This is a genomic window from Vibrio sp. T13N, assembly GCF_032970445.1.
GTDB lineage: Bacteria > Pseudomonadota > Gammaproteobacteria > Enterobacterales > Vibrionaceae > Vibrio > Vibrio diabolicus.
The window spans coordinates 461,371-519,041 of sequence record NZ_JAWJYE010000002.1; the positions used below are offsets into that span (position 1 = coordinate 461,371).

General features: G+C 43.7%; 34 protein-coding genes (1 of these 34 running past the window's edge). 8 read left to right on the forward strand and 26 right to left on the reverse strand.

The features are described 5' to 3' along the window. Positions 1-122: 122 nt before the first annotated feature. From R2S67_RS05085 to R2S67_RS05110, 6 genes are all read right to left on the reverse strand, one after another. Complete coding sequence (locus R2S67_RS05085; protein ID WP_317342663.1) at positions 123-1,640, reverse strand: PAAR-like domain-containing protein; 1,518 nt, start codon at positions 1,638-1,640, stop codon at positions 123-125. Positions 1,641-1,788: 148 nt separating this feature from the next. Further along, positions 1,789-2,580, reverse strand: a complete 792-nt coding sequence (icmH, locus tag R2S67_RS05090) for a type IVB secretion system protein IcmH/DotU (RefSeq protein ID WP_006741083.1) — start codon at positions 2,578-2,580, stop codon at positions 1,789-1,791. Beyond that, positions 2,577-3,902, reverse strand: coding sequence for a type VI secretion system baseplate subunit TssK (gene tssK, locus R2S67_RS05095; RefSeq protein WP_006741084.1), 1,326 nt, complete (start codon positions 3,900-3,902; stop codon positions 2,577-2,579). The genes icmH and tssK overlap by 4 nt, the downstream gene beginning before the upstream one ends. 11 nt (positions 3,903-3,913) lie before the next feature. Further along, the gene (gene tssJ, locus R2S67_RS05100) at positions 3,914-4,414 is read right to left on the reverse strand and encodes a type VI secretion system lipoprotein TssJ (RefSeq protein WP_005392625.1); all 501 of its coding nucleotides are present in this window, start codon (positions 4,412-4,414) and stop codon (positions 3,914-3,916) included. Then, a complete protein-coding gene (locus tag R2S67_RS05105; RefSeq protein ID WP_317342667.1) occupies positions 4,407-5,906 on the reverse strand; it encodes a type VI secretion system-associated FHA domain protein in 1,500 nt (499 codons plus the stop codon). Before R2S67_RS05105 ends, tssJ begins: the two co-directional genes overlap by 8 nt. A gap of 9 nt (positions 5,907-5,915) precedes the next feature. Beyond that, positions 5,916-6,515, reverse strand: a complete 600-nt coding sequence (locus R2S67_RS05110) for a hypothetical protein (RefSeq protein ID WP_104972407.1) — start codon at positions 6,513-6,515, stop codon at positions 5,916-5,918. A 538-nt stretch (positions 6,516-7,053) separates the two neighbouring features. Between R2S67_RS05110 and R2S67_RS05115 the strand changes: the two genes are divergently transcribed. Genes R2S67_RS05115 through R2S67_RS05125 form a run of 3 tightly spaced genes read left to right on the forward strand, consistent with a single transcriptional unit; the run spans position 7,054 to position 12,268 of the window. Next, a complete protein-coding gene (locus R2S67_RS05115; RefSeq protein WP_203347561.1) occupies positions 7,054-8,367 on the forward strand; it encodes a type VI secretion system ImpA family N-terminal domain-containing protein in 1,314 nt (437 codons plus the stop codon). A 27-nt stretch (positions 8,368-8,394) separates the two neighbouring features. Beyond that, a complete protein-coding gene (gene tssM, locus R2S67_RS05120; protein WP_317342671.1) occupies positions 8,395-11,787 on the forward strand; it encodes a type VI secretion system membrane subunit TssM in 3,393 nt (1,130 codons plus the stop codon). Between the two features lie 28 nt (positions 11,788-11,815). After that, the gene (locus R2S67_RS05125; protein ID WP_005373369.1) at positions 11,816-12,268 is read left to right on the forward strand and encodes an Lrp/AsnC family transcriptional regulator; all 453 of its coding nucleotides are present in this window, start codon (positions 11,816-11,818) and stop codon (positions 12,266-12,268) included. Between the two features lie 54 nt (positions 12,269-12,322). On the opposite strand, the gene tssG is transcribed toward R2S67_RS05125, so the two are convergent. The 13 genes from tssG to R2S67_RS05190 form a co-directional block, all read right to left on the reverse strand. Then, positions 12,323-13,321: a type VI secretion system baseplate subunit TssG gene (tssG, locus tag R2S67_RS05130; RefSeq protein WP_317342676.1), complete on the reverse strand. Its 999-nt coding sequence runs from the start codon at positions 13,319-13,321 to the stop codon at positions 12,323-12,325. Beyond that, positions 13,318-15,066 carry a type VI secretion system baseplate subunit TssF gene (gene tssF, locus R2S67_RS05135; protein WP_005392633.1) on the reverse strand — a complete coding sequence of 583 codons (1,749 nt, stop codon included), beginning with the start codon at positions 15,064-15,066 and terminating at the stop codon, positions 13,318-13,320. The genes tssG and tssF overlap by 4 nt, the downstream gene beginning before the upstream one ends. 10 nt (positions 15,067-15,076) lie before the next feature. Further along, complete coding sequence (tssE, locus tag R2S67_RS05140; RefSeq protein ID WP_005392634.1) at positions 15,077-15,487, reverse strand: type VI secretion system baseplate subunit TssE; 411 nt, start codon at positions 15,485-15,487, stop codon at positions 15,077-15,079. A 61-nt stretch (positions 15,488-15,548) separates the two neighbouring features. Next, the gene (tssC, locus tag R2S67_RS05145) at positions 15,549-17,024 is read right to left on the reverse strand and encodes a type VI secretion system contractile sheath large subunit (protein WP_317342679.1); all 1,476 of its coding nucleotides are present in this window, start codon (positions 17,022-17,024) and stop codon (positions 15,549-15,551) included. Positions 17,025-17,032: 8 nt separating this feature from the next. Beyond that, the gene (gene tssB / locus R2S67_RS05150; protein ID WP_005392637.1) at positions 17,033-17,539 is read right to left on the reverse strand and encodes a type VI secretion system contractile sheath small subunit; all 507 of its coding nucleotides are present in this window, start codon (positions 17,537-17,539) and stop codon (positions 17,033-17,035) included. Positions 17,540-17,565: 26 nt separating this feature from the next. Next, positions 17,566-19,134 (reverse strand): type VI secretion system protein TssA, encoded by a 1,569-nt coding sequence (gene tssA / locus R2S67_RS05155; protein ID WP_317342682.1) that lies wholly within the window; start codon positions 19,132-19,134, stop codon positions 17,566-17,568. Continuing rightward, positions 19,121-21,121: a serine/threonine protein kinase gene (locus R2S67_RS05160; RefSeq protein ID WP_139060630.1), complete on the reverse strand. Its 2,001-nt coding sequence runs from the start codon at positions 21,119-21,121 to the stop codon at positions 19,121-19,123. Before R2S67_RS05160 ends, tssA begins: the two co-directional genes overlap by 14 nt. A gap of 237 nt (positions 21,122-21,358) precedes the next feature. After that, complete coding sequence (locus tag R2S67_RS05165; protein WP_317342685.1) at positions 21,359-22,303, reverse strand: hypothetical protein; 945 nt, start codon at positions 22,301-22,303, stop codon at positions 21,359-21,361. Further along, complete coding sequence (locus tag R2S67_RS05170) at positions 22,296-23,288, reverse strand: DUF2169 domain-containing protein (RefSeq protein ID WP_317342687.1); 993 nt, start codon at positions 23,286-23,288, stop codon at positions 22,296-22,298. The genes R2S67_RS05165 and R2S67_RS05170 overlap by 8 nt, the downstream gene beginning before the upstream one ends. Continuing rightward, on the reverse strand, positions 23,269-24,588 hold the full coding sequence (locus tag R2S67_RS05175) for a hypothetical protein (RefSeq protein WP_048624892.1): 1,320 nt from the start codon (positions 24,586-24,588) through the stop codon (positions 23,269-23,271). The genes R2S67_RS05170 and R2S67_RS05175 overlap by 20 nt, the downstream gene beginning before the upstream one ends. 111 nt (positions 24,589-24,699) lie before the next feature. Next, on the reverse strand, positions 24,700-25,182 hold the full coding sequence (locus tag R2S67_RS05180) for a hypothetical protein (RefSeq protein WP_006741097.1): 483 nt from the start codon (positions 25,180-25,182) through the stop codon (positions 24,700-24,702). Positions 25,183-25,184: 2 nt separating this feature from the next. Next, on the reverse strand, positions 25,185-27,263 hold the full coding sequence (tssI, locus tag R2S67_RS05185) for a type VI secretion system tip protein VgrG (protein ID WP_317342691.1): 2,079 nt from the start codon (positions 27,261-27,263) through the stop codon (positions 25,185-25,187). Positions 27,264-27,335: 72 nt separating this feature from the next. After that, entirely contained in the window at positions 27,336-27,854 is a 519-nt protein-coding gene (locus R2S67_RS05190; RefSeq protein WP_005373415.1) for an Hcp family type VI secretion system effector, read from the reverse strand. Between the two features lie 456 nt (positions 27,855-28,310). Here R2S67_RS05190 and tssH point away from each other — a divergent pair, with 456 nt between their 5' ends. Together tssH and R2S67_RS05200 are read left to right on the forward strand one after the other, a co-directional pair. Continuing rightward, positions 28,311-30,989 carry a type VI secretion system ATPase TssH gene (gene tssH / locus R2S67_RS05195; protein ID WP_258432236.1) on the forward strand — a complete coding sequence of 893 codons (2,679 nt, stop codon included), beginning with the start codon at positions 28,311-28,313 and terminating at the stop codon, positions 30,987-30,989. Then, positions 30,976-32,607, forward strand: a complete 1,632-nt coding sequence (locus R2S67_RS05200) for a sigma-54-dependent Fis family transcriptional regulator (protein ID WP_317342694.1) — start codon at positions 30,976-30,978, stop codon at positions 32,605-32,607. Before tssH ends, R2S67_RS05200 begins: the two co-directional genes overlap by 14 nt. A 79-nt stretch (positions 32,608-32,686) precedes the next feature. Here the strand turns inward: R2S67_RS05200 and R2S67_RS05205 are convergent, their stop codons facing one another. The 4 genes from R2S67_RS05205 to R2S67_RS05220 form a co-directional block, all read right to left on the reverse strand. Further along, positions 32,687-37,426, reverse strand: a complete 4,740-nt coding sequence (locus R2S67_RS05205; RefSeq protein WP_317342697.1) for an OmpA family protein — start codon at positions 37,424-37,426, stop codon at positions 32,687-32,689. Continuing rightward, positions 37,426-38,502 (reverse strand): hypothetical protein, encoded by a 1,077-nt coding sequence (locus tag R2S67_RS05210; protein WP_317342699.1) that lies wholly within the window; start codon positions 38,500-38,502, stop codon positions 37,426-37,428. Before R2S67_RS05210 ends, R2S67_RS05205 begins: the two co-directional genes overlap by 1 nt. A 3-nt stretch (positions 38,503-38,505) precedes the next feature. Continuing rightward, the gene (locus R2S67_RS05215) at positions 38,506-40,218 is read right to left on the reverse strand and encodes a hypothetical protein (RefSeq protein ID WP_317342701.1); all 1,713 of its coding nucleotides are present in this window, start codon (positions 40,216-40,218) and stop codon (positions 38,506-38,508) included. A 767-nt stretch (positions 40,219-40,985) separates the two neighbouring features. Beyond that, positions 40,986-50,819 carry a tandem large repeat gene (locus R2S67_RS05220; protein ID WP_317342703.1) on the reverse strand — a complete coding sequence of 3,278 codons (9,834 nt, stop codon included), beginning with the start codon at positions 50,817-50,819 and terminating at the stop codon, positions 40,986-40,988. Positions 50,820-51,200: 381 nt separating this feature from the next. Between R2S67_RS05220 and R2S67_RS05225 the strand changes: the two genes are divergently transcribed. Next, positions 51,201-52,178 (forward strand): M23 family metallopeptidase, encoded by a 978-nt coding sequence (locus R2S67_RS05225; RefSeq protein WP_167427358.1) that lies wholly within the window; start codon positions 51,201-51,203, stop codon positions 52,176-52,178. A 237-nt stretch (positions 52,179-52,415) separates the two neighbouring features. Here the strand turns inward: R2S67_RS05225 and R2S67_RS05230 are convergent, their stop codons facing one another. Then, complete coding sequence (locus R2S67_RS05230; RefSeq protein WP_317342706.1) at positions 52,416-53,345, reverse strand: LysR family transcriptional regulator; 930 nt, start codon at positions 53,343-53,345, stop codon at positions 52,416-52,418. A 266-nt stretch (positions 53,346-53,611) separates the two neighbouring features. Here R2S67_RS05230 and R2S67_RS05235 point away from each other — a divergent pair, with 266 nt between their 5' ends. Further along, on the forward strand, positions 53,612-55,453 hold the full coding sequence (locus tag R2S67_RS05235) for a 2-oxoacid:acceptor oxidoreductase subunit alpha (protein ID WP_317342708.1): 1,842 nt from the start codon (positions 53,612-53,614) through the stop codon (positions 55,451-55,453). Beyond that, positions 55,443-56,441, forward strand: coding sequence for a 2-oxoacid:ferredoxin oxidoreductase subunit beta (locus R2S67_RS05240; protein ID WP_085343961.1), 999 nt, complete (start codon positions 55,443-55,445; stop codon positions 56,439-56,441). The genes R2S67_RS05235 and R2S67_RS05240 overlap by 11 nt, the downstream gene beginning before the upstream one ends. Before the next feature lie 183 nt (positions 56,442-56,624). Here the strand turns inward: R2S67_RS05240 and R2S67_RS05245 are convergent, their stop codons facing one another. Together R2S67_RS05245 and ampC are read right to left on the reverse strand one after the other, a co-directional pair. After that, complete coding sequence (locus R2S67_RS05245; protein ID WP_237310025.1) at positions 56,625-57,269, reverse strand: CatB-related O-acetyltransferase; 645 nt, start codon at positions 57,267-57,269, stop codon at positions 56,625-56,627. Positions 57,270-57,363: 94 nt separating this feature from the next. Further along, positions 57,364-57,671: the 3' end of a class C beta-lactamase gene (ampC, locus tag R2S67_RS05250; protein ID WP_317342713.1), read on the reverse strand. It continues 844 nt past the right edge of the window; the window shows 308 of its 1,152 coding nt (coding positions 845-1,152); its start codon lies beyond the right edge, outside the window; the stop codon is at positions 57,364-57,366.

A 57,671-nucleotide genomic window follows, 5' to 3' on the forward strand; every position in this document is an offset into this window, starting at 1 on the left:
TGGGATGCAACAGATCTTAACTTGAAGTTTAATGGGTGGTGCTTTTTAGCTTTTGAGTCTCTCAAACTCCTGCTTCGCTCCCACTTGCCTTTACCTTCTCTTATTGGCATAGAGCTTACCTTTTAACTATATCTAGCTTTTAATGCGTCTTTACACTGACCGTTCTTCTTCCCTGCAATTCGGCGACAGATTTTGCATCTAACAGGCTTCTTATCTTTGTCCTCATTTGCCTTCGCAGAGTTCTTTCCTGACTGAGCAGACTCACCGGTATTATGTTTTACTTTTGCTGGGTACGTTTTCTCGCCCTTACCTAAGATTCGAGCAAAAAGATCATCAAACTCGCCCATCGCTTCTTTAAGCTTGTCCGGCACCATCTTATCGATGATTTTTACCTCATCCGCTAACTTTAAGAAATACGCACCGAGCTCATCTGCGCCCATTCTATTTGCGTATGAAGCCAACTCGGTTGCCACTTCAATACAAGGTTTTAGAACATCGCTAACAATCTGGCTGGTTTGTTTGGCGTAATTCACCCAATCTAATGTACGCAAGAATTTTTCTGGATCGCCTTTACCCATGCCTCTTAAAACGGCTAGCAAAGTATCTTTTGATGTTCCTTTACCGCCTTTTAGCGCAACTTTACATGTGCCTTTAACCGCACTACCAAACGTAGGAACACAGCCGACAAGGGTAAGTGAAAGTGCTAACCAGTTTTCGGACTTATCACGTTCTTCCTCATTCAACAACGTCATAATGTTCGCTGATAAATCGCGGACATCTGCTGCTTGATCGACAACAGGAATCATGGTCAGGGCCGTATTGGCAATGATCTGTTCTACAGAAGCGTCATCGTTAAAGTCACCAAGAATGACGCCCCAAACCCAGCTTGCAGCACCAGACATTCGCGTCCAAGCATTTTCCCAGAAGCCAACCTCGCCTTTCTTTGTTTCTTCAATGATCAGTTGAGCGTTCGCACTTGGATTAAAGTTTGGATTAGTCTTAGTTGGGACATTTGGCATAAAATCGCGGCTGTCCTCGCCGTACTCTATAGCAAACTCCCCCGGAGCAACGCCACCAACCGATGCTTTACCGTTGTTGTCTAGTGTTCCTTCAAACACCGCGCCAGATTGATCTGTGAGAGTGTATGTTGCGCCTTGAACGGGTTCACCGTCTGAGTAAGAGAGGTACAAATCAACCGTATACGTCCCTTCCTGATCTTCCGTAACAGAAACCGATGGGTTTTGTGCACCGCCCAAGCACATGGTGTTGGCTTTGTTCATGGTCATTTGATCGGACAGGCGACATACGCCATTACCTTCAAACTTAACCGTTGGTGAAGCTGAAATGAATTTTGCTTCGGCTTCTATCGTGCCTGAGGCAACGCCTTTTCTGTCACCGCCCGCATCGCCAGTACTTTTTGAGAACGTACTGCCCTTGATAGCGACACTGTTACCGCCATCCATAGAGACCGTCGTAGTCCCACCAGCAAGGTCTGCTGATTTAGCATTGTTGCCATAAGGGATAGGAACGACTGGCTTGCCGACCTTAGTTAAACAAACATCTGGGAGCGTTGCATTCGCTTCACCACCTGAGCCTTTATGAACTATCGAAAGTCCATTCGCACCAACTGTTACGCCCATAACCAATCCATTTGAATTTTATTGATTGAATGATAAAAGAGATCGCACATTGCAATCTCTCTAAATGACTAGTGAATTTCACTAAAAGACCAGTGATATTCACAGCAAACCTTAAAACTGGCAGAAGATCTCATTTTTAGATTTCTGGTTATCTATACACTTCAAGCAGTTGCTGGAATTTTAAGTCTATGACGATGTAGGTTGCCGCATACATAAGCGCAAACGTAATCGCACTAAGACTCAAGATCAGCTTGGGTGAAATTACCCTTTTTAACGGCTTCTTTAGGTATTTAGCTTTAAGGTTGATTAAAGAAACTTTTTCTTGTTCTGCTAGGCGGTCATCTCGCACTAATCGATAAATGGTGCTGCCAATTTCCGCTAACTTTTCGTTACCACGCTCTTCACGGCCGTACTTGCCTTGGAAACCAAGTTGAAGCAATAAATAGAGAAACTCTATAACGTGACGGTATTTGCGAGGGTCGGCTTTTAAGCGGTCGAGAATAACGAAAAACTTGTCACCACCAGATGTTTCGTTATGGAATTCAGACAGTAAGCTGTTCTGGCTCCAGTGACTATTTGCCCCCCATTCTTGCCGACAAACAGATTCATCAATCGCCGCACACAAGCAGTAACGAATAACAAGAACCGAAGCACGATCGAGCTCCATTTCATTAAGTTTTCGTTCACCTTTTCGAATCTCACGTGCCACTTGTTCACGAAATGGCATCGGGTCATCAAGCCAAGGGATCGAAGACATACAAGACAGACTGGCGATCAACCATGAGAACTGGTCCACCAGCGGGTTAATACCCATGTTGTCGATAGATAGATCTTGTACTGCGATGTTTCTCGATAAGTCAGGCGCTGGCATTACCTCCATTGGTTTGCCAGGCTCTGGTTGGAATAAGACTACGGTGACGTCTGTTTCTGCGTAACTCATAGACGAACGGCCCAAAGTTGCAATGATAAGTTAGCGAAATCGCCCGCAACGTGAATCGCAATCGCAGCAGTGTTCTTCAATGCCATCCACTCTTCGCCCGTTTTATCGAGCTCGAAATAGGTATAGCCAGCGTGATACGGCAGCGCGCGTGGCACAACTGGCATTGGTTTAATCTCAATCCCAGGAAGTTGAAGGTTAATCAAATCGCGAATGTTATCGATTGAGCCGATCTTCGTTTGGCTGACAAACTGGGTATGCAGGACATCCAAGGTTACGTCGGCTTTCACTGCGAGGATAAAGGTCGTCGTATCAATGATCTTATTGTCAGGGATCGCTGCCGTTCTGATGCCATAGTTCTGATCTTTTAAGGTCAGTGGAATTGCTCTTTGTTCAGACATCACGCTCAATGTCATTTTCGCACTGTCTAGAACGCGAGAAAGACAGCTAGTAAGATCACCATGATTGTATTTAGTAAACTCAATAGGTCGGCGTGTCGTCGAGCACAGCGTCGAAAGCTCGCCCTCTGCCTGAAGAAGAATTCGATACAAAGACTCAGGGTGTACAGCTTCTGTGTTTGCAAAATGCCAAAACAAGGGTTCGTATCTATTGAGCGCTTGCAAAAGCATAAAGTCAGAAACTGATGATACGCCTTGTTGATCCACTACCCCTAATCGCTGAACTATGGATTCTGCGCGGTGCTTGAGCATAGAAGCAAACTCCGTCGCGAACTTATTAAGTACCGTAGATGCGTGAATATCAATACAGGTAGGAATGAAACTATCATCTAAGATCACGCTGCCATCTGGCTTCACTTCCGAGATCTTGAGGATCGGAATAGACGTGTAAGCACTTTTATCTTCATGGTCGTACATTAAGCAAAAGTTAAGCTTACCGACAACGATATTTGCCATGTCTTCCGAATCATAACAAGCATCAACCGCTTCTTGAGATTCCATCGTATAACGTGCACCGTCTTTTTTAGTGCCAAATAACTCAGAACGTTCCGATGGTAACGGACAGCACAAATAAACCACTTTATCGGCAATCGAAGGATCCACATCTTTCACTTCTGGTAGTTCAGCGAGCAGTGGAAGCTCAAATGGCGTGCGGTCCTGTAGGATGCCTTCTGCACGCGTAATACCAATTTTACCGAGGGCTAGCAGTTGTGAATTTATTTCCAAACGCTTAATCCCCCAATGTAAAGGAGATGCGTTGTTGCTCAACATGCTCGACAGTTTACTTTGCGAACGATCGAGTTGTTGAAAATGCTGCGGCTTCATGAACATTCCATCTTGCCAAACAACTGGATTGTATAAAGACATGTTTCTATCCCTTAAAAGTAAACCTGTTCAATGCCGCGAGTATTATCAGAAATTAACTCACTGCCTTCTAACTTGAGCTTGATGTAGTACTCGCTCTTCTCTTCAATGACTTCAACTTTACGCCATGACGAACCATCAATATCACGAAAGGCCACAGAAAAACCGACGGCACGAGTGTCAGGGTCTAGCGTTAGCATTTCATGAACTTTTCCACCTGGCTGTATTTGATATTCATAACGTTTGATGTACTCATCACCCAACGACGCTTTATCGTTTTCAAACAGCGCAAAAAAATCTAAGCTTCGGAATAAAACTGGCGAATTTAATTCGTGAAGACGGAGAATGACCGGAGATGACTGCCCCCCATCTCTCACATTGAGTACAGGTGACGCCTCAATAACCAATTCAATGGACGAAGTTTCTGGTGTGATACCCGTGGACTCTTTAAATTGATCCCACATGGAACAACCGGACAACATGGCAAATCCGAGTAATACGGCGATACTACGCATGGTTTCCCTTAATCACTTTGTTATAGTTTTTCTTAATCAGCCCTTTTAAGGATGTTTCGTTGAGCAGGCGACGATTGTTAGAGTAGAAATCTAAATATTCGCCCCACAGTTTTGACTTCGTTGAGAACAAAGATTGACTCGCCACTTTGTTAGCAAATGCAACGGGATCGTTCGTCTCTGATTGTTCTAAAATGAGCTCATTAAGCGCTTTATTAAACGTGACTTGGTGGTCATTCAACTCATCAAGCATTTGTTCTACCAGTTCATTTGGAGCCAGTAGATGTTGGCTATTGAGAGTCAGCATCAGCTCCGCAATGTTAGAGTTAGACTCACTCGTACTCTGCTCTTCTTTCAAGGACTCTACTTCGTGTAATTCTTTCTGCAGGTTATCGATACATAAGCGCAAACAAGTGCCCATTTGTTTGAACAACTGAGCTTCATTCGTCATTAGCTCAGGATTTCTTATACCCAAACCATCAAAAAACGCTTGTGCTATATCTTGAGAACAGGCGGTTGCTTCGATTCCCGCTTGCTCTTTAGTCGTACTGTTTATCGTAGGTTCTGCAGCAGGCATTTGCAGTTGCTGATTAGCTTGAGAAGAGGGAGTAAATGACTGTGTCATCTCTTCCCATTTTGAGCCTTTAGCGGTATGTTCGACGATCGTCTCGGTGGAGTTAGGTGCATGATGCTGTCTTTGAACTGCCCTATCTAGAATCGTCGTTTGGGGTTGAACCGTCTCTTCTGAGACAATATCTTCTCTATATGGCGTACCGTTCTCTACCCCTCCCCCTAACGAACCCTTTATTGATGCGTTACTCTTGGTCTCCGTAGCCATCCAATCTTCAGGGATGAGGCTTGGCTGATCGAACTCGGAGTATATGCTGAAACTGTCATCGACCACCTGACGTGTGCTTTCCACCGTTTTAGGCTGTTCAGGTTCTGGATGCTCATCGTCACGAATTAAATAATCATCATCTCGCTGCATTGAAAAGTTAAGGTGCGCAACAGGATCATGACAATCAATGTCATCCTGTTTAGTCTCCATAAACAAATCTTCTAAAGCGCCTACTTTTTCTTCTTCTTCGACAACTGCGTCTCCGAGGCTAACCAAAGGATCATTGGATACTCGCTCAGGGGCTATATCAGCGGCAATGTCTTGTGTCGAGGTAACATGCTCCAGAGAAACGCCAATTTCATATTGTCCTAAAGAAATAATATCGCCATCGACTATCGCAACAGGTTGATTTTTGAGTATTTTGTTTCCGTTAACCATAGTGCCATTAGTGGATACGTCACTAATATAGTAGGTATCTCCATACACACTGATCAGGCAATGAGTGCCTGATATAAAGCGGTTGTGATCGGTTAAAGACACACTACAACTTGGTGAACGCCCCATTGAACCACCATTCTCGGGCATTTCAATGTGCTTTACACCTGTGTATTCCTCTGGGCATTTAGAAATAAATAGAACTAGCTGATTTGAGTGCATCTATATACCTCAAAATAGCATAGAAACAGACAGTTCAAGCCCACCTATCCCATCATTGATAACTGGGAGAATATAAGAGGCTTGAGGAATGATTTGTATATGAGCATCTGGGTTACTACCTAGCTTAATGACTGTACCAACGGCGATAACTGCACCCAGCTCGAACTGATCGATGTCCTCGACACTCTTATAGCGGTAACCTTCTGGGTCAACTTGCCAACGGTTTGAATATTGTGAGTAACCTGCAGATAAACCAGCACCTACGTACGGTGTGAAAACGCTCCAAGAAGCCAGCGCATATTGCGGTACAACACGAAGTTCATAGTTAGTTACTTCTTGATATAGACCGCTAGCTGGCGCTTCGATATCTTCTGCTAGGTAGTTAAACCCTAACCACCAGCGCCAACGGTTATTATTTTCATCAATAGGGCGAGAATGAACCAAGCCAAACCTCAGAGTGTCTTGTTCACCACTGTTACCTTCTTCGTAATTAATGCTATCGATAGTCAACATACTGGCAGAGAGTCCATAACGCTCTCCCTTTGCGACTGCAAAAGAAGAAAATAGACACATGGCTGAAATCAGCCCGATTTGACTTGGTTTTAGCATTTCGTCCCTCTAGGAAAACCGATATTCTACTTAGAGGCGAAAGATATCAATTATATTCTCTTTTTCAATAAGCCTAAAAAAACACCTATAACTTAATACATTTCAACTATAGGGTTGGTTATTTTACCTACAAACAAAAACTAATGGACCGAACTGAGTTAAAGCAATGAGCCTGTAAACCTATTTAATTAAATAAAAATTAAGAAGGCTCTACCACCAATTTAAGAGGGCTAATTTAAAGAACACAGGCGAACAAAAAACAGACAAAGTTAACAATTTAGTCACATTTATTAACTCAAAAGATCGACCTCGTCATATATAAGGCTCTCCTTAAAAACAAATCGAACTATTGACATTAATATTATGAACAAAGATCACACTAAGGATAATTTAATTTATTTTTTAAGTGTTTTTATTATCTAAACAACTTCTTTTGTCTATAGAATCACTTCGGTAATGCACTGCTTACAATTTAATATAACAGCAGTGGAGTCCTATATACCTTAATACTTCTATATGATCAGTTGGAATTTGCCTTATGTTTTTTAGCGACTTCGCTCGAAGACCAATCGATGAAAATAACCCAAGCGGCTCTAACCCTAATGGCTCTGAAGACTTTGACGAAATAAAACGTCAAATAAATAATCTTAATAAAGTCACCGGAAGAGTCTCTTGGAAAACGGTTCAAACACTCTCAAAAAAAATCTTGAGCACTCACGCAAAAGACTTACGTTGTTGCTGCTACTTCACGGTCGCATCAACATATAACGATGGTCTAAGAGGCCTTGTTGAAGGGTTAAATTCATTGCTTGATGTGTGTGTCGTCTATTGGAACACCGCATACCCTGAACATTCAAAGTCAAAAGCACGAATGAGCGCAATTGAATGGATGGTGGAGCATACTGAAAAACGTATTAATAAGCACCGTGCGTTGCCGGAAGAACTTCCACTGATTGAAGCTGCGCACCAGTTGTGTTTAAGAATAGAGGAAGAGCTTCGCCTTCATTACGGTATTCAAGCGCCTTCATTTGGTCGCATTCGTCGTATCTTAAATCAATGGGCTGAACAGATAAAAGAACAACAACATGCCATAGAGTTACGCGAGAAAAAACAAGCAAATACTAACGCTTCAGCTTCCGCACAGGCAACACCTGAAATTAAAGTGAATGTATCTCCCTCTCCTGCCCCGGACTCGCCATCCCCCCTCAACAACAGTGAAAAAACGACCCCAACAAAGTCCGGCCGATTTATGATCTACTTCATCATTGGCTTGATTGTTACGGCGATATGTTCACATTTTGTGTACGAACAACAACGCTATCGAACGCTGGAGCAAAAAATTAGTCAAGCTTCACTTAATGAACTTGTAAAGTTGGTCGCCTCGTTAGATTACGAAAATAAAAAATATGCCCAGTCACTGAAAACACCAACTATTAATCGCGTAGATATTATGATGAATAACTGGTTTTTAGACTCGGCCAAAGTAAGTAACGTCAGCGAGCTCGATAGCTTGACCAATGAATTAATCGCAATCTATCCAGATTCATCTTCTGCCCAGCAGTTACGTCAAAACTTTTTGACACAGAGCGCCCATTTAGAAGACCAGTTTATGGATGTGTATAAGCGATTTTCAGACGCAAGAACGGTGTTTGCCAACGTAGCTAGACAGAATGTAGATAAGAACTCTAAAACGGCGTACGAATATAGTAACTCACTATTCCCGCTTCTAGGTCGTATTGAATACGCTGAAAAGTATTCACAGCAAAAGGAAATTGACCGCGCAACCCTTTTACTGAACATCTACCTATATAAATTGAGTCAGCTACAAGCTGAAAAAACTGACAATAAATAACAATACAATTAAAGAAGTTTTAGGCTTATGTTCAAACAAAAACTGTTTAGAAATCCAGTTGTGATTTCTACTATATTAACGCTTTTAGTGGCGATAACCATTACCGCTATTTATCTTCTTTTTCTAAAAGATGCAGATAAACTGTATCTTTGGCTGAGCCTTGGTGTTATCGCCATTTTCTACGTCACTTTTCAATTCACACTATGGTTGAAAAAAAAGAACAGCGCTAAAGCTCAAAATTTGGAAACTGAGGAAGAAGCCCTTTCTATGGTTATCCAACCTCTTCTTGCTAACTCAGGCAAGAAACCAATTTATCTGATGCTTGGTAATAAAGGGTCAGGGCGACGTCAATTTTTATTTAATTCTAGTGCAATTAAACCAATGGATCGCACGAGAACCGCTAAGAATGATTTTTTTGAATGGTACGAATCTGACAGCGCTGTATACATCAAACCTGACCAACGCTTAGTGTTTCAAGAAATATCAAGCAGTGATGCTTCTTTATGGAATACATTCATCGAAGAAGTGATTCGCCACCGACCTAGAAAACCATTTTCTGGCTGTTTATTCTTCATCGACTTCGAGTTCATGATCGTCTCTGAGCCAGAACAAAAAGAGTACACTATTTCGTCGTTATTGGGGCGCTTGAGCACTATCAACTCTAAAACGTCGTCAGCATTACCAATTTATCTAATTATGTCGAAGCTAGACAAGTTAGATGGATTTAAAGAATACATGCACTTTAGCTCTCTTAAGACACGTGTAGAGTTCCTTTCTATCCCACTGAAAGAGGCCAAAGGTGTTTTTTCAGAATACTATCGTGATAGTTACCGAAATCTAGTTAAAGTGCTTGAAAGTAACGCGCTAGATGCATCAGCTAACTCAACAGATATCGACGAGAAACAGGCAATTCTCGCTTTCCCTAAGCAGTTTGAGCTATGTCAGTCTGAAGTCAGCTATGTTCTAGAGCGTCTGTGTGATGTTAACAACGGTGTTTATTCGCTAGATATCCGTGAAATTTTCTTTAGCTCAAGTTTACAAGGCGGTCGTAAATACAATTTACTAGCAAAAAGTTGTAGTAACTACTTCAACTTACCAATTATCGCCTCTGAGCATACCCAGTTGACGGAAACACCGTATTTTTCTCGCTTTCTGATTGATTCGCAAATATTGCCTGAAAGCGATTTTGCGGGAGAAAACAAGACGTATCTTCGTCTAATTCAGAGACAAAGCCGTTTAGCCATACTCGGCTCCATTATTCTGCTTGCTGGCGGTAGTTACTTTTTTGCAACTACGTTAGACAGTAACTTACATGTGATGAATCAACTACTAAGTATTGATGACAAATCACAAGCAGAGCACGATGCAAGATTTAGTGAGCTTTTAGAAAATGCAACCAAAGCGATAGAACCGTCTTATGGAGCATGGCTTAAAGGTTCTAAGGCTTTAGATGAGGAAATATTACCACTCAATATTAGCCGTTTGGATCAAAGCACTCGCATTGCCTACGAAGCGTTACTTAAGGAAGTCGCTCAGCAGCTAATACCTCTGATTGAGAAAGGTTACCGCCTACAATTGGCACAAAATCAAAACGCTTTCACGCGCGCTTTACCTCTATTGAAGGGGTATTTAATGCTTAACGATCCATCTAAGCGTGATATCCGTTTTTTACGTCATCAAACACTCCAAATGATGAGTGATTTGAGTAACCGAAGTGACGTCGTTGATCAGGCCATGCGCTACTTAGACGCCTACTTTCGCACACAATTTGCTCCAATCGATATCAACATGGATCTTGTTCGTGCAACACGTCGCTCATTACTTGCAAATTCGAATGTCGACCTCGTGTATGCAGGCATTTTAAACGAAGCAAGCTCTATTGATTTAGGAACATTAGATCTGCAACGAGCCGTCGGTTTTGAGTTTAGCAATGTATTTAATACGCCAATCGATAGCGAACGCTTAATCGTCGATAAGATCTATACCTCCACAGGTTTTAGCACCTTTTATCGACCACGCGTGGACTTAATGTCACAACGAGTAATCAGCGACAACTGGGTTCTAGGTCTATCGCAACATGTCATCCCTACCAACGAAGAGCAAGAAGCCTTTAAAGAAGAAGTGCGAAAAAAATATACTGATGACTACATCAATAACTGGCGTAATGCGCTGAGTGAGCTCAAAGTCCAAAACTATGACAACGTTGGTGACCTGACCAACGCGATAGACTTAATCTCTGGCCCTTCTTCACCAATGACAACGGTATTGAAGCAGGTCTATGCCAACACGCAATTTTCACCCGTTGGCGAAAAAAGCGCTCTAATTTCAAAACTTGACCCGAAACTCGCGGCAGCAGCAGATTCGGCATCAGATGCTGTAGAAGAAGTGGTAAAGCCTGATTACTTGCTAATGCAACGTGTTGAGCAAGCCTTTCACCTATTAAACCAGCTTCAAGTGAGTGAGACACCAAACTCCCCTACTCCTTGGGATGAGACCGTTGCAGCGTTGAGTCGTGTTCGCACCTACATGAAAGACATCGCCGACGCGCCAGATCCACAAATGGCGGCGCTAGCAGCAGCACAGCATCGAATGAACAGTACTGAGGCGGACCCATTAATCAAGCTTAAACAGATTGCACAAAAATCACCAGAACCCGTTCGCAGCTGGTTACTAGATGTGGTTCAGCAAAGCTGGTCAGTAATGATTACAGAGTCCGCAAAAGGCATCCAAACTCAGTGGTACAGTGAAATTTATACCAAGTTTAAAGAGATTGGATTAGGGAAATATCCATTTGACCTAACAGCGACCGAGGAAATCTCAATTGAAGATTTCGAATTGCTATTTGCTTCAGGTGGCTTGTTAGACACATTTATTCAGAAAAACTTTGCACCGTTCTACGATACGAACTTGTGGACGCCAAAGCAGGTAGATGGTGAGACGATGCCAATCTCTCCAGCTCTGCTAGTGCAACTACGCAACTATAATGTCATTCGAGATACATTAATTAATAAAAGCACCAACCGAGTTCATATTCCGTTTAGTGCAAGAGTACTCGACCTTGACTCTAGTGCAATTAGAGCCAGTTTAAAAATTGCAGATACCAATATGAGTTACTACCACGGTCCAAGCCGAATTCGTGAAATGGCCTGGCCACCGCAAAATGGTGACTTCAATATTAGTATCACGCTCCAGGATGTAACAGACGAAGGTAGACAGCACGTTTTAAATAAGAGTGGTCAATGGGCGATATACAGATTGCTAGGTGACTCGACCTTGACAAACACTCATAACGGCAGCTTTGTCAGTGACATAAAAGTGTCAGGGAGGGACTTAAGCTTACGCATCACTCCATTGACGCAGAAAAACCCATTCACTCTTGCTGAGCTATATAACTTTACGCTCCCAGAGTCGATTAAATAACAATATAAAAACAAAATAGGCAGAACACATGATTTCAAACATGACTTTACAAGGTTTAGATAAATTAGATCGAAAAATACTTTCAAGTCTATTGTCAAACGGGCGTGAGTCTATTGCGAATCTATCTCGAAACATTGGTTTGTCTCGTACAGCAGTAGCAGAAAGGATTAATCGTTTAGAAAAGACCGGTATTATCAAAGGCTATACCGCACAAATTCGTGTAGAAAACGAAGGGCGCAAAGCCGCAAGCTATCTATTGATATCTTGTGAAAAGGGTAAGAAAAATGATGTAACAAATGCGCTTAAAGAAATCCCTGAGGTTCGCTTAACAAGCGTTGTTGGTGGCAACTTTGATATTATTGCCCTAATTGAAGCGCCCGATCTGCAGTCTATTCATCATCTTTGTAACGAAATTGAGTCATTTAACGGGATTCAAAGGCTTGATACTACCGTCGTACTTCACCAGCCGATCAGTCGTTAAGCTTTTCTGACCTTTTTGATGACAACATAAAAAGCCGCTCGTAGAGCGGCTTTCTTATATGCTTCCGATGACTCGGATTTTGGCATCTTTATCACTTGGGTTACCTAACCAGAATGTTTGTCCTAAGTGGTTCCCTTCCCCATTACCTAGCTTATTCTCTGGTATACTATCTAAGTTAACTGTCAACTTTAAGTCCCACGACATCGGGTCACGCAAAATGAAACGCATTAGGCCGACCAGTGTTTTGTGTAACTCACCATCGTAGGAAAACTGCTTAAATGTTTCAAAATTGATGCTGTCGATGCAGAGATTAAATTTGCCGTTTAAGTCCGCAATGCTTTGTCCTAAGTGCAAATTTTGCCCTAATATGCAATTAGCACGGTTGAGTTTATTCCGTTGGCTTTCTGCGATTTCTACGCGGCGATATACCCACTCTTCAATGCGCACGCTAGGCAACGAGAAGTAATGCGAAACAATACCGGAAATCAGCTTCGGCGAACGCGTACGCGTAGAAAGTTGGTTTACATAAGACAGTATTTTCGCTCGATCTAACTCTGCGACCTTACTATCTTGCATTACGCTAGATAGGCCTGCCAAGTGCAGAATACGTCCAGAGAAGGCATCACTTGCCCCGCTTTGGTACTGCACGTGATATCGGTATTTCTTCCAAACCCGATACAACAAACTGGTGTACCGATTATGGAAAAAATCAAAGAAATCTTTTACCGGATTGTCTTCAGGATCTCGCCCTGCCAGTTTCTCAGTATAAGAAGCAGGAAGTGGTGAGCTTGACCCATGCAAGCCAAGAAAGTTAGTTTCGACTCTAGAATACTGCTGGCCATTTCTCTCCATATGAGCAATAAAGTCCATATCGCTCTTTGGAAAAGATAAGTTTGGCGAAACGCTGAACTCAATACGTTCTTGGTGGAAGTACTTGTTCTCACCGACGGCGACAAAGTTAGAGTTCGGCTCTAGTTGATAATGCTTCTCTAGCAGCAAGACTGCTTGATAGAAACTAAACTCATTCGACTTATCAGAAAGTGTATTAATCATAGTATCGTCTGCTGTCCGATAAGACTTGCCCAGTTATAAACCTCGCCTGTCGCTTCATCAAACACTTCCAGTTCGGTAAAGGAGTTCACACTCGAGTACAAACGGATGAATTCGTTAAGCACCGTCGCCATCAAGAACATGTCGCCTTCATTGACAAAAAATTTGGAATTGGTGACCAACTTAAACTGATTGCCGCGTACCGAAACGCCACGAAACACACGGTCGATTGGTTTCATTTCCGAAGAGATAACCCCATCAAGCCGATGAATGGATGCACGGTGCGCTTGTCTGTCAACACGAGAGTGGAAATCATAGGTAGAGAGAAGCACTTTAAGTACATCAATATTTGCCAGCGATAAGTAGTTGAGTGACATATTCGCAATTAGCTGCCACTGAAGCTCACCATTCACTTGCGGACTGACCGATTGAGTGGGCTTGGTAATATTCCTAAACGTCGCATAGGTCGGTGATTTATGGGTCGCGTAAGTGATGTCCCCCACTGACAAACGTTCCGCCAAATCTGCGTTACTACATTGCAGTTTCATGAGTACCGTTTCTGTCCCCAGTTCCGCAATGTCCCCATTATGAGTATGAAATGATATGTAGCGCTCAAGACCTCTACCGCTTACACGCTCAGCGACTTTAGATTTGTAAAACTCGCGCTTATCTCGTTGGTTAATTTGATGCTCAAATGATTCAAATTCAATCAGAGACTTTCGACGACGCTCGTCTTTACTCCAGCTTTCCACTTGCTCAATGGAATAGACTTCGTAATGCTCCTGAGTGTTGCTTTGCGGACGTACCTTGTACTCGTTACGTCGGTGCTCTAAACGAATTGGATCGCCATCTTTTTCAAATAAATTAACGGCAGGCGTACAGTGCAATTTCAAGTGCTTATCTTTAAGCACCACTTCTGACGGTAATGCACGCTTAAAGTGGAATTTGATTTTGACCGTGCTACGTTGTGGAATGCCTTTTAGCCACTCTAAGCCTTTAATGTCGAAGAACATGAACTTATCTGGCAAAGAGAAGAATTCTTGCAGCAAACGGTAGCCTGCAAATGAATTTTTGCTGTAAGGCAGGAGCGCTTCGTTCTCTTCATGCCCAACTGGCTTAACGTATTCTGGCCCTAAGCGATGTTTGTAACCACCACCAACATCTAATTCGACATAATCTAGGTAACGGAACAGCCATAAGAAGACAGTTCGAGTAATATGAATCTCGCCATGCAGGTGTAATCGCAGCGTGTCTAAACCGATCCGAGACAGTTCAAGACCATGCTCCGTCGATAAAGTCACATCAATCATCGAACTGGTGCGGCTGTTGGTCTGTTCGATGTTAGTGATCGTAATTGGGTACAGATTGACGTCGTAACAAGTACGGAACAAACATTGCGTGCCCTCTACCTGTTCACTCGCCATTTCTGCGCCACGTTTCACCACAGTTTTCTCAGTAACACTTCCGGTATGCGGTTTTAGTTCGCTAATGCACAAAGACGGAATCGAACGCATGTAATGTGGCCACAGCAAAGTCATCAGAGATTGCGTCAGCTCAGGCAGTTCATCATCAATCTTCTCGCGGATTCGACCTGTCAGAAAGGCAAAACCTTCGAGCAGTCGTTCGACATCTGGGTCAAAGGTTCCCTCAGAGAGAAAGTGAGTTAACTTCGGATGATATTTGGCAAACTCACTACCCGACTCACGCAAATACGTGAGTTCATCTTGAAAGTATTTACTGTTACTCAAGTGGCACCTACTAAACGTTAAATTGGCCGTCGGTTCCCATGTAGACGTCTATCGACATTGGGACTTTACCGCCGTTATGGGAAACTTCGCCGCGAATACCAAAGCCGAGTTGTAGCGGGTTATGGTGATCTTCACGGTAATTAACCTCGACATTCAACAGTCGCGGTTCAAAGCGCTCTATGGTTGACGTGATATTTTTTTGAATGTGGCGAACTAGGTTCGTGTTGTTAGAAAGTACGTCATTAAAATCTGGTAAACCATACTCATTGTCGATCATTGCATTCCCAGAATGGGTATTCAGCAAGTCTGCGAGATGAGAATGAATAGATTCAATCAAATGCTTGTGAGAAACGACTTTCTCGTAACAGTTTTTGGGTTCACCAAGCTCAATCCGCTCTAAAAGGCGATAACCTTTTTCCATCTTCACTCCTACGAAAAAAGCAGCCAGTCTTTACTGGCTGCTTTATGGTTTCAGCAATGGGTTATTGGTCTAACTTACCAACTAGAGACAAGTCGAAGCTTGCACCCATGTACTTGAAGTGAGGACGTACAGACATTGATACTTTGTACCAACCTGGGTCGCCTTCTACGTCTGATACTTCAACCTTAGCAGCACGTAGTGGACGACGACCACGGACTTCTGCTGGCGGATTTTCCTGGTCAGAAACGTATTGACGAATCCACTTGTTCAGTTCAATTTCTAGGTCTGAACGCTCTTTCCACGAACCAATTTGCTCACGCTGTAGCACTTTGATGTAGTGTGCTAGACGGTTGATGATGAACAGGTAAGGAAGCTGAGTACCTAGCTTGTAGTTCATCTCTGCTTGTTTGCCTTCTGGCGTGTTCGCAAACACTTTCGGTTTTTGAACTGAGTTTGCAGAGAAGAACGCCGCATTGTCAGAACCCTTGCGCATGGTTAGCGCAATGAAGCCTTCTTCTGCTAGCTCGTACTCACGACGGTCAGAGACAAGAATCTCAGTTGGGATCTTAGTTTCGATTTGACCCATGGCTTCAAAGTTGTAAACCGGTAAGTCATGCACAGTACCACCGCTTTGAGGACCAATGATGTTTGGACACCAACGGTACTTAGCGAAAGACTCACTAATTTTTGATGCCATCGCGTACGCAGAGTTACCCCATAGGTAGTTGTCATGGCTGTCTGTTACTTGCTCATCGTAGTCAAACGCCTTAATTGGGTTATCTTCTACAGAGTAAGGTGTACGTAGCATAAAGCGAGACGTACATAGACCTAGGTAACGTGCATCTTCGTGTTCACGTAGACTACGCCATTTAGTATATTGTGGGCCTTCAAATACTGACTTAAGATCTTTTAGATTCGGTAGCTCTTCATAGCTATCTAAACCAAAGAACTTCGCAGACGCCGATGTAATAAATGGTGCATGAGACATTGCACCCACGTTTGCCATGTACTCCATCAGTTTGATGTCTGGAGACGAAGCCGACATATCGTAGTCACAAATGACTGCGCCAACAGGTTTACCACCAAATTGGCCATATTCACGCGTATAGATTTGTTTGTACAAACCAGACTTCACCACTTCTGGTGCGTCTTCGAAGTCATCAAGAACTTCATCTTTCTTTGCAGAGATCAATTCAATTTGAATGTTCTCACGGAAGTCAGTGTGGTCAACCAGGTACTTAAGGCCACGCCACGTTGATTCAATCGCTTGAACTTCTTCGTTGTGAAGAATTGCATCAACTTGCTTAGACAGTTTTTGGTCAATTTCTGAGATCATCAGATCAACTAAAGACTGATCCACTTTCTCTGTGTTCGAGCTGCTTAGTAGCTCACTGATGAATGCTTCTACGCCGCGTTTTGCAACATCAAAACCTTCATCACTTGGCTTTAAACGAGTTTCGTTAAGAATGCTATCCAGAAGTGAGCCTGATTCAACTAAGGCTGCTTCTTGTTCTGGCGCTTGTGCTTCTGCAGACATGATATCCCTTACTCTTCTTTCGCGTCTTGGTCGTTACCAATGCTTAGTTCATCCAACAGTTTCTTTCTCGCGTCTTCATCTTGAAGTACTGATGCGATCTTCTTGCGGAATGCAGGAACATTACCTAGAGGGCCTTTCAGCGCCACCAAGGCTTCGCGAAGCTCAAGTAGGCTGTTTAATTCAGGTACACTTTTCGCGATCGCTTCTGGAGAGAAGTCCTTCATGTTTTGGAACGTTAGATCAACACCGATTTGGCCGCCTTCTTCATCAGAAAGACGGTTTTCAACGTTCACTTTAACGTTTGGAGACATGCCTTCTAGCACTTCGTTAAAGTTGTCTTTATCGATATTGATTGGAGTGCGTTCTTCAATTGGCGTCTCATCTGCACGTGCAGTAAAGTCGCCAACCACCATCATGCTTAGCGGCAGTTCTACGTCTTCTTGCGTATCGCCAGTTGCTGGAACATAACGGATATTAATTCGCTCTTTAGGAGCCACCGAGCCGTCACGTGACATAATTCGTTCCTTATCTAACTCTTTAATTAGTCATAAATTGCTTTCCACTCTTCATACTTCTCAGGTAAAAGATCCTTACTTCTGAATAACTGATGGAGTGTTTTTCGAATCAGGTCTTCTAACTGCGACGATAAGTGGGGTTCCCAGCTCGCGAGATTAAACGCATTTTGTACTTCCCACCCCTTCTCAAGATACGGCAAACACAACGGGTATAATCCAACAGACTGGTAAGCTGCTATCAATTGTAAATACAGCATGAACTGTCCACGCCCTGAGCCATCCAGCTCAAGCTTGCGGGCGAGTTCTGCGGCATATTCCCCTAGATTTTCTAGAGTGATATCCTCCACCAGCAATGAATCTTCTTCAGCGATCACAACCGTCTGTACGACAGTTTGTGCTGCCGATGAAGTAGCATCTTGAGTAGACAACCAACTCAATGTTGCTTCATCTGCAAATGGTATAGAATTCTTAAAAGAGAGGCGTTCGATGCCCTCCAGTGACTCAACAAACCGCTTTACTTCTTGTTTCACGGCAAGTGCTGCGTCATCAAAACCTAAGTTAGTGAGCATCAAATACACGAAATGGTGGCCTGTGAGCCAAAATGGCGCGTCAGTTAGCGTGCGCTCCAAACGTTTAATCGTGTCGATGTCACTTTCCTGATTGGCTTTGTCGCGGTATTCCGCTTGTTGATCGGACGATACCGCCAAGCTCAATGGCGTTTGATCGTTTTGGTGGTCAGGTAGACCATCAATGTCATCCCAAGTCAGATGACGATAAATTCGGTAAGCCAGCGGATCACTTGGATTCGCATGAAGCATGACTTCCGCGACTTTTTTTAACGTGCGTTTTGAAGCCGTAGGCGATGAGAAATCCGTATCGACATCGACTTCTTTTGCTACGGCTTTCTTAACTGGCGCAGGTTTAGGGGCCGGCGGAACCGTCTTCGCTGAAGCGGTTTGAGCGTCGCTCTGTGCTGGCGTTTCTACCGCGGCAGGCTGCGTAGCTGGTGCCGCTTGTTCGATGGTAGCTATTGCGTCATCGCTCTGGTCATCGGCAGCTGCTTGTTGAGATAAAACATTGAGCTGCGTGCGAATCTCAAAGAAGTCAGCTTCGGAATCTTGGTAAACATCGTCGTACTGACGCTGCACTTCTTCAATCGCCGAAATACAGCCTGAAACTAATTCCCAAGATTGCGCACTGTCCGCAAGCTTAGTGCTCATCAATTTAAATTGATGGTTCAACCACTCCACCGCACCGTCTCTACCGCGTTTCCGTGACGGGTAAAGATCATTACCGAAGCAAGATAACGCCTCATTAAGCAGCTTCAGACCTTGCTCAAAACCTTTGAGCCCGGATTCCTCTGCAAGCGCTCGTACTAAATAGCAAAGTGCTTTTAAATCTTTACTATGATGCTCGAGCACTTCAATCGCATTGGTTTTTACTACATTCCAGTCGACTGTTTCGCCAAATAGAGAACCGAACTTTTTTACCTCGGCTTCCATCATTTCATAGCAAAACTCGTAACGAGCATCGTTACCCGCAGGAGATTCATCAGAAATCGGTTTAAGAAGGTGATCAGTATCAATGTTGGACAAAATTCGCATCTCCTTCAGTCAAGTAGTCTCTCAATGCACGGGCTACGGCAATGGCACCATTTGCAGGCTTAGAAAACTGATGACTCTGATTAATCGCATCCGACGCCATGCTATCTAGAATTTTTGTGATTTCTGTAAATTTTCTTGGCGCATTTCGTTCTAAATCAGCAAGGGACTCATGCAATTTCTGTTTGTCGAAAATGGATTGCTCCATCACCGTACTAAACAGAATAAATTCGCTTCTTGCGATGATTAAGTCTGTTATTTTTTTTTCTAGTTCTGGCGTATTACCGAAGTAGGCTTTGGCTAATTCAGCTTCTTCAATCGCTTTGGTATAAAAGTGCGCTTCTGCATGTTTATCAATGGAGTCATTAATATTTTCCATTACTCTCTTTGGTAAGATTTGGCTATAGAAATATGCCTGTGACTGGTTTAATAACCATGCTTCTTTCACTTCTTCTTCTGCGAGCTTAGCTTCACCGCTTAAAATTAAGCGAGCAATCTGCTTATCTCGACTGCCAGCTATGGCAGATACTTTCATGGAATCGATAGAAGCGACATTTAACCCAGACATCACTTTAGTCAGTGTTTCGTCCGCATAGGGAAACAATGCACCATCACGAACGAGTTCCTCTCGCAACGTGACAAGCTCCTTACGTAAATCCACTAATGTCTGTGGTAGTCCATCAGCTAAAGCTTGGTAAGACTTCAACTGAGTCTGTTTTTCATTATATAAACCCGAAAGGCTTAGTTGCTGAACTCGATACGCTTCTCGGTAGGCTTCAGTCGTATCAACGCCCTGCTCAGTTTTTGCTAATACTTCTTTGATTTTCCATGGCGGCTCAGCCAAAAAAGAAGCAGTATCTGTGGGCGTGATTGTGTGACTTAAAGGTGTCGTTTCTTTGGCAAAAATAGCATCCAATGCATCCGAATTTTGCTGATACAAATAACTTCCTGTCATTGCCACCACACTCAACACTAAACTCGCCTCCAATAGTTTGAAGCGTCCGTACGCTGTTTTATCATTCGACTTACAGTGTGTAAGCAGAAGATCCGCATTACGCAAGCTACTGAAAATTGGTGCGTTAGAATTTGAGTTAATCGATTGAGTATCGATTCGTGCTAACTGCTGGGCGAAAGAAATAGCGGTATAGCCATGCCCTCTTGGTTTATTGATGACTTGTTTCAACAACTTCCAAATATGAGCCGGGATCAATGCAGGACGCTTTCGGTCTTTTAATTGTTTATTCCAAGTATCACCAAATATTGAACCCAAAAATAAATGTCCAGCGAGCAAAGCAAGGGAGTAAACATCATCTTGCGGTTCCGCGATGCCAGTTTCGATATAAAGAGGTGAAGCGTAGTTCAAGCTTGCTTCTGCGTAAGGTTCCGTTTCTCCAATATAACGAGCAGCACCGAAATCGATGAGTTTAACGTAATCGCCTTCACTCACTAGTACGTTGGATGGCTTAATATCAAGATGGCAGATGCCTCTTGTGTGCATAAACTCTAAGGCACCAGCGAGTTGATATACCAACCAAGCGATATGGTCGTGGCGGAAACCTTTAGAAGAGTGGCGCTCCATCTTTTCTGCGAGTGATTCACCTTGGATCCACTCGTACATCAAATATGGGCGTTCGAATTCGTTGCCGATTTTTATGAAGTTAGCCACGCTCGGATGTTGGGAAAGCTCTAATCGACTCGCTTCGTTAACCAACATTTTGCTCGCAAATTCTGGCGAGTCATCATTGATAACTTTGCAACAGATCTGCTTTTCTGGCTGCCCTTTTTTTGCAAGATGGTAAACCGTTGTCTTACCATTTTTAGAAGGAAGCTTGTCTAATACATCAAACTGTGAAAAAAGCACGTACTCAAGCTTCGGCTTATTTTTTTCTGCTAGCCTTTGCTCATTCAGTTTCTTTTTCTCAATAGCTTTCACAACCAACTGATCGATATATCCTTTGGCTGTACTCTGATTATTAGACACTTAGTACTCTTTCATAGAATAAATATTATTAGAGTTGAATAATATTTTCTTGAACGTACTTGTATCAAGGTTGGTATTTAAAACAAACAGTAAGCCTATTATTTTAGTTATTATTACTAACTTATTAGAGTTTTTTACTTACGCTTTCACTGCATGAGTTATACGCTTTTTCATGTTACAAACGTTAACCTAATAATATGAGTGTATTTTCATTGCCATTTGATCGATGAGTGCCTACTAACATTGCAGCAACTGGAGAATCCCCTTGTCACCATGAAAGTCAAACATTAACAACGTGGTTGGTTGCCTAAAATGGTGATCTCTGACCGCAAAGGCGATTAAGGCTAGAGAAGAGCAACTGCCCAACGTGCCCCACAATTCGTTAATAAGCTGCGGTTGTTCTGGGTTCGTGAATCGTTCTGCTTTAGCCCCCAGAGCAAAGCCGTAATCTTCCGAGTGCATGCGAAGGTTCGTCATATCGGAATACACTTCACCAAATGAATCGAGCTTTTTACTCGCACGTTGAACAAGTCGAAACATGCCTCTTCGGTCTGAAGTGTTTAATTCCGTATCAATGTAGCCAAGCTGCGCTTGAGGCTTAAGTTTCAATGTCTCTATGGTATTTCTGCGACAAAGAATTAAACCTGCCCCACCCTCGCTCGGAATAACGCCCCATGGATTATTCGTACTCATTACCATCGCATCGTCGATGAGTGTTTGCATCGAATTCACCAAGGAATCGACACTGATACACATCATGGCATCATATTTATCCAATGATTTCATGGCCTGGAGAACGAAACTAGGCCCACTGGCATGAACTGCATTCACCACAGAGAGAAAGTCAGCGTAGTGACTTTCACCAAGCCATTCTTGCACCTTTATTAGTGAAACAGACGCAGGCACCGCTATAAGCAAAGGTATTGGTCTCAATGAACGTGGTAACTGCGCTAACAATGAATCAAGCAAGTGGGTTATTAACTCACACGTTTTCTCAAACTGCTCAATTTCTTTGGTGTATTCGATTTTTGCGTAAGTAAAACGCTCGATACCATCATCCCCTACACATTGGTCGAATCTTCCTAAATCAGCATACGAAACTGCACTGGCAATATCTAAATTCATACCGGTTGGCGTCATCACTTCCATACCTAGCACGTAACGGCCTGTTGAATTATGCATGCTCGCTTACCTCTTCCAACTTAGCGATAGATGTAGACACCAGCAAGTGTTCTTTCCCCTGACAAGGAAACGCGGCGGTGTAACTGATTGATATAGTTTTCTTTTCAGCATCAACGAATAAGGTGTACATCGCCATATCAACTTTATAGCTATCGTTATTAAAAACGGCAGTTGCTCGATATTTCTCTTTAGGAATGCGGAATGAAAGCGTGTCATCATGACAAAAGCCACTCATCATCAAACGCTCTCCTCCACAAAGGAAGCCTTTGCACTGTTGATCAATAGGCGCGCTTTGGAAGAACCGCTTATCAAAATCGAGTGGCAACATTGGCTTGCGGTTCTCAATCCAATCGTCATCGAACGTGCCGGCCAGCTTCTGGCGCGACTCAAAGAACGGAGGGACTGGCCCGAACCCCGCAACGCGTAGTTTTTTCGCGGCGGCACTCCAGTCCTCTCGAGGATAAAAAACCGAGGGTACTTTCTGTTCAAGCAATTCTTTGTTGGAGTCGGCAACCCCACCACCTATTCGGTTACGTAAATCACCGCCTACCGCGCGAGTGTAATCAATGTCTTTTTCAATAAATGGGATGGGATTACTCAGCGTGATACTGCCAGCATGCTCAACCCATACGCGTTCCCCGTGAATAGCGAGAGTCTTATCGATATGACCATCAATCAGCACACGACACTCTTGGTATGTCACTGGCTTTTTCGCGTAGCTGCGCGCTTTGCCGTAAACAAGTACATCTGTGTTTTCTTTGGTATACGCGAACTCGTGGTCAACTTTCATCGCAGAGAAGCCTTCTTCGCCCAAATATTGGGGATCATCGAAGATTTCACTTTCACCTAATTCGTGCCAAACCGCACCATCGAATTGCCATGTGCGTTTGGCGACCACAACCCAGACTTCATCGCCGTTTTCGTCACGTTGAAAACGACCTTTAAGTGATAGCTCAGGGTGCGCCTCAATATCCCATAACTGCATTGCTATTCCTTAAGTTGAATCGTTCGCTCGCAGAAGGTGCGGCCTTTAAATTGTTAAAGTTCCAGTCTTGTTGATGAATCGGCATTGCCATATCCCAAGGCACGTAGGCTCTGGATTGAATACAGAGTTGACGCCATAGCCAATCGCGGAACAGCACATCAACGTTAGCATCTTGCATCGCAGCTAACGTAGACTCGAAGCTCAATGCGTAACCCAAGCGGCTTGGTAGATTTTGGATATATTTTTCATCTTCCACCCACTCATTGAGAAGATCGACGATCTCTTCCCATTCATACTCGACACCAACATCTTGCGGAGTCAGAGGAAGAAGTTTTCCGTAGACGACATACAAGGCTTGAAGCCAAATTTCACCCTCAGCTTCCTCCAGACTTTCCAAGTGCTCGATGATTTGGGGCACCAGTTTCCAATCACCACTCAGCGCAAAATCAACAGGTGCTAATGAAGAAGAGATATCAAACGCCTCAAACTCTTTTAACTCAAGCAACTTGGCATAAGTGAGCACTTGCGCTGATGGTAATCCATTTGGTTCGATGCCAAAGCTCTGACGGAACCAAGTGCCTCTGTCACGTTTGGTAATCAAACGTTCAAATAGATATTGTTCGCTGCCTGCATTGTCATTGAGCCAATCAATCCCCTCTTTCACGTCTTGTAAAGCGAGTAGTGGCAAAGCAACATGAGAGCTAATGATGCTGGCTTTGTTCCAACGCTTGATGAGAGAAACACTTAATGTTTGACGTACACGTAAGCATTCAAAGTAAAACGCACTGGATGTCGCATTACCCTCAATAAGCTCCGAAAGCGTGCTATCCATAGATTCAACCGGAGATTGCACGGCAACGACCATTGCAGTTTTAGCGTCAATATCTTCGAGCAAACTCAAGCCGCACAAAAGGTTATCCAACTCTGAGCCCAACTCGCCCTGTAGCATCAGCCAGCTGTAGATTTCTGGCTCCTGGCCTCTTAACTGATGAATCAACCCCGGTGCTAATCGATAAAACGACAAGTACACTTGCTTCAGTTCTTCAATTTGGCGTTCGATCAGTTTGAGATACTCCAACTCACGACTTGGATAACCCCTTTTGTGAATTTGAACTCGCTGCCTGATTAAAAACCCGATACTTTCAGAAGCAATGGACAGCTTTTCATTACAGAAATCCAGCCATGTTACTGGCAATTGGGAAAGGTCGTTCACAGCGCGCTCAGCTTTTGCTAACGCGCCTTCGACTTCTTGATTGGTTATGGGTGCCTTTAGGTGCTCGACACCGATTCTTTGTCGCATCTAGTTATCCGTTATTAGCGTGCCATAACGCGATTGCAATTAGTTAACTCGAAGTAATTAGCTCACTCGGCGTGACTTGTTAACACAAAACCATTAGCTAACGCGAGGTAATTAGTTAATTGCGATCGTTCCGCCTTGAATTTTTTGTGCTTTTTCTGCTTGAGAAGTGACGTACTTCGCTTTAGTGGTAATTCGTCCATCGCGCCCGCTATAGCGAGTTTCTGTCTCACCACTTTTGACTATCAACTCTTGTTCTGTCTCGATAACCATCTTCTTAGCTCGCAATACAAACTCATCAGAGTCATCCAGAATGGAGAAGAAAATGTCCGTCACAAGAGGCAAGCTTAAGTCGTCGTTCAAAAACTCAATTCGACAACTTAATCGATTGTCGATAGCCATTTGCAGTTCAGAACGACGAAAGCCACGTCCTAGTCTCGCAGTGAGTGGCTGCTTAAATGGGTTACCATCAAAATCAACTCGCACACTGCCCGTAGACTCATTGATAGCCACTATTATTCCAAAACGCGAAAAGCAAGCCGTTGATTCGGCTTGCTGCTCTGATATTACTTCTGTTGTAAGAGGTTGTTTTTCCATTGTTAGTTAACCACTACGTTGCCACCTTTCACGACGACTTTGTCACTGCCTTCGATCGTAATAGCCGAGCCTGATAACTTTATTGAACCATCACTGTTCATCACTAAAGAGGAACCACCCGTTTTCAATACAATCTTGTCGCCACTGATAATTTGCGTCGCACCATCGGCTTTATAAGCGGTGTTACCTTTCACTGATACCGTTAAGTTGCCACCAACCGTCTGGTTATCATCCGCACCAATGTCTGAACTCTTAGATGCACCGATAGTAAGGTTACTATTTTCACCAATATCTAAATCATCATTTTTACCGATCTTAGTCGTACGGTTATCACCAATTTCTAAGTCAGAATTGTTTTTCACATACTGGGCTTCGTTCGCGTTGTATGTTACGGTAACGTCTTGCTCGACTGTCTCGGTAAACGTACTGTTTACTTGTGTCGTTTTATGCCCATGAATGGTTTCTTTATGGTCACCATGAACTTCATTCGTTTGGTGACGTGCAACCTTTAAGAATTCATCTTGACCGATATCACGGTAACGGTTGTTGAGCACCTTGGTAGACATGTCTTTTTGAGCGTGAATATAGACTTCTTCTTGGTTCGCTTCGTCTTCAAAACTCAACTCGTTGTAACCTGTTCCTTTGTGTGTTTGCGTGCGGAACGTGGTACGAGTTTTGTTTTCCGGCAAAGAGTACGGTGGGAAATGCAAACCGTTGTAAACTGCGCCCGTAACTAACGGACGATCTGGATCCCCCTCAAGGAAGGTCACTACGACTTCATGGCCAATACGCGGCAAATAAACTGCGCCCCATGTTGGCGCCGCCATGGATTGGCTTACGCGGATCCAGCAACTTGAGTGTTCATCGTTATCGCCATAGCGATCCCAATGGAACTGTACTTTCACTCGACCAAGTTTGTCGGTGTAAATCTCTTCACCTTCTGGTCCTACAACAACCGCCGTTTGCGGGCCATCCACTACTGGTGCCGCTAGTTTAGGCGCTTTAAATATCACATCACGTGGAATACATGAGAACTGGTTGTAGTAAGTGGTTGGCATACCACTCGCTTCATCTTCATGCACTTGCGGATCTTGCCCAGTGTGCATTACAGACAGCATAAGGTAATCGCGGTTGATCTCGGAGCGCGGATGGTCACTGACGTTAAAGCTGTAACCAGATGCTAAGCGCATTACGTCACTCGTTGCTTCCACTTGTTGGTTATCGACAATGTGTTGCGACATCCATTCCGTGGTTCTCACCTGACCCATCAGTGGGTCAACGTATCGTCCAGGATAATCAAACTGCTTGAGATCTTGGTCTAGCTCACCAGCCTGTGTCATCTCTTGTGGAATTTTAGGGTGTTCGTAGTTGTAATCTGTGTACGTAACCTGTCCCGTTCTAACGCGGTTAACTAACTCGAGATCAGAGATATGCTCGCGATCGGCAACACCCCCACCATCGGCATGATAAACAATCGGCCCAATGTATGAAGCATTTAGTGGCGAGCTTATCAAAGGTGCAATCGCGTCATTACTGTCGACAATGACCATCGTATGATTTGAATCGCTATGGTCAAAGTAATACCACATACCGTGTTCAGCCATCATACGCTGCACGAAGTGCAAGTCAGACTCACGGTATTGCAGAACGTATTCTTTTGGAGGGTAAGTACCCGACACTTCAAATCGGTAATCGGTGACAGCCCCGTCATCGAGTACTTCTGTGATGATGTCTTGCGCTGACTTTTGCTGGAAAATACGACAATCTTGGCGCTGAGATAAGAACCAAGCTTGAGGAACTAAAACTAATTGATAACGCGAAAAACGACGTCCAGTCCCTAAGTAACGAACTTCATTCACCACGCCGTTGAACACACGCGCAGCCCCAACACCTTGTCCGTAAAGTGTCAATGTTCCAGCTTTACGTATTAACTCATCGAACGAGATATCTGGATCAAGTGAAAGTAATGAGAGATTGATGTGGAAAGGCTTAGATAACTCTTCATGAACATGAAAGCTCTCAACCCGAAATTCATGCCCACATCCAGGCACTTCAAATTTAAATTCTACGTCATTCACCATATCTTTTACCTGATACAAATAATCGAATTAGGGCCAACAATCGTTGGCCCTGAATCTTTACGCGACGAGCAATTAAGCTTCGCGTGGAGCACGCCAGTCGTCGTTACCCGCAGTACCACAGTTTTCGTGAGTTACTTCGATCGCACGGTAAGTGAACTTAAGCACTTCTTCTGTCACACGGTCAGCTGTTGCTGCGTCTTGACAGTGGTTCATACGAGTTTGGATATCGACCAGTAGCGCATCAATCAATTTGATTGAGTAGTAGTGCTCTTGTTTACCTTGAACTGAAGTACGGTAGAAGCGGATCACACACTCAGGAAGTTTTTCGCCAGATACTAATGCGTTGAATAGTAGTGGAGATGAGCGATCTTGAACTTTAGTTACAACAAGTGGACGGTGTACACGTTGACCAGTTGGCTGACCACTTTGTGGATCACGTGGAACAGTTAGCACGTGATCAAGTTCTTGTACTAGGAACTCATCAACGTGAGCTTCTTGCCATGTGTTACCTACTGAATCTGCAGAGTAAGTATCTTTAGTAATATGGCCTTGAGTCTCACCTTGGATAGACATATATGCTGGAGTTGGCATCGCTATTTCCTTTTCTAAAATCTGTTTTGTTTAAATCACCAAATCGCTTATCACCGCGACTACTTGGTATAATCAAAGTCCGTGCCAACTTTTAAAGCACAATAAAAACAATGACTTAAATAAATCAAGGCATTATTCACTAATATCTTGAGTACAATTTATTGGATAAAAAACCAAAAAGTTGGATTAAGATAATAATAAATTGTTCTAACTTTAAAAAGTGAAAATAACCATATAAAACTGTGTAAATAAAGTCATTAAAACTAATAAATCCGACACTTTTACTATCAATTAATTTAGAATAACAACGCCATTAAAATAACCACAAACATTAATGTCACAATAATCATTAAAAATAACCAACAAACGATAGTCAAAATATCTTGATAAAAAAAGAACGCAATCACTTTTAGTATAATAGCCGCTACCTCTTTTCCTCTAAAGAATAAAATGGCTATGATAAATATAAACCTTTCTTCATTAATTCAGCGTCTACACCCGATTGCAAAAGTAGCATTAGAAGACGCCGCTGCACTTGCAGTCTCTGAAAAAGCAAACGAAGTTCAAATTGAGCATTATTTACTGAGTCTATTAGAAAGGCCAAATAGTGATTTTGACGTCTTATTAAGTCATTTTGATTGTTCTGAGAACTTATTAAGACAATCGGTTCGATCTACACTCGACACCAACGCCAAAGGAAATGGCAGCAAACCTGTTTTTTCTGCTTTATTAATCGAATGGTTACAAGAAAGCTGGCTGGTTTCTTCTTTAGATCTATCCGAAACACAAATCCGCTCTGGCGCCCTACTCCTTACTCTTGTTAGCAACCCTCTCCGTTACGGCCAACATGGTTACGCCTCTATCCTTGAAGCAGTAAACCCTGATAGCCTTAAACGTAACTTTGCAGAACTAACAAGCCACTCTATTGAGGCGCAAGTTGCTACTTCAGAGAAAACACAAGCTCGTGAAGATGGCTCAGCACTGAGCAAGTTCACAACCGACTTCACTGGTAAAGCACGCAAAGGCGAAATCGATCCTGTTTTCTGCCGCGACCAAGAAATTCGCCAAATCGTAGACATTCTTGCTCGTCGCCGTAAAAACAATCCTATCGCAGTTGGTGAACCGGGCGTTGGTAAAACAGCAGTAGTAGAAGGCTTGGCACTTAAGATTGTACAAGGTGACGTACCAGACAACCTTAAAGGTGTTGAGCTTTACGGGCTAGATATGGGTCTTCTGCAAGCTGGTGCAAGCGTAAAAGGTGAATTCGAAAAACGCCTAAACGCGGTATTGGATGAAGTGAAAAACTCGCCAACCCCTATCATTCTTTTCATCGATGAAGCACACACCCTTGTTGGCGGTGGTAACCAAGCAGGCGGCAGCGACGCGGCAAACTTGCTAAAACCAGCCCTAGCGCGTGGCGAAGTGAAAACCATCGCTGCGACAACATGGTCGGAATACAAGAAGTACTTCGAGAAAGATCCTGCTCTTGCGCGTCGTTTCCAATTGGTGAAACTCGACGAACCGTCTCCTGAACAAGCAGCATTGATCATTCGTGGTCTGCGCCCAGCGTACGAGAAGTCACACAACGTTTACGTGCGTGATGACGCCATCACTGCTGCGGCAGCGCTTTCTGCGCGTTACATCTCTGGCCGTCAACTGCCAGACAAAGCGATCGATGTACTAGATACGGCGTGTGCACGAGTGAACATCAGCCTTAATGCCATTCCTGCTTCTGTTGAGACTCTGCAGCAAGAGCTTGCCGCTCAACAGCGCGAGCTTGAAGCACTTGAGCGTGACGCTCTGCAGCAAACTGGCGACAAGCACAGCCTTGCTAATATTCCAGACCTAAAACTGGCCATGGAAACAACGAAAGAAGAGCTAGCAGAACAAGAAGCCCAATGGCACAAAGAAAAAGAGCAAATCCAAGAGATGATTGCTCTACGCTCTCGCTTGCATGAACTGGTCTTTGGCGAAACAAATGAAGAAGAGCTTGTTGCAGACGAAGATTCGGAACAAGAGCAAGACGTTTCTCCATATGCAGAAATGGATGAAGAAGCCGTTCGCATTGCAATTTCGGCCTGCCAAGAACAGCTAGACGCAATCCGCAATGGCAACCCACTGGTTCACTTTGAAGTGGGTCCAGATGAAGTTAGCCACGTCATCTCGGACTGGACTGGTATTCCTATGGGTAAGATGCTTCAAGACGAAGCAGAAACCACGCTAAAACTGAAAGAAAGCCTAACACAAAGCATCAAAGGCCAAGAATACGCTATCGATGCACTGTCTGAAGGCATTCAAACTGCAAAAGCCGGCCTAGGTAACCCAGACGCACCGACAGGCGTATTCCTGCTGGTTGGCCCAAGTGGTGTGGGTAAAACCGAGACAGCTCGTGCGATTGCTGATCAAATGTTTGGTGGTGAGCGCTTTATGACGACCATTAACATGTCTGAGTTCCAAGAGAAACACACGGTATCTCGCCTAATCGGTTCACCTCCGGGTTACGTAGGTTACGGTGAAGGCGGCATGCTGACAGAAGCGGTACGTCAACGTCCATATTCTGTTGTACTTCTTGATGAAGTGGAAAAAGCCGACCCTGAAGTGTTGAACCTGTTCTACCAAGTGTTCGACAAAGGCACGCTGAACGACGGCGAAGGTCGCACCATCGACTTCAAGAACACGCTGATCATCATGACCAGTAACCTTGCAACGCATGAGATCGAATCTTTGGTTCATCAATCAAAAGACATCGATGCAAACATCATCGCAGAAGCTATCCGCCCTACTTTGAACCAACACTTCAAACCGGCGCTATTGGCACGTATGTCTGTGCTTCCGTTTGTTCCGCTGTCTGATGAAGCAATGACAGAAATTATTCACCACAAGCTGAACAAAGTTTCTCAGCGTCTACAGAGCCATCATAAGTTGTCGCTAAGCTACGAAGAAAGCTTGGTTGAGTTCGTACTAGGTAACTGTCGCCTTGCTGAAACAGGCGCGCGTAATATCGACGCGGTCATCAACCGTCAGTTGCTGCCGCAACTATCGACTCAGCTATTAGTGCATGACAAGGATGATTCACATACGCAAATCGAAGTGTCTGTCGATGAGCAAGGAACACTAACCTATGCGTTCAGCTAACCATAGCGAACTTAGTAACGCCCTACTTGCGATCAGTCAGTCTTTGGCTGATCGCAGCCAGCTTACGCAAACATTGGATGCTGTGTTGACCGCTGCGAGACAAATGACCCTCGCAAAACATGGCATCATTTATGTTTTGGACCAGACTGGCCAGGCGTTGATTCCAAGTACCGCTCACCATAACGATAAAACGATTGTTTCCCACCCTTGGGAAGCATTACAGTTAGACTCAGCCAGTGAGAACGACCCATTTAACTTTGCCATTCGCAATGGTGAAGTGGTATTGATTAACGAGTTGTATAAGTACAACGGCTATGACTGTGACAGCATCTATCAAACTGAGCAGACGCTAGGGCTAAAAAGCGAGAACTTACTGGCTTGGCCTTTGATTGATAGCGAAAGTAAGACCATTGGACTCTTGGTCTTGCTCGATTTAAGTGTTATCGACAATGAGGCTGCATTAACAGAGTTTTGTCGCATGGCGGCGAGTAATATTCGCCAAGCAGTTTGGTTAGAGCAATATGGGCAAGTGATTAAAAGCCTCAGTGCCGATAATCAAGCCCTAGTGCGCGAGAACACTCAGCTCAAAAAACGTACCCAGAAAGCCTATCAAGGTCCTATTGCAGAGAGCGAAGAAATGCTCAATGTCTTGAATCGTCTTGATAAGGTGCTTTCTCTTCCTGTCGACGTTCTGTTGCGTGGTGAAACTGGTGCCGGTAAAGAAGTGATCGCGAAGTACATTCACGAGAACTCTAACCGAGCAGACCAGCCTTTGATCGTTCAAAACTGTGCGGCTATTCCAGAGCAGTTATTGGAATCGGAACTTTTTGGGCATAAGAAAGGCTCATTCACGGGCGCAGACAAAGACAAAGTCGGCCTGTTTGAAGCAGCCAACGGTGGCACGCTATTCCTAGATGAGATTGGCGATATGCCAATGCTATTGCAGGCTAAATTGCTGCGTGTACTACAAGAGCGTAAAGTTCGTCCAATCGGCACCAGCAAAGAGATTGAAGTCGACGTGCGCGTTATCGCCGCTACTCACTGTAATCTTATGCAGCAAATCAAAGATGGCGGATTCCGTGCCGATTTATTCTATCGTTTGAATGTTTTTCCGATTACATTGCCTCCTTTAAGAGCACGCAAGTCGGACATCCTCCCTCTCGCAGAGCACTTCGTGCAACACACCACAAACACGCTAGGTTTACCGCAAGCGCCAGGGTTAAGCGCCAATGTACGTAAACAGCTCCTTGCCTATCAATACCCAGGTAACGTGCGTGAGCTTAAGAACATCATTGAGCGCTCGGTGCTACTGTCCGATTTTGAAACCATTACTCACATTGAGTTTGGCGAACAAATCCCAGAAGATGTGCCAAATATCGACATGAAAGCAGCCTCACCTACCCCAGACCAACCTGCTTACGAGCGGCAGGCACAAGCGGATTTAGAAGACGCTTCAAAGAGCCTTAAGGACGTCGTTAGCCAATACGAGCGTACTGTGATCATCGACTGCTTAAATGCCTGCAATTGGCACACCAAGAAGGCCGCTGAGCAATTGGCGCTGCCAATGAGCACTCTCAACCATAAGATGAAGAAATACGATATTTCTGCAGCTAGTTGATGGGGGTTAAAAAGAAACTTCTAAATTCAGTATGAAGTCATAAGAAAAGAAAAACCGCCCGAAGGCGGTTTTTTGTATGTTACTTTGCCTGTAAAAGAGCGATTTCCGGAGCATTGAGCGAAGACGCTTGTTTCGTTATCCAATTCTCAACATATCCTTTCTGCTCGTTCTGTACCCCTAGGTTTTTCCAGTGTAAGTGATTCGCCTCACTTGTCGCATTTTCCTTTTCAACAGTTTCTATCCATGGCTTACCCGTCATGAAGTCTTTCACCGCAGGAACTTGAAGCTCAAACTTCGGTAGTTCATAACCTTCACTTACATCCATTTGTTCAAATGAAGCCAGCTCAAGTTTGATAGGTTTTAGATCATTACCATCTAAAACATCACCAAAAGGTCTTAAACCATTAACTAGCTTGCCTGTAGGCGACACATAAGAGTACTCAAAGCGAATTATATAAAGGTACTTTTTCTCGCTTGAAGTTAATAAACGGGAGAAATTCGCGTCATTCTGATCAATAAATTGAACGGCGCTTTGCTCCAGACCTGTACGCTTAGTCGCGCCGCTATCGTCAAGCTCTAGATCAAAAACGGTTCTTGTTTCTATTCCGTTATACCCAGTATTTGACTTCTCGGTAACAAGACGAGAACGAATGTTGACTACCCCGGCATAATGCATCACGTCATGTTTAACTGGTCCCTCTTTGATCTGCAGTTTCACCCCACACTCAATGGCGTTGAGTAACATTATATCGTAGTCATCACTCGCACGATCATCCCCCAACACCGCAAAACAAAGTGAGAACCTTTGCTCTTTAGACCAATCAAACTTGTTACTTATCAGTTTATTCGCATTGTCTTCACCCCAAGCAAGATCACCATCAATTTCAATACCAGGCAAAATAATAACGTTGCCATCAATAACCTTCGGTGTACTGTCTCGGGATGACGCAGACTCACTCATGACAAACTCTTCGATCAAAAAGTCAGTGTCTGTGAGTTTCGTCTTTTCCAATGTTCGACCGTTAAAGTTTTTCGCTTCTTGTGCAGGGCTTTGACCATCGATACCAAAGTTAACTTCAGTAATATCTAGAGTGTAGTTTTTATATGTACCCAAGCCCTCTAACTTACCCGCTAGCAAATCATGCCCTCCTAGTGAGAAGACATATCTCATCTGCTCAAAAGCACCGGTGTCTCGAACATATTCAAACACGCTTTGACCTGTAAAGAAGGCTTTCACCTCATCTATGACTTTAACATTTGGGCATAGCGGCTTGATTCCATGGATTAAAAACTCACCAAAGCCATATGTTGGCTCAAATTCAAGACCATACAACTCCTCGACACCTTTACTCTCAAAGTGTTTTTGAATCGCTTTATCAGGGTCTTCGAATTGAGAAGCATCCATTTTTGTAAACAACACATCAAAGGTTGGCCCATGAGAGTCCAAGCCAACAACGGCTGCGCGATAAGCGACCTCCTGTAAAAACAGTGCCTTAGATGAGACATTGTCTTTTAAAACCACCTGTAGTTTCACGCGAGTTTGTGGGCGTAGCTTTCGTCCATTCTGCGCAAATGCCCACTCTACATATGGCGTCCATTTCTCACCGTCTTGAACCAGCAAGCGGCTGAACTCTATATCATCACGGCCAAGTTCTTCTTTAGCTAAGTTGAAGTCGTGACAAAATGCTTTTAGGCCCTCTCGGATAGAAGCACTTTCTTGCAAGGACTCATCTGATTTTCGGTCCAAGAATAGACGTGTCTGTACAGGGAATCCCGTATTAAATGCACCACCTATTTTTTCACCGTAACTCCATTGTAACGAGCTATTGGCATCTGATTTAGAGAACAAACCAGATTTTTTAAAGCGGTTTACCCAGTTCAGGGCCAGTGTATTACCATCATTGACTGGTATTTCCCAGTTATCACTCATGACATACAACTGAATAAACTCGTCAACTCGATAATCCTCAATGAAGTCATCAAAGTCACCCGTCAGGCTCCACTTAGCGCGGAGAAGCGTTAGTAACTCAATCAATGAATTCAAAGCATAAGAGCGCAACAAAAAGCGCTTCAACAATTCATCATGATTCGCCTGTTTTTTGAGAAAGTCAGCTAAGCCAACAGCATCAATGACCTGAGGTTGAAGGTCTTGACTTATCCCCTTATACAGTGAGATAAGCTCTTTATTGATGCTACTGAGTGTTTTTAGCATGCTTTTGTTGTTGTACTGAGCTTTGATCTCCTTAAACGTCGCATCACCAAAAAGGTCGCCATAAAAATCAGTTGCAGCGCCCAAAAGATCTGCCCCCACTTTACCGGCAAAATAATAGGCAGCCACTGGTGCGGCAGGCGTCCAGATTGCGACACTTGCCATTGCATCAACGGCAGCAATAATCAACTTATCTTGAGCTTCCTTTGCCGCAAGCTGATGCCCTTCCCAAATTTGATGCGCGCGATTTAATGCCATCGTTCCCGAGCGGCTCGGTGGTAGGGAAACCGCAAAGTCAGGGATGATCAACCTAACCTCTACACGTCGGTTCACAGCGATATCCGCAGTATCTGATCGGTCGTTAACGTCGGCATAACCTTCGATATCATCAATCAGTTGTGACTTACCCTTAAATTCAATCCACAACCTTGATTCTAGATTCGCTCGTTCTTTTTCGCTTGCTTTGGCAAGGATGGCCTCTTTAACGACATCCGCACGCAATCTGGAAATTTTTAAGTTATTTTCATGCGTTCCTATTGGCCCTGCATGGCCAATAATGGCAACTTGGTAATCAGGGTTTTTGGATAAAAGCTGGCATAATTTTTTACATACTTCTATATAGTCGATATGCAGTACTTGAACTTCGTTCTCAAACTCAGCAGAGTTAAACTTGAAGTTCATTCGAACAACGACCCCTTGACCATCAACAAAGATCTGAGCATTCCCTTCTTTACCAAGCGCTTCCTGCACCGCTTCTGCCTTTTTTTGCCAATGTTCTGGATTATCAAAGCGACGAACAAACGTTAAAGAAGAAAGATAGTTTTCAGAGTATTTGCTTAAAGTTTCTTGCGCTTCTTTCGCATTTTTAATTTGTTCAGAGAACGCCGAATATTGCTCTAACGCTTCCTTGCCACTTGCGATAACTCCAATTGCTGGTAGCGCGCGATTTGTTCCGCTCAAAAAATCACTGCTTAAACGTCCAACGCCACGCATGATTTTTGACTCTGGGCCTGCCGCTTTAAAAGCACGTTTGATATAAGGAATATCGATTACATGCTTTCTAAACACTAACGCTTGTGCTTGTTTCAGCGTTAGCTCTTTACGCGCAAAAACCTTTGCAAGGCTGACGCTCTTTTTAACACCACTGGTGGCGGCAAGTGCCGAATGTAACGCGATACCAGTCATCAGAAATGGAGGTAAAGCCCCTGATTCACTGTTTTCCCATAGCGCCTGCCCGATGGTTTTCGCCATATCCGCAGGTGGGCCAAAAAGCTTAGCACCGTCAATGGAGAGAAAATCACTGCTCAACGATTCGTAGGTTTTGTTGATCGCAGCATGCAAAGATAACGGTGCGACGCCCGGCTTTTGCTTAGTTTGATAGGTTAACCCCTTTGTCGCGTAGTCTGAATAAGATGGCAACTGATTAGGAAATTGTTGGATGAGCGCTTCCTCTAAGGTGATCATGTCACCACACACGCACGCCATTTTGCCAATGCCCGCGGTCTCGATAAACGTCAGCTTTTCATGCAGCTCATAAGTATATACATTCTGCTCCACATCAGTTTTAGGGTGTTTCATAAACTGCTTTGTGACATTGGCCTTCAGTACACTTTCGGGTAACACCTTACGTGTTTCATCGAATGCTAACCACTCGTCTTCCCAAAATTGGATGCGCAACAAATAAAAGCCATCTTCAACTTGGTTTGGATCAAGGTTAAACAATGCACTTGGTAAAACTGCATTACCTTCCGTTTTTGTCGCCCACAAAGGCTCCTTTACCGAGACCGTCCCTTCAGCGATAATTTCTTCAGTTGCATTTTCTATATCACCCGCCTGAATACTTTGAACTGGGCGAATTAACGAAACGTCAGCGCCACCATAAAGCTTGTCTGTGAACAGTACCGCACAACTGTGCATCCTTGGTACAACAAAACCTTTCAGGGGTAGATTTCTTTTTTTCTGACGCTCCAACCAATTATTGTAGCGTTGTTGCTCTGCTGTGAGATCGCCCCCAACATACGAAGGAGCCAGTTGACTCAGGGCAATTTCAGTAAGTTGGAACTGCACCCCAGTTTGGTTTGTTTCGTTAGTCCCATCATCAATGTACTGAGCAAAATGCTTGATGCTTTCAGCAAGGCTCGCCAGATCTTTTGCGCCCCCCGTACTTTCTGGATCATTCTGCGGCGCAATCATCTGCGCCAACAAACGCAATGGCGGAAAGCTTAATTCATAGCTTTTCCCTTTGCTGACCCCTTCCGGTCGGTTGCCTAACTTGAGCACTTCGTAATTGTCGACATCACTCGGCACTGAACTTTCAGAATCGACTTTTTCTCCCGATAAAGGTTGCTTACCCCCTGTTCGCGGTGGCTCACCTAAACCTAACTCGACCAATTTCCCTTCTTTGGTGGTGCCCCATAGCACGGGAACGCCTCCCGATAAGGCATTGACCATCACTGGTGTCAAAGGAATAGGACGAATCTTTCCAGTTAGCTCATCAACCTGCGTTAAATCCGATTTTGTATGCCAATCAAATATTCGGCCTTCATCCGTATCGTAGCCGTGAAATAAAGCACCAAATAGGTAGATCTCATCATCGTAAGTTCTGGCCATTATTCGACCTCCTTAAACCAGTTGCCATGATTTGCAGATAGGTTATATACGATGGCGGGATCTAACGTTCGGCTGTAACCTAGCGGCTCCCAATCCCACGCTTGTTTGGTCTTGCTATCTAGAACTCTCATTCGTGTCATATGTTTATTAACTAATGCGAAACGACTGTTTAAACCAATAGCAAATTGCATCGGGGAGGAAGTAGGTACTTCGCGATTGGCTGTAACATCCATTTTAAAAACACCAGCGCTCATATTCGCTCCCCAAGATACGTCGCCTTCCGGGCTGATCGCAGTCTCATCAGCACGCGCATGTTGAGGCTTTAAGTTCTCTCCCCATCGAGCACTCTGTAACTTTTTACCCGTTTTCTCATCATAAACAACAGTAAACACCTCAGTGACCTTGTAACGCTTCCCATCTTTGATCATACCCGTATCTGTTATGTGCAGATCGGTCTTTTCCGCCTCACCTTTAGCAATGTCCCACTTATACACCGTACGGCCAACCTTACCCGTACGGTAATAAACGTAACTGCTGTCTTCCGCCCATAGGAAACCCGGAATACCTGCTAAACGATGCGGTAAGTCAATCAATTTTTGCTCTTTTAAATCAAAAAGATAAATGTCAGGTCCGGAGTTCAGTGCAACGTAACGATTGTTTGGCGAGCGACTGGTTTTATATCGAGTGCTGGATGCCTTTCCAAGATAGGGTAAATCCGTCACCAAACGTAGGTCCGTACCATCGGTCTTCATACTCCAAACTTTTACACGTCCTTCGTACTCATCGTACATTGCGTCTGGTCCATACCCTTGGTCGTTTGATAAGTTTGCCCAAGTAAACTGAACGCGTGGCAAATCGTAAGAGCTCGCGTCATTTAAATCTTCCCTTGGCCATTCTTTGGCACGATGGATAAAGTAACGAGGAAAGTCACGTTGTTGAAAAGTAGCAAAGTCAGCTTTACGGATCTCGCTCTGTTCCATGGTGTAATAGTTGTGTTCACCAACATAGGTGCGGCCGTCATCTTTACAACCCGCTATCGATAAAGCAGCAAGCAACAGTAATAGTGTTTTTTTCATGGTTTAACCTAGCAATTCTGAAATGGGTACATTTTCTTCTACAACGACAAGACGTTGGCTACCCGTGGAGAGACTCGAATGAACACCTCGAACAATATCGACGCTCTTGACCTCTTCCGGCGGGAATGCGAACCGAAGCGTCATATAACCATCGTCGTCTTTCATTGCTGAACGAAAGTACGATTTGTGAATCCAATCGTGTTCTATGTTACGAAGCCCAAAGAAATCATCCGGCTGATCTGTCAACGGCTCATGAAGGTAACGTATAGAAGGCAATGCGCCTCTTGGAGCCAATTTAAGCCCCGCAATATTGCTTTCTTTATGTTCATTGATGATTCCACTGCCAGTGCCTATTGATGCGGTACCGGAAACTGGAATAATATTCTCACCCGCATTATTAAAGCTTTGGGATGAGGAGTATATTTGCAACTCTGAAAGAGACTTAGCAATTGAAGCAGGATCACTCTCTAGCTCAGACAGTTCCGTGTTTGTCAAAGCCAACTCGGAATAATGGATATAACATTCTTGTACTTCTCCCGCGACTTTATATGGCACCCAAATATGCGGTAGAGGAACACCTTGTGCAATACGCAAACCATCTTTGCCAGCTTTATAAGGGCTTAGCACCGTTTTAACAGTGATAGGATCAATATCTAATTCTGGAAAAACAACATCTACTTCCTCATCTACAAGGCGGAATACCCTAGCACCTTGATCAAGGCTTAGATGTCCCGAATAAACTTTCTGACCGGATTGATAAATCTCAAATGATTCTTCGCCAATATAGTAGTCTGGTACAAGGTTTGCCCCATCAATGTTGACATGTCGTGTTTTCATCGAGGATTCAGGGTCATTATTTCTGTAGTACTCTAAATCGACATCAGCAAAGTAGCCTTTTGGTGTAACTTCAACCTCACGCCAAACTTTGTTATTCCAGATTACATAAAAATAACCTTCTGCAACCAACTCATGCCCATTTGTGCCCTCTAGCATAGGTAGCACAGGCACCAACACGTTATCCCACTCATCCATCTGAGTTTCTTTATCAACGGGTTGCAGGTCTTCGGCGAGTTTAAGCAAAATTGGCTGAGGCTGGTCGGAACAAGGGATTTTGATGTAAAGCGTTTTGCCCTCAGCTTCGAGATCTTTAAATGTCGCGAGGCTGCGGTGTTTGTTTTCTGTATCAGCCTTGCCTACAGTCACTTTTTCTTTTTGAGTTTCCGTTTTTCCCAACATCAAACATGCCGCGTTGCTAGACCACTGCCCTGCAAACTCGACAACAATTTTTTGGTCTGGGCTTGGCTCAGAAGGTACATGCGTGTAACTGCGAACTAGAGCAACATCGTCAGTAACCTGCTTGTAACCCGCTTTAAAAACTTTGCTTTCATTCGAAGCAGATACAGAGTCAACGAGTGTTTTAAGTCTAGGGAAGCTTTGCAGCTGAGAGTCCGTCAATGGAGACCGACGAGCAACGGTAGATAATGACACCCAATTGCCTTTTCCCAATTCGATTCTTATAGCAGCTAGCAATGCGCTGGTCGTTATTTTGGCAGAGATGGAAATCTTTTGCGCCAATTCTTTAGGGAGGTTTCTAAGGATGTCATCTGAATTTCGCAAACGCGAAAGCTGTCCTATACACTCGTCCGGTGTAAGAACATAAGATAGCTCGTTGGAGGATAGCTTCGAGCTAGGTATAAATTTGCAAACTAAATGCATTTGAATTCTCCACAACCAACATCGTAAATATGGCTGCGGTGACAATTAAGCTGATAAGGCTTACAAGTACGATTTGGTCTGCGTATCCTACTTACTTAGCCATTTATTTTCAACGAGATAGAAAAATCACCCGAATTCAAAAACACCAAGCAAATGGTGATTTTTACTATCAAAACATGCGATTTAACCACAACAAAAGCCAGTAACATCACCCACTTTGTCAAAATGGTAAAATCTTACTCTCTAAAAAAATTTAATTTATGGACTGAAGTTAACAAAAATCGTAGTAACGTGCGCTTCAGGTAAGCACGAGGAAATTCAGAAGTTTATGAGGTGCCCTCCTCAGCAACAAACAACAAATTGACTGTTACTGAGGAAGTTTAAATAAAAAGGTGAGCGCATTACGCACTCACAAAAGTAACTGCTCTGAAGCTTGCTAGGATTAAATTTGCTTCATCGCGAGTTAAAGAGGTGAGGTATTACCCATCGACCTCATGCAGAACACTATACTCAGAGTATAGAAACGAGCGTAAATATATAATATTTAAAAAGATTTTCAACGCGACACATTCACCACAGCATCTACCGAGCGACCATCACAATCACGTCATACACACCTAAAAGCAACATTGGCCTAGTTATTATAGATATTCAGCCTTGTATTAAGACGATTCATTAATTCGAGTAACTTATCAATAAAGGCAATTATTTTGATAAATATCACAAAAAGTCCCAAATAAATAAAGCGAGCTAAACGCTCGCTTTATTTATGCGGCATCTTTAAAGGTTCTGTTCTCGCCAAAATATCGGTTATAGACAGCTCCTAAAGAGGCCGTACTTGCGTAACGATCATAGTTAAATGTTGCTTGAGCCTCTTCAGCAGAGACAGACAGCTTGTTGGTACCATTCACATAAATCGTCACCGCCCCGTCTTTCAGTCCTGAAAGATCTAAGTCAATTGTCCATGAGTCTGAAAATACGGTTGCCATGCCTGTAGCCTCTGTACCATCAGCGTCGACTGCTTTGATATCTATATACTCACCATCTTCAAACCGTTCACTGCTACCACTTACTGTCACGCTTTCCACTCCAGTAACATCGTTGATAGCATCTAGATGTATTGTTGGTGTGATTGGCAAGGAGTAAGTCGTGTTCTGGCTACCTGTATTCCCTGATAAGTCTTGGTAGTCACGAACCAGCAACGCCACATTGAGCTCTGACGTGCTTGGTACCACCACATCACCAGTCCAAACGCTTGGGTCCGCTGTTGCCACTAATGAGGTGATCGTCGTGCCACCTAACTCCGCTGCGGCACCTTGCAATGCTTTATCGAATTCCAGCGTTACCGTCACGCTTTGGCCGATTACTTGGTGCTCAGGCGTAAACGTCACGTTAGTCAGCGTTGGCAGAGACTGCGCGAGTGTAAAGCTCTGGCTTTCACTCACTTCAATGCCCGCTGAGTTTGTCCCCGTCACCATCACAGTATAAGTGCCATTGGTTTGGTGACTCATATCCATTGCGTCACTGGTCCAAGTGCCACCAGCTTGTACCGTTGCACTGCTGCTTTTTAGTACCGTCGCGCTGCCTTGTGCTTTCACTTCAAGACGCAGGGACTGGCCGTCAAAACGTGTCGACGTACCTTCGAATTGTAGCGTGGCGGCTTGCATTTCATTCACACTGCCCACCGGCGTAATAGCTAAGGTCGGCGTGATCGGCATGGAGTAAGCCGTGTTCTGGCTACCGGTATTTCCTGATAAGTCTTGGTAGTCACGAACCAGTAACGCCACATTGAGCTCTGACGTGCTTGGTACCACTACATCACCAGTCCAAACGCTTGGGTCCGCGGTTGCCATTAATGAGGTGATCGTCGTGCCACCTAACTCCGCCGCTGCGGATTGCAGATCTTTATCGAATTCCAGCGTTACCGTCACGCTTTGGCCGATGGCTTGGTGCTCAGGCGTAAACGTCACGTTAGTCAGCGTTGGCAGAGATTGCGCGAGTGTAAAGCTCTGGCTTTCACTCACTTCAATGCCGGCTGAATTCGTCCCTGTCACCATCACGGTATAAGTGCCGTTGGCTTGGTTACTCATATCAATCGCGTCACTGGTCCAATTGCCACCGGCTTGTACTGTCGCACTGCCGCTTTTTAGTACCGTCGCGTTGCCTTGGGCTTTCACGTCAAGACGCAGCGACTGACCGTCAAAACGTGTTGACGTGCCTTCGAATTGTAACGTGGCGGCATGCGTTTCATTCACACTGCCCACTGGCGTGATGGCTAAGGTCGGCGTGATCGGCATGGAGTAAGCCGTGTTCTGGCTACCGGTGTTTCCTGATAAGTCTTGGTAGTCACGAACCAGCAACGCCACATTCAGCTCTGACGTGCTTGGTACCACCACATCACCAGTCCAAACACTTGGGTCCGCGGTTGCCATTAATGAGGTGATCGTCGTGCCACCTAACTCCGCCGCTGCGGATTGCAGATCTTTATCGAATTCCAGCGTTACCGTCACGCTTTGGCCGATGGCTTGATGCTCAGGCGTAAACGTCACATTAGTCAGCGTTGGCAGAGACTGCGCGAGTGTAAAGCTCTGGCTTTCACTCACTTCAATGCCCGCTGAGTTCGTCCCCGTTACCATCACGGTGTAAGTGCCATTGATTTGATGACTCATATCCATTGCGTCACTGGTCCAAGTGCCACCGGCTTGTACTGTTGCACTGCTGCTTTTCAATACCGTCACGCCGCCTTGGGCTTTCACTTCAAGACGAAGGGACTGACCGTCAAAGCGTGTCGACGTGCCTTCGAATTCTAACGTGGCGGCGTGCGTTTCATCCACACTGCCCACTGGCGTAATAGCTAAGGTCGGTGTGATCGGTAATTCGTGAGCTGTGTTATCCTCCCCTATGTTACCAGTCAAATCTTTAAACTGACTAACAACCAAGTCGACACTTAACAGCGTGGTGCTCGGAACTTGTACATCACCAACCCAGACCTTTTTATCTGCCGTTGCTGACAGAGAACTAATGCGATTGCCGCCAAGCGTAGCGGTCGCCTCTTGGAGCTCTTTATCAAACTCAAGCGAGACACTCACACTTTGCCCCACGCTCTGATGCTCGGGGTTAAATGTCACATTAGTCAGTTTTGGTAAGGTTCCTTCAACCGCGATACTTAAGCTGCTTCCCTTTCCTGGAATGGTGTTGGTACTTTGATAGCTATTATCTTCTACCTGAATAGTGATATTTTTATCTTGTTTTTCTGGGCTGATGTAATTAACCGTCCACGTAATATTGTCTGAAGTCGACCAAGTATCTTGTTTTAACGTTCCTGTTGCACCGCTATCACTAGCGACAAGATGGACATCTGAGATATCAAAGCTCGTAACTTCTTCTGTAAAGTTAAACGCGAGCGTAATCTCTTCGCCTCCAAAAAGAGGGGCGCTTGAGGCGGTAGAGATACTTAGCCCGGGAACGGTTGCCGCTTCCACATGCGCGTCAATAGAGCTTTCACTCTTGTTATCCACCTTGTCTGTTGCTGCCACCGTGATCGTATGATCGCCTTTAGGTAACAAATAGCTTATGACATAAGGCCCCGCTTCGGTTGTCGGCTCAGTAATCGCTTGAGGAGCCACAGTGCTGCCACCACTTACCGCTTTTGACGTGACGAGGTTTAAATTTTTATCTGTAATGTATGCGCTAATTTCTAGCTGATACTTATCGTTTGTCGGTACCTTAGAAATTTGATTAGCACTTAAGCCAGAAATACTTGGAACGTCATAATCAACAATAGACTCGATAACTTGTCCATCATAACTTTTGCCTAGTAATTCAAAGCTTGTATTCTCTCTTCCAACTGAGTCCGTCACCGTCACCTTAAGGGTATATGACCCTTGGTTATCGACGGCAAAGTTCATCATTCCATTACCACTAGATGAGATAACATCACCTGAGTAACGCAAGGAATCACCGAGGCTTGGAATAAGCTCCACAGAATATTGTGAAGCTTTCACTCTTTCTCCTTCCACCGTAGATACCGTAAACGGCTGGCTCGCCTTGGTTAAAAACAGTTTCCCACCCTGCAAACTCGTAATTCCATCGAAATCAACTGTGACTTTAGGAACACTAATATCAATGACTTTTCTGATATCAGAATACAGTCCGACGCTATCTGTCGCTTTGATGTCTACTGTGATTGAACCACGCCCCTCTAACTGAGATTTCGGTAGCTCAAAGTACGTAGATGAACCATTCCCATCCTCTACTCTTTCTTCTTGATAACTCGGGTTTAAAACCGAGTAGTTTACTTTTGCGAGGCTGCTACCAGTGTCCGTTATGTCAAAACGAAAACGAACATTATCAGGATTTGTTGGCGATTCGGTTACGATAATCTCATCGCCAACACTTGGAGGTGTGTTGTCAACTTTAATATCAACGGTCGCTTCACCGACTCTCGACCACACATCCGTTGCGGTAATAATTGTCCTGATCGTTTTTCCATCAGCATCGCTAGGAAGTTCACTCGTAAATGTTGAACACTTGTAGGTTGGGTCATCTGCACACACCTCTAATTGCGCAAACTTCTCCGGATTATCTTTATAGTTGTAGGATTCCGTTCCAAATCTGGCCATCACATTGTCTAGCCTAGAGTTTTCATACAACTTAATTCTGAATTTAGCGACAAGCTGCTGACCATTAATGGTTGTGTTTCCAACCGGATCAGTAATTTCAACGACTACCGAACCTTTAGGTAATTCAAGCAGTAGATCATGCTCTGGCGTCAAGTTTCCTGCTAAATCAGATACGTTCTTGATTTTGTATTCTTGAGTTGTACTCAGACCATCAATAATATCGGCGTAGGATTCAGAGTACGTACACTTGATATTTCCAACACCTTTGGCACAGGTCGTTGGTGTATAAGCTTTGTTGCCAAGATTACGAACCAACTTTGGATATTTATCTGAACTTTCAGTATTCACGCCTGATAAAGCATCATTGAAAGAGAGCTCAAATGTCAGCATCTTCTTCTTCAAAGCTTCATCAAACCAAACATCACTTCCTTTAAAACTGTATGAGTTACCATCAACGACTGTTGGTGCATCAATATCCACCATCGAAAAATTGAACTTGTTGATCGTTTCACGCCCATTTGTACCCAAGGTTTTAGTGATCAAAGTGACAGGTGCCTTTGTCATGTTTTGCCCAACATTGACACTACAACTGTAAGGTTCTTGCGATACGTTGATAACACCAGAAGTTGGTTGCTCATTAGTTGGTGGTGCATCTAGAGAGTTGTACTCTTCACGAACCCAACACTCTAACGTTTTGGCTTTGACCGCACTCAATGTAGTAAAGGTGACATCAAGAACACCATCAGATAAGTAGTTCTGGAAGTCCAGCGGACTTGCAACCGAGAGAACCACGCCTTCACGCTGTACGCTAAAGGTTTGGTTTACTTTTCCAACCTTTCTGTCTTTTTCGTCAAGGTAACGAACTTTGTTGTAAACCTTTATATCAAGTTCATAGTTACCATCTTTGGCAATTTGTGTAGAAAGCAGCGTTGCCGTCCAAGTGCCATCTGCGGTTTCTGAGAACGTAAAGGTAGTCCCGTTTTGCTCTCCAGAAAATCTATACGTTGAGTCGATTCGATCAACGCCACTATCATCAACAATATCAAGCGTAAGTACGATATTCCCATCTTGATAGATGGTGTTGTTTGTAATTGACGTTCCATCCGTGTAACTCATCGCTAGCGTTACCTGCGGGATGGAATTGTACACTTTAACGGTAAAATCTTGCTCACCACTGGTTAAGGTTGTGTTGCCACGAACATCAGACCCTTTTAAACGAATCTTGTGTGTACCCGTACCTAAATCACCAAGGCTCACTTTGAGATCTTCATTGATTTTTTTACCTGGAGAGCCAGGTAATGGCTCAAGATCGCTAAACGTCCAATACTCTAGGCTTTCTCGATTTACGCCATTAATTGAAATATCACCGTTTGCATTTAGGTCTAGCGCCGTTAGATCAAAGACATAGTTTCCTAAGTAGTAGTCATTCGCATTGAAACCACTTAACCCTAATGTTGGCCCATCACGATCAAGAATAACCTTGCGCGTGTTAGAACTAGATTCAAAACCGTAAATATCGGTTGCTTTTACATACAGTGACGTCGTTTTTTCATCTTCAGAAATGTCTATTTTATCTGTGTCACTCTTAATGAGAGACATTGCAAACTCTTTAGATGAATCCGTTGGCACAATTGTCTTAATTGGCGAATCTTTACCATTCTGATATAGAGAGACTTGCTCAATGTCTGAATCGTCTATTACAGATTTAAATCGCACGTTGAACTCACGCCCGACAACATAGTTCTCTTTGGACAATGTGTCTTCAACCCAAGGCGTATTTAGGATGATTTCTGGGCCTTTGTTATCGACTTGGAATGTGAATTTCCCTGTTGTACTAACATTGGCAGGGTAAGCGTTGTCCGTCGCAGTGACATAAAATTCATTCCATTCATCGTAATCAAATGCTTTTGAAACCAGTTGGACTTTGACGTCAGGTTGTTCACCAACTAGGTATGGTACGTCACACGTCTCTGTTAGAGGGTCACAGCTTTCTAATGTCAGTGCCTGACCAGACCCTCGGCGAAGATCTATTTTTACATTATTGCCGGGGCTTAACGTCCCCCAATCAATGACAGGTGTCCATTGGTTGTTACCGCCTAAACGGCTTTGAACCTGCTCACTTTTTACAATAGGAGCTTCAGAGTCGATACGAATATTGAATCTCGGAGCCGTGCTAGTTAACTCTGAAACGGAGTTACCTAAATTATCCTCTGCCGCTGCAACGACTAGCCAATCACCATCACCCGGGTAAATCGTCGCGCCTTGATTTGAACAAAGCTCCCCCGTACATAATTTGACTTTAAAGGCGTCTTTCGAGTTATTCGCAAAGTCCTCTGGTGTGTATGTGACTTTTTCACCCGTTTGCTGGTAGAAAACAAGACCTCTTGAAGAAAGCTTGTCACCCACAACGTCTTCAACCTTGAAGGTCAATTCATGGGTATTTTTGGCATTTAAATAAATACCGTCTTCTACAGGTTTACCATCGACATCATTAGGTGGGAGGTAACTCGTTTTAGGGAAATCATTATCAATAAATACCGTTTCTATAAACGGAGCTTTGCCATCGTAACCATACGCATTGCCATGTGGGTCCATGGCACTGGTTTCCACAGCAAACTCTACAATATCTTTTAGTTCACTAGACTGAGAGTTAAGGGTAAAGAGGTACTCTTTTCGATAAGCATTGCTGTTGCCAGGGTTCTCTACAATGTTGATGTCCAGCGGTATTTCAATGTTTGGCTCACTGGCTTGATACCACACCGTGCTAAACTTCGGACCATAAGCGTCGGTTTCTACAATACCAGAAGGATCGTCTAGGACAATTTTAGAAACAACTTCACCAGCAATATAAAGCTTATTGCCAACCATCGTCTCTCGACCGCTTTCAATCGTTAATTTTGGCTGTGGAGGCAAGATATCGATACTGCTACCCTCTGTATCAAAAATGTTCTTACCATTTAAGTTAGGATTAGCCATCGAAATATCATCAGCATAGAGCTGCGCGATATTGGTCTCAATACCGTATTTGCTCGCCATGATTTCGTAATACGATTGCGCTAAATCCTTTCGATAAGTATCGGAACCGAATTGATAAGAATCGAGCATAACCTGACGTCCACCAACACCAATACCATTCGCTTTTCCATCAAAGCTCAAATCATCGTAAATAGCGGAGGCAAAATCTAATGAGTTATTTCTCGGCATTCCTTGAGCAATACTATCGATGGCTTCGACAAGAAATCGATGTAGATAATCGTTTGATGGCTTTTCCGGAATCGCTTTAGTAGCAAGCATTTCGTTCGTTGCATAAGGCACAACCGTTGGGTCAAACCCAAAGAATGAGTTGTTATTCGTGCCTGATAACGCGTAGCGCACCTCATCAAGAATTTGAATCGCACGCTCAGAAGTTTTCTCTCCGGCAGTGACTTGATCCCACTGGAAATCAAACAAGCTAGTCTGATATGTCGATAGTTCAGTAATATAGTAAGTCTGGGAGCCATTGAGCTTAAAGTACACACCAATATTGGCCTTGTTTAAATCAACCGTTACTTTTTTGGTTCCTGGATCTCTTTTCCATTGATAGTAGTATGGCTCGCTGCCTTCGATACCAATTAAACGAACACGCATGAAGTCATAATTCACAACATCAGTTGTGGTTTCACAACTCGCGACGTCAAGAGCCATTGATTGATCACTTTCCAATTGTTGGATAGTGGTACAACTCGCAAGTGAAGTGAATTCACCATTTGGACTCAACCCTTCAAGTTGCGCTCGCGCACCAATAAATGGTGTCACCACTTTTATAGTTGGCAGATCAAAGCTACTTCTAAAATATACTTCTCTTGGAGTGCTTTCGTTATCAGACTCATCGACGGTTTGAATGACTAGCTTTTGACTACTGTTTTCTGATACCGATTTAAAGCTGTCACCCAAAATATCTCTTACAAATGGAATGTAATAGATGACATCTTCTACACGCCCATTGCTGTCTAACAGCGTTTCGTGCGGAATTTTTGCGATGTAGTCGTCATCCGATGCGGTTGTATCAATAACCTGCTGAAGTGAGTAATTATTATCGTTATTTTGGCTGACATAATACTTGACGACGAGCTTCAGTTTATTGGCGTTGGAGCCTAAAACCGTATCGGTATTTACGTCTGATACTTTCACACGAACATAAGGGATTTTATTCTCTTTCAACAAGTTAGCGTTGAAGTTACTAAAATCTACCCCTTTTAATGAATTCTGAATCCCTATACTTGCGTACGCATAGTCAATCTTCAAGAAATCGCGGCTCGCTTGAACATTGTCTGGGGTATACGTATCTTGAGAGTAGATACCATCGTAAGTGGTTCGTTCACCATCTAAACCGACATTTACGTACGTCATTGACGCACCTTCAGGATAAGTAATCGTTTGTGCTGGCGCTTGATCGTCACGACTTACTGCATGCTGAGCGGTGCCCGTATTACCTTTGCTATCCTTCGCTCGAACCTCAAAGACCGTAGTAGATAGGAATTCATCAGTTGGGTAAGCCTTGCTAAACTCACAAGCATTTCCAGACTCTACAGTGACAGGAGAACATGTGACGTCCTCATGTAAGCCATCTTTAAATGAAATACTGACCGAACTGATCTCTTGCGAGCTTTCTTTTACAACTCCTTTCAGAACATACTCTTTAAGTTGGTTATTAATTGCACTCGCCGATGTAATATCGATAACAGGCGCATCGTTATCCCACTCAAAATCGATATGAAGACCCGAATGGCTGCCTGGAATTAACTCATTACCCAGTACATCCGCTGTATATAAGACTAACCGTGCTGCTGTTACGTTTGAGAGCCCTGTGGCAGGGTTCATATCTACACTATCGATCTCTTTGGTATTAATGTTAACTTTAACGTTGGTCTCTCGAAGGCCAACTTCAAAATCATCAAATTCAACCGAACAGAATGTGCTTCCAAAATCTTGTATGTCGTTACATTGAAATTCACCAGACCAAGAGCCATTAACCTGATACTGAATAAAGGCGGATACGTCTTCTACGCCTATATCATCTACAATCTTTAGATCAACTTTATCGGTGCCAGCGAGCACATCACTGTCCGTACGAGTAACTATTGGCGCATCTGTATCAATATCCGTACCATCTCGCGGTGGAATGACGCCATCAGTACTGCCATATGTACCTAAGTCATTAAGCTTCTTACTAAAGTCGACATAGTCTGCGGCATCAGTACCAGAGATATTGACGCTTGGATCGTTTACCACGATCAGAACATGCTGAGATAAATCACGTGTATAAATGTCGCTATTTATCTTTTTCTGTCCAAAGCTGAGGGGAGTCACTGCTCCTGAAGTCTGGCTCACTTCAAGACCATCAAGAACACCATCTGCAATAACATCCCGATATTGGATGTCAGCGAAATGCATTGAAGTGTAGACGTTATCGCTGTTGCCGTATTTTTTTATAAGATCGTAAGAGTAAGACGAGTATGCAGTTAATAAAGCGCCGTATTGATGCCCAGCACTAGCAAAACTGCTTTGCCCACCTTTGGTTATATCAATAGGTTTGGTCTCATTTACGTCAAACCCATACATGCTATTGATACTATCCAAAGCGGTTGAAAAGGCACTCTCATCTGTGGATCCTTGAGAAATTTTGTACTTTGCCAAGCCTGCTGCCAAGTTCGACAGCGGAGTAAGCATTAACTTTTGCTCACTCCCCTCTTTAAAGTTCACAACACCTTCAAATTTAAGTGTCTTCGCATTGCTCACTGATACCGTTTCATTCGTAAACGGGTCGGTATAACTCCCCTCTTTTGCAACAACAAAAAGAGGCATTGAAGACGATTCAAACTCTAGCAGATAGTTTCCGAACGCATCAGACGTCGTGTTAGCCAACTTCCGGCCTAAGTTTCCATTTTTGAATTCGAAAACCTCAATCTTTGCGCCATTTACAGGGGCGTCAAAAACCATACCGGAAATGCTTCCTTTGCTTCTAGCTGGAGGTGTGTTGTCTCCTCCATCACCACCACCACATGCACTCAATAAAAGAGATGTAAGCGTAAGACCTAATGTTAATTTCAGCGTATTTTTAGCGAACATAGTAATTTGGCAAAATATATTTTGCCGAGATTATATTATTGTAAAATATTTTCTCAACGTGACAATAACACCACTTAAAAAGCCAAAAACACCAGACCGACCGTCACTTTTACTAAATTATCAAATTAAAATCATCACCTATAATTATTCACTTAGTTAAAACGGAGGAATTAGCCATACTTTAATGCTAGGTTTTGTTTAAAATATTATACTCTACGCACAACTGTCAGCCTTGATAAAGCACCAAAACTAATGACTATTTTAATAATAAAAAGGAGTGTGCGAACTCCTACCGCAACCCTTCTCACCATTGCCTTACTCATTTTTATTGGCGTGTCTCTTTCTCACCACATCCTCACTCCCATGGATAGACTGCCTACCGTTAAGCCTTTGGAGTTCAAGAATGAGGAAGTTCAAGCTCCTTTTGAGGTGGGTACTCTTAGACAAAAAATCACCATAGGTGTGGTTGAGTACTCGTTTGTCGCTTCATTGTTAAAATCAGGGATAAGTCAAAAAGAGATTAATTTGCTATTGGCCCTTATTAAAAGTAACTTTAATATTATTGATTCAGTTAAGAGAGATGACCATTTTATCTTAAGAACTAAGTTAAATAGTAGAAATGAAACCTATATTAGTTCTTTTTACTATTTAGGTAGTAAAACCGATTTATTTATTATCAATGATGGGCAAGGTAACATATTTGATGAACATGGCGTGTCAATAAAAAATAAACTCCGATTTTCAGATCCCTTTGATAAAAGCTACAGAGTAAGCTCTGGCTATGACTTAAAACGAACACACCCAGTAACTAATATAACGACTCCGCACTTAGGCACTGACTATGCAACACCAGTAGGCACAACGATTCGTAGTATTGCTGATGGCATCGTTTTAAAGTCTCGTTACAACCGTTTTGCAGGCAACTACATTAATATCCGCCACACAAATGGCTCTGTATCACGCTACCTACACTTATCTCAACGCCACGTCCACGTTGGCGAGAAGATCAGCCGAGGACAAGTGATAGGAAAAACGGGTAACACAGGAAGAACAACAGGGCCGCATTTACACCTTGAACTGCACATTAATGGTATTCCGGTTGATTACGAGCGATACATTCAAAAGCACCCAAACACTGACGTTAATATAGAAATGCTGATTGCAGCGAGAAAAGAAAAAGCAGAATTAACAGCGGAATGGCAACGGTATAGGCAGTCAAATCGGCAATAAAATACTTCGGTTCGATCTTTCTTCATTTATCTGAAGCGAGTACTCGTAACCCTCTGAGCGATTCAAGTCCTGTCGCCACTTTCCAAGTTCAGGACAAAAAAGAGCTGCTATATGCGGCTCTTAATGATGCAAATCTTTGTTTACAGACCCATGAGTTAATATTTTTGTGGGCACAACTAAATTTAGCAAACTTACTGGCACGTAACACGCTTAAGCCATCATCCTCCAGTAAGAGCTTTAATGGTTCAGCATCCAACTGCTGTTGATCGCCTCTCCCTGTTCATCAAGTTTATGAATAATATAGTCGATAAACACTTTTACTTTCGCGGGCACAAACTTACGACTTGGATAGTATATATAGACACCTTGACCATCGGTTCTTTGAGGTTCAGAAACCAACATCAGCTTACCTTGCTGCACTAAGTCTCGAGCAAGATATTGGGGCATCAGAGCAATCCCTGCTCCTAAACTCGCTAAAGAGGCCATCGCATAACCATTGTCTACTGTCACTTGATGTGTAGGACTAAATTCTACTAATTGCCCATCTAAAGGCATCGTCAAGGTAAGCAAGCGCCCCGATTGTTTATAGCGGTACATTATCCATTTGTGCTGGTTAAGTGCTTCAACACTCTGAGGCCGACCAAACTTCTTTATGTACTCCGGACTGGCAAACATACCCATATCAATAGGACATAATCGCCTCGCAATCAGGTTGCTGTCATTTAGTCTCCCGCTTCGAATAGCAACGTCCACCCCACTCTCCAATATACTGGTGTATTCATCGGAAAAGCTAAGATCCAACTTCACTTCAGGGTAACGTTCGCAAAACTCTGGAATCAGCGGAGTTATATAGTTTTGCCCGAACGATAAAGGAAGGCTGACACGAAGTGTACCAAACGGAGATGCAATACTTTGATGAAGCTGCTCTTCACTACTTTTGAGCAAGTTAATCACTTCTCTTGCCGTCTCAAGGTAGTTAAACCCCGCTTCAGTGAGCTGGAGTTGACGTGTTGTACGGTGAACTAAACGAACACCCAAATCCTGTTCTAGGCGAGCAATCGCTTTACTAACAGTAGAAGGCGACTGCCCTAATTGATTCGCGACTGCTGTAAAGTTCCCTAAGTCCACAACAGATACAAACAACTTTATTAATGACAGCTTATCCATAACGCTCACAATTAATGAAAAATAATCACATCTAATATGACAGAAAAAGTATTTTTGTGTCATGCAAACTTTTCTAGTATTTCGGAAAAGCATACCTAGCTATGGATATTTCTACTGACCTCAGAGACAACAAATAAAGCCAACACCATTAACTCTGCACTCAGAATGCTCGGGCTTACGGCATTTTCTCCAACCTTTAATTCCATTGCATCTCATTAAGTGCAATGAAACATACTGAACTTGCTCTAACACGGTAAGAGGTTTTAATGACAATAATTCAACTTAAACGCGAAGTGATCTGTTTTGCTGGCGATTCTGGAGATGGTATCCAATTACTTGGAGAACGCTTTTCAGACAACTCGTCGAAACAAGGAAACGATGTCATGACGTTACCTGATTATCCAGCTGAGATACGGGCTCCGGCAGGAACCACATCTGGAGTATCGGCTTTTCAGATGCAATTTGCCTCAACAGAGATTTATACTCCTGGCGACGATTTTTCAGTCTTAATCGCTCTGAATGCCGCTGCATTAAAAACCAAAATCTCACAACTCGTTGAAGGCGGTTTGGTGCTTATTGATCTCGATGGTTTTAATAAAAAAAACCTTGAGCTTGCTGGCTATGAATCGAACCCATTGAGCGATGGTAGCCTCGCAGATTATCGAGTGATTAGTGACAGTTTTACGCGTTTAACCGTTCAATCTCTTTCTGAGTTAAACATAGCGCCTAAAGTAGTGAAACGAAGCAAAAACTTTTTTATGCTTGGTATTGTTTTATGGATTTACAGTCGTCCGCTAGAACCGACCATTGAATGGCTAAATAATAAATTCGCTGACAATCCGCAAGCGAGAGAGGCAAATACTTTAGCCATAAAGTCGGGATTTAATTATGCTGAAACAACCGAAATATTCAGCGACTGTTTTCAGGTTGCTCCCGTAGCAGATAAAGCTGGCTTGTATCGTACTGTTTCAGGGAACGAAGCATTATCGCTTGGGTTAATATGCGCAGCAGAAAAACTCCAACGCCAGCTATTTTTGGGCTCTTACCCCATAACACCCGCCTCAGATATTCTACACACACTATCAACCTATCAACACTTTGGGGTCACGACATTCCAAGCAGAAGATGAGATTGCAGCTGCTTGTTCAGCTTTAGGTGCATCTTATGCTGGCGGTTTAGGAGTCACATCAACGTCTGGCCCTGGATTATGTTTGAAAGCAGAGACCATTAACCTTGCCGTAATGGCGGAGTTGCCAATGGTTGTTATCAACGTACAACGTGGAGGCCCCTCCACGGGTCTACCGACTAAAACAGAGCAATCAGACTTGCTTTTGTCTTTGTATGGTAGAAATGGGGATTCACCACTCCCAGTGTTGGCTCCTGCCTCTCCTGCAGACTGCTTTGATATGGCAATCGAGGCCTGTCGAATTGCCACTACATTTATGACGCCAGTGATCTTATTGAGTGACGGTTACTTAGCAAACGGCTCCGAATCTTGGCTCGTGCCCAACCCTGATGAGATTAAGCTCACTGCCGAGGCAACAAAAGCAAACATAAGCCCGTTTTATCCCTATGCCCGTGATGAAGTGTATTACAGCAGAGAGTGGGTCACGCCTGGTACAAAAGAGAAAATACACCGCATTGGAGGATTGGAAAAGCAAGCGATTACAGGCAACCCTTCTCATGATCCTGAAAACCACCAGCGCATGACTGATGAAAGAGCAAAAAAAATAAATAACATCTGCCATTTCATCCCTAAACAAACGCTAACAGGCAGTACTCAAGACTCACTGCTAGTACTAAGTTGGGGAGGCACGCAAGGTTCTGTGTCGACCGCAATTGAGCATCTGAGAAAGCAAGGCGCATCGGTTGCCCACGCCCATATTAAGTATCTAAACCCGTTTCCAATCAATTTGGAAGAGATCATTAGCCAATTCAAACATGTGCTTGTTTTTGAGTTGAATAACCAGCAACTCGTTAAAGTGATTCGCTCACAATATGCCATTTCTGCACGCTCCGTAACCCAAGTTAAGGGGTTACCATTCAAAGTTCACGAGGTCATTGAGTCTATTAACCACCACCTGAAGGATATTAAAAATGACGACTAAGGTACTCAACCGCAAAGATTTCGCTTCTGATGTTGAAGTCAAATGGTGTCGAGGCTGTGGTGATTTTAACGTATTAAAAACGATGCAATCCGTTCTAGCACGATTAGGTCGAACTAAAGAGAACACCGTATTCATCTCAGGGATTGGCTGCTCATCTCGTTTTCCTTATTATCTCGATACTTATGGATTTCATACGATTCACGGCCGTGCCCCTGCCATCGCTACTGGTGTAAAAGCTAGCAATCCAGAGTTAGATGTTTGGGTTGTAACTGGCGATGGTGACGCACTGAGTATTGGCGGTAATCACTTTATTCACGCGATTCGACGCAACCAAGACATTAAAATTTTGCTTTTTAATAATGCTGTCTATGGACTGACCAAAGGCCAATTTTCCCCGACAAGCGAACAGGGCTTCATTTCTAAGTCGAGCCCTGAAGGCTCTCCCGATCAAGCGCTTAAACCTCTGGCATTAGCAGCATCCGCAGGTGCTACGTTCATAGCACGAACATCAGACAATGATCCTACACACATGACGATGGTGTTAGAGGCTGCCGCCGCGCATTCGGGCACGGCTGTGGTTGAAATCCTACAAAACTGCGTCATTTTTAATGATAAAGTGCACGAACCTTACAACGGCCCGGCCAATAGAAGCGAACATCTACTTTATCTCTCAGATAATGAACCGTTATTGTTTGGTAAAACACACTCAAAAGCGTTGATCAATAGAGGGTTTGGTTTCGAGATTGTCGAATCAGAGGCCCCGAACCTTTTGCTCCACTCCAGTCAATGCGAGGAGTCATACTATGCTTATGCGCTTGCTAACTTGAGCTATCCAGACTTTCCCGTACCCGTGGGCGTTTTTCGTTCAGTGACTCGACCTACTTTTGATCAGGTCATTCGACATCAAAAACATCAAGCAACTCTAAAATATGGTCAAGGCGACTTAACCGAATTGCTCAAACAAAACAGTTATGAGCGTCTCTGCTAACAATTGAAAGAGCCAGCTATTGAGGCAATCTTCCCTACAAGGATGAAACTAAAAGGTTTCCGATTCTAGTTGGCGACTTGCTGAATGATGAGTTGATAAGGAAGTGTGGTGGTTGCAGATATCCATCACACTAAAAAGAGGCTCTATAATGAGCCTCTTCTGTTTTTTAAAATAGTGACATCGTCACTCTACTGAATGGTTTCTATCGTATTCAGCGCTTGCCTTTTTCAGCCCTTCTAAATCGTCTGAACATAACAATCTCTTCAGGCTATCGATTTTCTTATCAGGCCAATCATATATCCTAAGGGCGAGCAGTTCGTCTATCGTCTCTCGAGAAAAGCGATATTTGACATGCTTAGCTGGTGAGCCTGCAACCATGCTGTAAGGCTCAACATCTTTCGTCACCACGCTGTTTGCCGCAACGATTGCTCCTTCTCCGATAGTCACACCCGGCATTATCATGGATCGCATACCGAGCCAGGCGCCATCGCCAATGTGAGTATCTCCTTTCCCGACATACGCTTCTTCAATAAAGTCCATAAATGGGTACAAGGAGAACCAATCAGCTCTATGTGTACTGTTTCCCCCCATAACAATCACAACTTCCGCTGCAATACAGACAAAGTCACCTATATGTAAGTTATCAATCTTCCATTTTGGTTCCCAATCTCGGCTGAACTCATCGCCTTGTAGATATCTTACAACGGACTCCTCAAAACCGGCGTCCCAACAATCACTGTAATAACTATGTTTACCTTTAATCGTTATATTTGGGTTCGTAACAACTTCATGTAGCAAAGTCACCTTAGACCAATGCTTAGTTTTCATGAATACTCCTATAAATACTATCGAATAAAACACTGCAGATAGTATGTATCTAAATAAGCTCTAATAATTACGTAGTTCCTATTACCACTAAAATTTACTTCACCACCGAGCTAATAATATTGTAAGCAGCCTCTACTCTTTCTGCATTAGGGTAGTTTTTATTCGCTAGAATCACTATGCCTATTTTTTCAGAGGGTACATATGCAACATATGCCCCAAAGCCACCTGTTGAACCCGTTTTGTTATACCAAACGTCACGACCGAGAGTACCGGATACACTTGCTTGAACCGGTTTAGCGTTGAGAATTACATCGCTGGAGTTACCCTTCAATAATTGCGAAAGTGAAACGGGGTAATCATAACCTTCCCATCCTACGGCTTGTGTAAACGTGTCGGTATCAA

What these genes read in the sequence shown, in the direction of transcription:
- R2S67_RS05200 (WP_317342694.1), top strand. Translation starts at nt 30,976, where the DNA reads ATGCGTTCAGCTAACCATAGCGAACTTAGTAACGCCCTACTTGCGATC.
- R2S67_RS05115 (WP_203347561.1), top strand. Translation starts at nt 7,054, where the DNA reads ATGTTTTTTAGCGACTTCGCTCGAAGACCAATCGATGAAAATAACCCA.
- tssM (WP_317342671.1), top strand. Translation starts at nt 8,395, where the DNA reads ATGTTCAAACAAAAACTGTTTAGAAATCCAGTTGTGATTTCTACTATA.
- tssJ (WP_005392625.1), bottom strand. Translation starts at nt 4,414, where the DNA reads ATGCGTAGTATCGCCGTATTACTCGGATTTGCCATGTTGTCCGGTTGT.
- R2S67_RS05110 (WP_104972407.1), bottom strand. Translation starts at nt 6,515, where the DNA reads ATGCTAAAACCAAGTCAAATCGGGCTGATTTCAGCCATGTGTCTATTT.
- icmH (WP_006741083.1), bottom strand. Translation starts at nt 2,580, where the DNA reads ATGAGTTACGCAGAAACAGACGTCACCGTAGTCTTATTCCAACCAGAG.
- R2S67_RS05235 (WP_317342708.1), top strand. Translation starts at nt 53,612, where the DNA reads ATGACAATAATTCAACTTAAACGCGAAGTGATCTGTTTTGCTGGCGAT.
- tssC (WP_317342679.1), bottom strand. Translation starts at nt 17,024, where the DNA reads ATGTCTGCAGAAGCACAAGCGCCAGAACAAGAAGCAGCCTTAGTTGAA.
- R2S67_RS05190 (WP_005373415.1), bottom strand. Translation starts at nt 27,854, where the DNA reads ATGCCAACTCCAGCATATATGTCTATCCAAGGTGAGACTCAAGGCCAT.
- R2S67_RS05230 (WP_317342706.1), bottom strand. Translation starts at nt 53,345, where the DNA reads ATGGATAAGCTGTCATTAATAAAGTTGTTTGTATCTGTTGTGGACTTA.
- tssB (WP_005392637.1), bottom strand. Translation starts at nt 17,539, where the DNA reads ATGTCACGTGACGGCTCGGTGGCTCCTAAAGAGCGAATTAATATCCGT.
- tssI (WP_317342691.1), bottom strand. Translation starts at nt 27,263, where the DNA reads ATGGTGAATGACGTAGAATTTAAATTTGAAGTGCCTGGATGTGGGCAT.
- R2S67_RS05175 (WP_048624892.1), bottom strand. Translation starts at nt 24,588, where the DNA reads ATGCGACAAAGAATCGGTGTCGAGCACCTAAAGGCACCCATAACCAAT.
- R2S67_RS05105 (WP_317342667.1), bottom strand. Translation starts at nt 5,906, where the DNA reads ATGCACTCAAATCAGCTAGTTCTATTTATTTCTAAATGCCCAGAGGAA.
- R2S67_RS05240 (WP_085343961.1), top strand. Translation starts at nt 55,443, where the DNA reads ATGACGACTAAGGTACTCAACCGCAAAGATTTCGCTTCTGATGTTGAA.
- R2S67_RS05220 (WP_317342703.1), bottom strand. Translation starts at nt 50,819, where the DNA reads ATGGTTTTTGACGCCCCTGTAAATGGCGCAAAGATTGAGGTTTTCGAA.
- R2S67_RS05125 (WP_005373369.1), top strand. Translation starts at nt 11,816, where the DNA reads ATGATTTCAAACATGACTTTACAAGGTTTAGATAAATTAGATCGAAAA.
- tssK (WP_006741084.1), bottom strand. Translation starts at nt 3,902, where the DNA reads ATGTCTTTATACAATCCAGTTGTTTGGCAAGATGGAATGTTCATGAAG.
- R2S67_RS05165 (WP_317342685.1), bottom strand. Translation starts at nt 22,303, where the DNA reads ATGCATAATTCAACAGGCCGTTACGTGCTAGGTATGGAAGTGATGACG.
- R2S67_RS05085 (WP_317342663.1), bottom strand. Translation starts at nt 1,640, where the DNA reads ATGGGCGTAACAGTTGGTGCGAATGGACTTTCGATAGTTCATAAAGGC.
- R2S67_RS05180 (WP_006741097.1), bottom strand. Translation starts at nt 25,182, where the DNA reads ATGGAAAAACAACCTCTTACAACAGAAGTAATATCAGAGCAGCAAGCC.
- tssE (WP_005392634.1), bottom strand. Translation starts at nt 15,487, where the DNA reads ATGGAAAAAGGTTATCGCCTTTTAGAGCGGATTGAGCTTGGTGAACCC.
- R2S67_RS05225 (WP_167427358.1), top strand. Translation starts at nt 51,201, where the DNA reads ATGACTATTTTAATAATAAAAAGGAGTGTGCGAACTCCTACCGCAACC.
- R2S67_RS05205 (WP_317342697.1), bottom strand. Translation starts at nt 37,426, where the DNA reads ATGGCCAGAACTTACGATGATGAGATCTACCTATTTGGTGCTTTATTT.
- tssH (WP_258432236.1), top strand. Translation starts at nt 28,311, where the DNA reads ATGATAAATATAAACCTTTCTTCATTAATTCAGCGTCTACACCCGATT.
- R2S67_RS05210 (WP_317342699.1), bottom strand. Translation starts at nt 38,502, where the DNA reads ATGAAAAAAACACTATTACTGTTGCTTGCTGCTTTATCGATAGCGGGT.
- tssG (WP_317342676.1), bottom strand. Translation starts at nt 13,321, where the DNA reads ATGATTAATACACTTTCTGATAAGTCGAATGAGTTTAGTTTCTATCAA.
- R2S67_RS05245 (WP_237310025.1), bottom strand. Translation starts at nt 57,269, where the DNA reads ATGAAAACTAAGCATTGGTCTAAGGTGACTTTGCTACATGAAGTTGTT.
- R2S67_RS05215 (WP_317342701.1), bottom strand. Translation starts at nt 40,218, where the DNA reads ATGCATTTAGTTTGCAAATTTATACCTAGCTCGAAGCTATCCTCCAAC.
- R2S67_RS05170 (WP_317342687.1), bottom strand. Translation starts at nt 23,288, where the DNA reads ATGCAGTTATGGGATATTGAGGCGCACCCTGAGCTATCACTTAAAGGT.